General features: G+C 64.4%; 59 protein-coding genes (1 of these 59 only partly in view). 24 read left to right on the top strand and 35 right to left on the bottom strand.

Features of this window, described 5'->3' with window-relative positions:
- The 4 genes from ACI8UR_RS01720 to ACI8UR_RS01705 form a co-directional block, all read right to left on the bottom strand.
- Positions 1-445 carry the 5' portion of a hypothetical protein gene (locus tag ACI8UR_RS01720; RefSeq protein WP_411716327.1) on the bottom strand. It extends 857 nt beyond the left edge of the window, so only the first 445 of its 1,302 coding nucleotides appear in the window; the start codon lies at positions 443-445; its stop codon lies off the left edge, out of view.
- Positions 446-518: 73 nt separating this feature from the next.
- Positions 519-1,346 (bottom strand): MBL fold metallo-hydrolase, encoded by an 828-nt coding sequence (locus tag ACI8UR_RS01715; protein ID WP_411716326.1) that lies wholly within the window; start codon positions 1,344-1,346, stop codon positions 519-521.
- 49 nt (positions 1,347-1,395) lie between these two features.
- On the bottom strand, positions 1,396-2,775 hold the full coding sequence (locus ACI8UR_RS01710; RefSeq protein WP_415087486.1) for an ATP-binding protein: 1,380 nt from the start codon (positions 2,773-2,775) through the stop codon (positions 1,396-1,398).
- A 48-nt stretch (positions 2,776-2,823) separates the two neighbouring features.
- Positions 2,824-3,219, bottom strand: coding sequence for a YlbF family regulator (locus ACI8UR_RS01705; RefSeq protein ID WP_411716317.1), 396 nt, complete (start codon positions 3,217-3,219; stop codon positions 2,824-2,826).
- A 126-nt stretch (positions 3,220-3,345) separates the two neighbouring features.
- Here ACI8UR_RS01705 and dph2 point away from each other — a divergent pair, with 126 nt between their 5' ends.
- From dph2 to ACI8UR_RS01685, 4 genes are read left to right on the top strand one after another with little or no spacing between them, the layout of a single operon-like run.
- Positions 3,346-4,431, top strand: a complete 1,086-nt coding sequence (dph2, locus tag ACI8UR_RS01700; protein WP_411716316.1) for a diphthamide biosynthesis enzyme Dph2 — start codon at positions 3,346-3,348, stop codon at positions 4,429-4,431.
- 52 nt (positions 4,432-4,483) lie between these two features.
- Positions 4,484-5,836: a hypothetical protein gene (locus tag ACI8UR_RS01695; protein ID WP_411716315.1), complete on the top strand. Its 1,353-nt coding sequence runs from the start codon at positions 4,484-4,486 to the stop codon at positions 5,834-5,836.
- Between the two features lie 24 nt (positions 5,837-5,860).
- Positions 5,861-6,763 carry a permease gene (locus ACI8UR_RS01690; protein WP_415087485.1) on the top strand — a complete coding sequence of 301 codons (903 nt, stop codon included), beginning with the start codon at positions 5,861-5,863 and terminating at the stop codon, positions 6,761-6,763.
- 59 nt (positions 6,764-6,822) lie between these two features.
- Positions 6,823-7,851, top strand: coding sequence for a hypothetical protein (locus tag ACI8UR_RS01685; RefSeq protein WP_411714170.1), 1,029 nt, complete (start codon positions 6,823-6,825; stop codon positions 7,849-7,851).
- 18 nt (positions 7,852-7,869) lie between these two features.
- Here ACI8UR_RS01685 and ACI8UR_RS01680 read toward each other — a convergent pair whose 3' ends face one another.
- Positions 7,870-8,214 carry a C2H2-type zinc finger protein gene (locus ACI8UR_RS01680; protein ID WP_411714171.1) on the bottom strand — a complete coding sequence of 115 codons (345 nt, stop codon included), beginning with the start codon at positions 8,212-8,214 and terminating at the stop codon, positions 7,870-7,872.
- Positions 8,215-8,341: 127 nt separating this feature from the next.
- Between ACI8UR_RS01680 and ACI8UR_RS01675 the strand changes: the two genes are divergently transcribed.
- On the top strand, positions 8,342-8,986 hold the full coding sequence (locus ACI8UR_RS01675) for an METTL5 family protein (protein ID WP_411714172.1): 645 nt from the start codon (positions 8,342-8,344) through the stop codon (positions 8,984-8,986).
- On the opposite strand, the gene ACI8UR_RS01670 is transcribed toward ACI8UR_RS01675, so the two are convergent.
- The 5 genes from ACI8UR_RS01670 to ACI8UR_RS01650 form a co-directional block, all read right to left on the bottom strand.
- Positions 8,983-10,623 (bottom strand): rhomboid family intramembrane serine protease, encoded by a 1,641-nt coding sequence (locus ACI8UR_RS01670; RefSeq protein WP_411714173.1) that lies wholly within the window; start codon positions 10,621-10,623, stop codon positions 8,983-8,985. The two genes, ACI8UR_RS01675 and ACI8UR_RS01670, sit on opposite strands and share 4 nt — an antisense overlap.
- 59 nt (positions 10,624-10,682) lie before the next feature.
- Positions 10,683-11,699: a quinone oxidoreductase family protein gene (locus tag ACI8UR_RS01665; RefSeq protein ID WP_411714174.1), complete on the bottom strand. Its 1,017-nt coding sequence runs from the start codon at positions 11,697-11,699 to the stop codon at positions 10,683-10,685.
- Positions 11,700-11,741: 42 nt separating this feature from the next.
- Entirely contained in the window at positions 11,742-13,436 is a 1,695-nt protein-coding gene (locus ACI8UR_RS01660) for a thiamine pyrophosphate-binding protein (protein WP_411714175.1), read from the bottom strand.
- A gap of 90 nt (positions 13,437-13,526) precedes the next feature.
- Positions 13,527-14,528 carry a TIGR04024 family LLM class F420-dependent oxidoreductase gene (locus ACI8UR_RS01655; protein WP_411714176.1) on the bottom strand — a complete coding sequence of 334 codons (1,002 nt, stop codon included), beginning with the start codon at positions 14,526-14,528 and terminating at the stop codon, positions 13,527-13,529.
- 19 nt (positions 14,529-14,547) lie between these two features.
- Positions 14,548-15,327: an SDR family NAD(P)-dependent oxidoreductase gene (locus ACI8UR_RS01650; protein WP_411714177.1), complete on the bottom strand. Its 780-nt coding sequence runs from the start codon at positions 15,325-15,327 to the stop codon at positions 14,548-14,550.
- 175 nt (positions 15,328-15,502) lie between these two features.
- Between ACI8UR_RS01650 and ACI8UR_RS01645 the strand changes: the two genes are divergently transcribed.
- From ACI8UR_RS01645 to ACI8UR_RS01635, 3 genes are all read left to right on the top strand, one after another.
- Complete coding sequence (locus ACI8UR_RS01645) at positions 15,503-16,465, top strand: MBL fold metallo-hydrolase (protein ID WP_411714178.1); 963 nt, start codon at positions 15,503-15,505, stop codon at positions 16,463-16,465.
- Entirely contained in the window at positions 16,462-17,154 is a 693-nt protein-coding gene (locus ACI8UR_RS01640) for an HAD family hydrolase (RefSeq protein WP_411714179.1), read from the top strand. Before ACI8UR_RS01645 ends, ACI8UR_RS01640 begins: the two co-directional genes overlap by 4 nt.
- Positions 17,155-17,245: 91 nt before the next feature.
- Positions 17,246-18,025, top strand: a complete 780-nt coding sequence (locus ACI8UR_RS01635) for an SDR family NAD(P)-dependent oxidoreductase (protein WP_411714180.1) — start codon at positions 17,246-17,248, stop codon at positions 18,023-18,025.
- A 450-nt stretch (positions 18,026-18,475) separates the two neighbouring features.
- On the opposite strand, the gene ACI8UR_RS01630 is transcribed toward ACI8UR_RS01635, so the two are convergent.
- Complete coding sequence (locus ACI8UR_RS01630) at positions 18,476-19,690, bottom strand: acyl-CoA dehydrogenase family protein (RefSeq protein ID WP_411714197.1); 1,215 nt, start codon at positions 19,688-19,690, stop codon at positions 18,476-18,478.
- Positions 19,691-19,827: 137 nt separating this feature from the next.
- On the opposite strand from ACI8UR_RS01630, the gene ACI8UR_RS01625 reads away from it, so the two are divergent.
- A complete protein-coding gene (locus tag ACI8UR_RS01625) occupies positions 19,828-20,910 on the top strand; it encodes a phosphotransferase family protein (RefSeq protein ID WP_415087483.1) in 1,083 nt (360 codons plus the stop codon).
- A 185-nt stretch (positions 20,911-21,095) separates the two neighbouring features.
- On the top strand, positions 21,096-21,668 hold the full coding sequence (locus ACI8UR_RS01620) for an EamA family transporter (RefSeq protein ID WP_411714182.1): 573 nt from the start codon (positions 21,096-21,098) through the stop codon (positions 21,666-21,668).
- Here the strand turns inward: ACI8UR_RS01620 and ACI8UR_RS01615 are convergent.
- The gene (locus ACI8UR_RS01615) at positions 21,661-22,830 is read right to left on the bottom strand and encodes a CaiB/BaiF CoA transferase family protein (RefSeq protein WP_411714183.1); all 1,170 of its coding nucleotides are present in this window, start codon (positions 22,828-22,830) and stop codon (positions 21,661-21,663) included. The two genes, ACI8UR_RS01620 and ACI8UR_RS01615, sit on opposite strands and share 8 nt — an antisense overlap.
- Positions 22,831-23,334: 504 nt before the next feature.
- Here ACI8UR_RS01615 and ACI8UR_RS01610 point away from each other — a divergent pair.
- The gene (locus ACI8UR_RS01610) at positions 23,335-24,558 is read left to right on the top strand and encodes an acyl-CoA dehydrogenase family protein (protein ID WP_411714184.1); all 1,224 of its coding nucleotides are present in this window, start codon (positions 23,335-23,337) and stop codon (positions 24,556-24,558) included.
- A gap of 201 nt (positions 24,559-24,759) precedes the next feature.
- Here ACI8UR_RS01610 and ACI8UR_RS01605 read toward each other — a convergent pair whose 3' ends face one another.
- Positions 24,760-25,236: a peroxiredoxin family protein gene (locus ACI8UR_RS01605; RefSeq protein WP_411714185.1), complete on the bottom strand. Its 477-nt coding sequence runs from the start codon at positions 25,234-25,236 to the stop codon at positions 24,760-24,762.
- 92 nt (positions 25,237-25,328) lie between these two features.
- Between ACI8UR_RS01605 and ACI8UR_RS01600 the strand changes: the two genes are divergently transcribed.
- A complete protein-coding gene (locus tag ACI8UR_RS01600; protein ID WP_411714186.1) occupies positions 25,329-25,604 on the top strand; it encodes a glutaredoxin family protein in 276 nt (91 codons plus the stop codon).
- Here ACI8UR_RS01600 and ACI8UR_RS01595 read toward each other — a convergent pair.
- Together ACI8UR_RS01595 and ACI8UR_RS01590 are read right to left on the bottom strand one after the other, a co-directional pair.
- Complete coding sequence (locus tag ACI8UR_RS01595; RefSeq protein WP_411714187.1) at positions 25,601-25,999, bottom strand: cupin domain-containing protein; 399 nt, start codon at positions 25,997-25,999, stop codon at positions 25,601-25,603. The genes ACI8UR_RS01600 and ACI8UR_RS01595 overlap by 4 nt on opposite strands.
- A 34-nt stretch (positions 26,000-26,033) precedes the next feature.
- Positions 26,034-26,804, bottom strand: coding sequence for an NAD-dependent protein deacylase (locus tag ACI8UR_RS01590; RefSeq protein WP_411714188.1), 771 nt, complete (start codon positions 26,802-26,804; stop codon positions 26,034-26,036).
- Between the two features lie 139 nt (positions 26,805-26,943).
- Here ACI8UR_RS01590 and ACI8UR_RS01585 point away from each other — a divergent pair, with 139 nt between their 5' ends.
- Entirely contained in the window at positions 26,944-27,183 is a 240-nt protein-coding gene (locus tag ACI8UR_RS01585) for a hypothetical protein (protein WP_411714189.1), read from the top strand.
- 58 nt (positions 27,184-27,241) lie between these two features.
- Here the strand turns inward: ACI8UR_RS01585 and ACI8UR_RS01580 are convergent, their stop codons facing one another.
- Positions 27,242-28,429 (bottom strand): acyl-CoA dehydrogenase family protein, encoded by a 1,188-nt coding sequence (locus ACI8UR_RS01580; protein WP_411714190.1) that lies wholly within the window; start codon positions 28,427-28,429, stop codon positions 27,242-27,244.
- A 72-nt stretch (positions 28,430-28,501) separates the two neighbouring features.
- A complete protein-coding gene (locus tag ACI8UR_RS01575; protein WP_411714191.1) occupies positions 28,502-29,920 on the bottom strand; it encodes an FAD-binding oxidoreductase in 1,419 nt (472 codons plus the stop codon).
- Between the two features lie 196 nt (positions 29,921-30,116).
- On the opposite strand from ACI8UR_RS01575, the gene ACI8UR_RS01570 reads away from it, so the two are divergent.
- Positions 30,117-31,088 carry a quinone oxidoreductase family protein gene (locus ACI8UR_RS01570; RefSeq protein ID WP_411714198.1) on the top strand — a complete coding sequence of 324 codons (972 nt, stop codon included), beginning with the start codon at positions 30,117-30,119 and terminating at the stop codon, positions 31,086-31,088.
- Here ACI8UR_RS01570 and ACI8UR_RS01565 read toward each other — a convergent pair.
- From ACI8UR_RS01565 to folP, 3 genes are all read right to left on the bottom strand, one after another.
- Positions 31,085-32,041, bottom strand: a complete 957-nt coding sequence (locus ACI8UR_RS01565; RefSeq protein WP_411714192.1) for an MBL fold metallo-hydrolase — start codon at positions 32,039-32,041, stop codon at positions 31,085-31,087. The genes ACI8UR_RS01570 and ACI8UR_RS01565 overlap by 4 nt on opposite strands.
- 41 nt (positions 32,042-32,082) lie before the next feature.
- A complete protein-coding gene (locus ACI8UR_RS01560) occupies positions 32,083-32,769 on the bottom strand; it encodes a 6-hydroxymethylpterin diphosphokinase MptE-like protein (RefSeq protein ID WP_411714193.1) in 687 nt (228 codons plus the stop codon).
- A 145-nt stretch (positions 32,770-32,914) separates the two neighbouring features.
- The gene (folP, locus tag ACI8UR_RS01555) at positions 32,915-34,093 is read right to left on the bottom strand and encodes a dihydropteroate synthase (protein ID WP_411714194.1); all 1,179 of its coding nucleotides are present in this window, start codon (positions 34,091-34,093) and stop codon (positions 32,915-32,917) included.
- Between the two features lie 102 nt (positions 34,094-34,195).
- Here folP and ACI8UR_RS01550 point away from each other — a divergent pair, with 102 nt between their 5' ends.
- Complete coding sequence (locus ACI8UR_RS01550) at positions 34,196-34,711, top strand: hypothetical protein (protein ID WP_411714195.1); 516 nt, start codon at positions 34,196-34,198, stop codon at positions 34,709-34,711.
- Positions 34,708-35,457, top strand: coding sequence for an RNA methyltransferase (locus tag ACI8UR_RS01545; RefSeq protein WP_411714196.1), 750 nt, complete (start codon positions 34,708-34,710; stop codon positions 35,455-35,457). The genes ACI8UR_RS01550 and ACI8UR_RS01545 overlap by 4 nt, the downstream gene beginning before the upstream one ends.
- Positions 35,458-35,539: 82 nt before the next feature.
- Here ACI8UR_RS01545 and gatE read toward each other — a convergent pair whose 3' ends face one another.
- From gatE to ACI8UR_RS01525, 4 genes are all read right to left on the bottom strand, one after another.
- Positions 35,540-37,492, bottom strand: a complete 1,953-nt coding sequence (gatE, locus tag ACI8UR_RS01540; RefSeq protein ID WP_415087482.1) for a Glu-tRNA(Gln) amidotransferase subunit GatE — start codon at positions 37,490-37,492, stop codon at positions 35,540-35,542.
- Between the two features lie 71 nt (positions 37,493-37,563).
- On the bottom strand, positions 37,564-38,052 hold the full coding sequence (locus tag ACI8UR_RS01535) for a PadR family transcriptional regulator (protein WP_411716270.1): 489 nt from the start codon (positions 38,050-38,052) through the stop codon (positions 37,564-37,566).
- A 97-nt stretch (positions 38,053-38,149) separates the two neighbouring features.
- Positions 38,150-39,559, bottom strand: coding sequence for a class II fumarate hydratase (locus ACI8UR_RS01530; protein WP_411716269.1), 1,410 nt, complete (start codon positions 39,557-39,559; stop codon positions 38,150-38,152).
- A gap of 53 nt (positions 39,560-39,612) precedes the next feature.
- Positions 39,613-39,849 (bottom strand): BolA family protein, encoded by a 237-nt coding sequence (locus tag ACI8UR_RS01525; protein ID WP_411716268.1) that lies wholly within the window; start codon positions 39,847-39,849, stop codon positions 39,613-39,615.
- A gap of 81 nt (positions 39,850-39,930) precedes the next feature.
- Between ACI8UR_RS01525 and ACI8UR_RS01520 the strand changes: the two genes are divergently transcribed.
- Positions 39,931-41,073, top strand: coding sequence for a tRNA sulfurtransferase (locus tag ACI8UR_RS01520; RefSeq protein ID WP_415087481.1), 1,143 nt, complete (start codon positions 39,931-39,933; stop codon positions 41,071-41,073).
- 1 nt (position 41,074) lies between these two features.
- Here the strand turns inward: ACI8UR_RS01520 and fen are convergent, their stop codons facing one another.
- Together fen and ACI8UR_RS01510 are read right to left on the bottom strand one after the other, a co-directional pair.
- The gene (gene fen, locus ACI8UR_RS01515) at positions 41,075-42,058 is read right to left on the bottom strand and encodes a flap endonuclease-1 (protein ID WP_411716320.1); all 984 of its coding nucleotides are present in this window, start codon (positions 42,056-42,058) and stop codon (positions 41,075-41,077) included.
- Positions 42,059-42,103: 45 nt separating this feature from the next.
- Positions 42,104-42,664, bottom strand: a complete 561-nt coding sequence (locus ACI8UR_RS01510) for a GNAT family N-acetyltransferase (RefSeq protein ID WP_411716321.1) — start codon at positions 42,662-42,664, stop codon at positions 42,104-42,106.
- A gap of 50 nt (positions 42,665-42,714) precedes the next feature.
- Here ACI8UR_RS01510 and ACI8UR_RS01505 point away from each other — a divergent pair, with 50 nt between their 5' ends.
- Positions 42,715-43,272 carry a class I SAM-dependent methyltransferase gene (locus ACI8UR_RS01505; RefSeq protein ID WP_411716322.1) on the top strand — a complete coding sequence of 186 codons (558 nt, stop codon included), beginning with the start codon at positions 42,715-42,717 and terminating at the stop codon, positions 43,270-43,272.
- 12 nt (positions 43,273-43,284) lie between these two features.
- On the opposite strand, the gene ACI8UR_RS01500 is transcribed toward ACI8UR_RS01505, so the two are convergent.
- Complete coding sequence (locus tag ACI8UR_RS01500; RefSeq protein ID WP_415087480.1) at positions 43,285-43,698, bottom strand: DUF3054 domain-containing protein; 414 nt, start codon at positions 43,696-43,698, stop codon at positions 43,285-43,287.
- A gap of 40 nt (positions 43,699-43,738) precedes the next feature.
- Entirely contained in the window at positions 43,739-45,028 is a 1,290-nt protein-coding gene (locus ACI8UR_RS01495) for an OFA family MFS transporter (RefSeq protein ID WP_415087479.1), read from the bottom strand.
- 306 nt (positions 45,029-45,334) lie between these two features.
- Here ACI8UR_RS01495 and ACI8UR_RS01490 point away from each other — a divergent pair, with 306 nt between their 5' ends.
- Positions 45,335-45,559 (top strand): hypothetical protein, encoded by a 225-nt coding sequence (locus ACI8UR_RS01490; protein WP_411716421.1) that lies wholly within the window; start codon positions 45,335-45,337, stop codon positions 45,557-45,559.
- A gap of 48 nt (positions 45,560-45,607) precedes the next feature.
- Positions 45,608-46,606 (top strand): ornithine cyclodeaminase family protein, encoded by a 999-nt coding sequence (locus tag ACI8UR_RS01485; RefSeq protein ID WP_411716422.1) that lies wholly within the window; start codon positions 45,608-45,610, stop codon positions 46,604-46,606.
- 150 nt (positions 46,607-46,756) lie between these two features.
- Here the strand turns inward: ACI8UR_RS01485 and ACI8UR_RS01480 are convergent, their stop codons facing one another.
- The 4 genes from ACI8UR_RS01480 to ACI8UR_RS01465 are packed head-to-tail and all read right to left on the bottom strand — an operon-like array spanning position 46,757 to position 49,385.
- Positions 46,757-47,761, bottom strand: coding sequence for a presenilin family intramembrane aspartyl protease PSH (locus ACI8UR_RS01480; RefSeq protein ID WP_415087478.1), 1,005 nt, complete (start codon positions 47,759-47,761; stop codon positions 46,757-46,759).
- A 39-nt stretch (positions 47,762-47,800) separates the two neighbouring features.
- A complete protein-coding gene (locus ACI8UR_RS01475; RefSeq protein ID WP_411716206.1) occupies positions 47,801-48,028 on the bottom strand; it encodes an H/ACA ribonucleoprotein complex subunit GAR1 in 228 nt (75 codons plus the stop codon).
- Positions 48,025-48,303, bottom strand: a complete 279-nt coding sequence (gene srp19, locus ACI8UR_RS01470; protein WP_411716205.1) for a signal recognition particle subunit SRP19 — start codon at positions 48,301-48,303, stop codon at positions 48,025-48,027. The genes ACI8UR_RS01475 and srp19 overlap by 4 nt, the downstream gene beginning before the upstream one ends.
- Before the next feature lie 56 nt (positions 48,304-48,359).
- Complete coding sequence (locus ACI8UR_RS01465; RefSeq protein WP_411716204.1) at positions 48,360-49,385, bottom strand: PGF-CTERM-anchored ABC transporter substrate-binding protein; 1,026 nt, start codon at positions 49,383-49,385, stop codon at positions 48,360-48,362.
- Positions 49,386-49,444: 59 nt separating this feature from the next.
- Here ACI8UR_RS01465 and btuC point away from each other — a divergent pair, with 59 nt between their 5' ends.
- Together btuC and ACI8UR_RS01455 are read left to right on the top strand one after the other, a co-directional pair.
- Entirely contained in the window at positions 49,445-50,545 is a 1,101-nt protein-coding gene (gene btuC, locus ACI8UR_RS01460; protein ID WP_411716203.1) for a vitamin B12 ABC transporter permease BtuC, read from the top strand.
- On the top strand, positions 50,542-51,726 hold the full coding sequence (locus tag ACI8UR_RS01455; protein WP_411716202.1) for a heme ABC transporter ATP-binding protein: 1,185 nt from the start codon (positions 50,542-50,544) through the stop codon (positions 51,724-51,726). The genes btuC and ACI8UR_RS01455 overlap by 4 nt, the downstream gene beginning before the upstream one ends.
- On the opposite strand, the gene ACI8UR_RS01450 is transcribed toward ACI8UR_RS01455, so the two are convergent.
- Entirely contained in the window at positions 51,702-51,956 is a 255-nt protein-coding gene (locus ACI8UR_RS01450) for a hypothetical protein (RefSeq protein ID WP_411716201.1), read from the bottom strand. The genes ACI8UR_RS01455 and ACI8UR_RS01450 overlap by 25 nt on opposite strands.
- A 111-nt stretch (positions 51,957-52,067) precedes the next feature.
- Between ACI8UR_RS01450 and ACI8UR_RS01445 the strand changes: the two genes are divergently transcribed.
- Complete coding sequence (locus ACI8UR_RS01445; protein ID WP_411716200.1) at positions 52,068-52,328, top strand: MarR family transcriptional regulator; 261 nt, start codon at positions 52,068-52,070, stop codon at positions 52,326-52,328.
- On the opposite strand, the gene ACI8UR_RS01440 is transcribed toward ACI8UR_RS01445, so the two are convergent.
- Both ACI8UR_RS01440 and ACI8UR_RS01435 read right to left on the bottom strand, forming a co-directional pair.
- A complete protein-coding gene (locus tag ACI8UR_RS01440; protein ID WP_415087477.1) occupies positions 52,329-52,487 on the bottom strand; it encodes a hypothetical protein in 159 nt (52 codons plus the stop codon).
- An 81-nt stretch (positions 52,488-52,568) separates the two neighbouring features.
- The gene (locus ACI8UR_RS01435) at positions 52,569-53,072 is read right to left on the bottom strand and encodes a cupin domain-containing protein (RefSeq protein WP_415087476.1); all 504 of its coding nucleotides are present in this window, start codon (positions 53,070-53,072) and stop codon (positions 52,569-52,571) included.
- Positions 53,073-53,181: 109 nt separating this feature from the next.
- Between ACI8UR_RS01435 and ACI8UR_RS01430 the strand changes: the two genes are divergently transcribed.
- The gene (locus ACI8UR_RS01430) at positions 53,182-53,856 is read left to right on the top strand and encodes a helix-turn-helix domain-containing protein (protein WP_415087475.1); all 675 of its coding nucleotides are present in this window, start codon (positions 53,182-53,184) and stop codon (positions 53,854-53,856) included.
- Positions 53,857-54,069: the final 213 nt, after the last annotated feature.

Below are 54,069 nucleotides of genomic sequence, written 5' to 3'. Positions count from 1 at the left end.
CGCCGTCGGTGTCAGAGTCGTCGCCCTCGATGACGTCGCGGACGACGTCACCGGAGGCATCATCGCTGTCTGCTTCAGGAAGTGGCGGGTCGATCGATTCGAGTTCGGGTTCCGTCATGAACTTCTCGGCGTCGGCGGCGTCGCCGCCACGGAGGCCATACACGGTCGTGAACTCCTCACCGGGCTCGAAATCCCGTTCGAAGACGATAGCGCCGTCCTCGACGTCCCAGAACTCGGCGCCGTACTTCGGATGGAAGCCGATATCCTCCGGTTCGGTGTCATCCGGTACGGTGTCGGACATGCGTACGGAGACCGCTTCGTCGCGTTCAGAGCGGATGACGAAGGCGATTGCCGGGACGGGAAAATCGTCCGGCTCGAACGACTTTTCGACGCTCACTCCATCGCTCGTCACCGCGACGAGTTCTTCCTGGTCGGCGTTGCTCATGGTTGGTAATGAGACTTATCTCAAATAAACCTGTTCGCCTGAGTCACTGCTCGATTCACCAACGAGACGTTCTCTACAGCCGTATCTCGTCACCGATTTCGTACACTTCGACCCGTCGGGGATGCTCGAAGCTCCGGACGTGATCCCGAATGGCCTCGGGACTCGCTGTCAGCCCCTTCCACATGTCCCAGTGGGTCGGCACAAGCCGGTCGAGTTCGAGTTGGGCCGCCGCTTCGGCTGCCATGTTCTCGTCAGCGTACCACTTCGTGTACGTCGGCTCACGGGTCTGCTTGTCCGGAATCATACCCGCCGACCCGAACGCGACGACACCAAGGTCGATGTCGTAGCGGGAGCCGATCTCGTCGAAGGCGTCGCTCGGGCGGGCGTCACCGCCGTGAAAGAAGGTACCGGCCTCGTGTTCGATGACGTACGAGATGGGGTGGTCTGCGTCGGGGTCGTGTGCCGGCTCAACCGACACCGTCAGCGACCCAATTTCGAAGCGCTCGCCCTCACTGACCGTACTGAACGCCTCGGCAGTGAGGTCGTACTCGTCCGTCCACTGCGAGGCCGTCTCGATGGAGGCCGACGGGCCGTAGAACGTCGCGGCTGTCTGTTCGAGAATCGGGGCCTGCGACGGGCCGTGGACGTGGTCGGTGTGTTCGTGGGTCGCCAACACGGCGTCGGCCTCGGTGACGTCTTCGGGGTCGAACGGAACGGGAATCATCCGCACCGTCCGTGGCGGGTCGCCAACCCCGAGATACGGGTCGATGAAAACCGTCGTTCCGTCGGCGGCTTTCAGGATGAATCCGTTACAGCCGAGATACCACAGCGTGAGGCCGTCGGGGTCGGCGTCGGCGACTGCTCGCGGGAGCCAATCCCCCCAGTCGGAGTGTACCGTCATGGCGGATGTTGTGTTGGACAGCGTAAAAAAAGCGCGCGGTCGGAACCGCTCAGTTGGCATCCATGTCGGGATGCCACCGTGGCCGGAACTCGAAGCGAGCGCCGCCGGTCTCGGAGTCGACCAGCCGCAGCCCCCATCCGTGAGCATCGGCGATGGCTTCGACGATAGCCAAGCCGAGGCCTGTCGATTCCTCTCCCTTCGAGGTGTAGCCGAACTCGAAGGCCTCCTGCTTGAACTCCTCGGGGATACCGGGGCCGTCGTCCGCGACGTAGAAGCCCTCGTCCAGCGGCCCGACGCGAACGGTGACATCCGGCCCGGCGTGCTCGACGGCGTTTTTGAACAGGTTCTCGAACAGCTGGAGGAGTCGTTCGCGGTCGGCGTCGAGTCGGTCGATTCCCTCCTCGAGGTCGAGCGTTGCGGAGCCGGTATCGACGTACGCCCAGGCCTCGCCTGCGACGGCAGCCACGTCAAGCGACTCGGGATGCCGGACGGTCTGGCCGTGCTGGCCGAGGGCACGGAGGTCGGTGATGAGGGTATCCATCCGTTCGAGAGCGCTCTTGGCCTTGTCGAGATCGTCCGTCGAGTCATCCGCGATAGCGATGTCGATCCACCCGATTGCGACCGACATCGGGCTCCGCAGGTCGTGGCTCACCGTCGCGGAATACTCCTCGAGTCGGTCGTTCTGCATCGCCGACAATCGGTCACGTTCGCGGCTGTCGGTCACGTCCTCGAAGACGGTGATGACGCGGGTCACTTCTCCCTCCTCGGAGACCGGTAGCGCATCGACGGACAGCCATTGCGTGTGTCCATCGTGGGCGATACCGTACGTCGAGTCGAAGACCGAGCTCCCGGTTTCGGCGGCGACTCGGTCGGGACGGGCGTCTGCGGGCATCGTGTTCCCGTCGGTGTCGAGGAGCTCCCAGTCAGCGTACGCCTCGGTGAGTGCTTCCTCGTCGAGGTCGAACACTCGTCCAGCATGGCGGTTCTGCGCGACGACGGTTTCGCCGTCGAACACGAGAACGCCGTAGGGACTGGTTTCGAAGACGCCCGCAAGCGCCTCGGCGTATTGCAGGAGGTCGCTGGACGATTCGTCGCTGGCAGCCTCGCGGAGCGCGAGGAGATGGACGCCGGGCGTGAGGCCAGCGATGGCAGCGAACTCGCAGGTTCGGCGCTCCTCGTCCAGACGTACGTCCCAGTGGCCGCTCGCGCGGCCGGTATCGAGCAGCGTCTCCCACGACGCATCGAACGCCGCCTCGGAAAGGAACGACCCCATTAGCCGCCCTTCAAGACCGTCAATAGCGTCGAACAGTGCCTCTGCTGGGTCGTTGGCGGCGAGACACTGCCCATCGGCGTCGACCAAAAGCAGCGGGTCGAGCGCCCCCTCGAAGGCGTCGCGAAACAACTCATCGTCGAACGGCGCTGCAGCCATGAGTACCTGCTCGGTGTGCAGCGGGAAAAAGGATTCGTGCGTTCGCGGTCAGTCCTGACAGCAGCCGCCGGCTTTCTCGCCGAAATCGACCTCGAGCGGCTCGGAAATCGTGTGGTTGAGCTCCTGGAGTTTCAGCTCGATCTCGGATTGGGCCTGGAGATACTCGGCCATCTTGGGCTTGCTGTGAAGCTCTTCTTGGGCGCTCTGCAGTTCACGCAGGTCTTCGTTGGAGGCGCTGCCGGTCTGTCGAGCCATCATGAACTCCTCGCGGAGCTGTTCGAACTCCCGAATCTCCTCCTGCAGTTCCTCGTCGCTCTCGACGGCCGCTTTGGACTCGAGGAAATCCTGATAGGCTGGCAGCTCGGTGATGGCCTCACCGAGGCGCTCTGCGAGTTCGTCGACATCGTGTGTCACGTCGGCGTCCGGGGTAGTCTCGACGCTCATTACCAGCTCGTTCGGCTTTGCGACCTAAAGAGGTGCCGGATAGAGCCCACAGTGCCGCAACTGCACTCCGGGAAGCGACGCTGTGAAACACGCACGTTTTACGCCCTGACGCACAATCCTGTTCCAATGAGTCAGGAATCGGAGCCCGAGTACACGGAGGGTGACCTCCGGAACACGGGCATGTCGCTCAAACACGAGCGGACGTGGGATTACGAACTCGACCGCATCGTCGACGCGGTCGAGGAGCGCGATGCCTCGACGGTCGGCCTACAGTTCCCCGAAGGGCTGAAGCGGCGAGCACCCCGCGTCGCCGACGACCTTCGGGGAATCCTTCCCGAGGACGTCAGCGTGATGATCTCGGGCAAGCCCTGCTACGGTGCCTGCGACCTCGACACGTACATGATGCGACGGACGGACGTCTTCGTTCACTTCGGCCACTCGCCGATGAAGGAGTCGGAGAAGATCATCTACGTGCCGCTGTTCTCGAACGTCGAAGTGACGCCCATCATGGAGGAGTCGCTGTCGGAGCTGTCAGGCCCCGACGAGGACGGAGAGTCTCAGGGAGACGGCGAAGCCGTCGGACGCGTCGGCCTCGTGACGACGGCCCAGCACATGAACAAGTTCGATGAGATGCGCTCGTGGCTCGAAGAGCGCGGCTACACCGTCGAGACGCGGCGCGGCGACGAGCGCCTCACCAACGAAGGGCAGGTGCTCGGCTGTAACTACGCCTCCGCGGACGTCGACGCCGACCAGATCCTCTACGTCGGCGGCGGGAAGTTCCACCCGCTCGGCCTCGCGATGGAACACCCCGACAAGAAGGTCGTCATCGCCGACCCCGTCAACAACGTCGTCACGGTCGCCGACACGGAGAAGTTCCTCAAACAGCGATACGCCGCCGTCCACAAGGCGATGGACGCCGAAGAGTGGGGCGTCATCTTCTGTACCAAGATCGGGCAAGGTCGCTGGGAGACCGCCGAGGAGATCGTCGAGAACAACGAGAACGCCTATCTCATCACGATGGACGAGGTGACGCCCGACCGACTGACGAACTTCGGGCTGGATGCCTACGTCAACACCGGCTGTCCGCGCATCACGACGGACGATGGCCCGCAGTTCAAACAGCCGATGCTCACGCCGCAGGAGTACCGAATCGCCATCGGCGAGGAGCCACTCGAGAACCTGGAGTTCGACACCTTCCACGGCACCTGGTAGCCGGTTCAGCCGACCCGAAAGCGTATATTTTCTCGCTCGAACGCTTCCGTTGATGCCCTCCACTCGCCGCCGTTTCCTGACCGGTACGGCCGCTGTCGCCGCCCTGTTGGCCGGCTGTAACGAGACGGATTCCAGTGGTTCGACGGGCACCGTCACCCCGGTCGATGTGCCCCGCACGGACAGGCAAATTCTCCGTGAGGCCTCGGAGATATCCTATCCCGACGTGTCCAAATCGGTCATCGTCTCCGACACCCACCAGCGGGCCGCAATCAGGCACGTCGAATCCGTCATCGAGCGTCTCGAGACGGTGCTCGCGGAGAACGACGTCGATTTCTCGGGGTTCGAACGGCGGGGCGCATCACGCGACCCGACAGACAACACCGAGGACGTTCGAACCCGGATTAAAGACGCAAACGAGAGGATCGAGACCGCCCGCGAGGACGACCCTTCGAGTGAATCACTTCGCTCGCTCGAACGCGCGCTTCGGACGACGAGTGTGCTGCTCGGATTCGTGCTCGCGGAGACGGGCCAAACCGAGCTCGCGGACGTGGAAGCGACGCTCGAAGCCGAACGAGCAGCGGTAGCCGACATCAAAGACGGACTGGAGTATCGCATCGCCCAGCCGGTCGAGGAACACCTCCCGACGCTGTACGCCGCGGAGACGAAGCTCAGTCGCTCGGATCAGCTTCAGTTCGTCGCCGACACCGTCGACGATGCCGACCCGAAAAACGACCAGTACGCGACCGAAATCGGGCAGGTACGCCGCAGTATCGAGCTCCACCGTCGCCGCCGCGACGACGCGAAGCGGTTCATCGACACCGCGACCGACGCGGACGCGCCGCCGCTCCGAGACGCCATCGATCGGAACGTGGTCGCCCTTCGGGAGTCGCTGGAGCCGATCGCTTCTGAGTACCGCGATTGGGACGGCGGAAGCGAGAACGATTCGATCGCGTCCGACCTTCGGCGCAGCCGGGCGAGCGTCGGGCGGCGGACGAGCCGATGGCTCTCGAACATGGAGCGTCATCGGACGGACGGGAGCCGGGTGCTGGGCCTGCGCGACGGTCTCGAACAGCGAATCGAATTCGCCGCCATCGACGCCGCCGTCTCCAGGTCGCTGGCCCGCCTCGATGGCCGTGAATTCCTGGCCGAGGCGGTCATCAACGAGAAGCAACGCGCCGTCGCTGCCGTCGAAGGCGTTGCGGGCGGATCGGCGTTCCTGCGCGATGTCGGCCGCCGCAGCACTTCGGTTCTCGACATCGCGGATCGAAACCGACGACCGGATGGCGTCGCGGTGGACGTTGTCGCCCGGACGTACTTCCTGTATGCCGTCGCCGCCGAGTGGGCCACACGCGCGGACGAACAGTGTAGCGACCTCCTGGCATCGTTGCAGGCCAAACAGTCATAGGCCCACGCTCGAAAGGAACTCGCAATGGCCTCCGACACCGACGGCGGGGACGACCGGCTCGTCGACCTCTATCGGGAGTACATCGGGGAACCGGACAGTCGAACGGACGTGTATCTCGGCTTTGCGCTGTTCTTCGGCGGACTCGGCCTCGGTATCCTCGGGCTCTTCCTGTTCATCATCGAGCGTGGCGTCCTCGCGGGCGAACTGTTCTGGCTCCGCGAAGTCGCCTTCGTAGCGGGTGCCCTCGGGCTTCCCGTCGTTCTCGTCTCCGTCGTCGTCTTGCTCCCGGCCGACCGACGCGCGACGTACGTCGCCGGCGGCGGGCTCGCGATAACCATCGCCGCCCTGGCGTTCTTCGTGGCCGTGTATCCGAGCAACTGGAATCACGGGACGCCGGATTACAGCCTCCAGGGCGTCTCCATCTACGCCATCGGTGTAGTGAGCGTGCTCGCGGCAACCGGGTCAGCGCTCGTCGGCTACCACATCGAGCGCGCCCAGGGCGTCCCGGCCGGGGGAGCGGCGAGCGCACCGACACCAGACGACGATGCATCGAGCAGCGCCGACCCCGCGGCGACCGAAGCGCGGGTGCAACAGGATATCGAAGCGGCGATGTCGGACACGGAAATCTCGTGGGGTGGCGTCGAGAAGGTCGAGACGGGCCAGCTGAACATCACGCCCGACGCCGAACTTGACGGTGAGGAGCTCGACCAGTCATCCGCGACGGTGCATCGGTCGAAAAGCGTCGATGACCAGCTGTCGGCACTGCAAGGGATGAAGGGTGGCGAGGAACGCACGGACAGCGGGAGCGGTGTCGACGACCAGGCGATGGCGCTGAAGGAACTCCGCGAACAACAGAAGGCGGAGGCCGACGAGGAAGACGGCAGCCTCGTCGACCGACTCAAATCGCTCGCCGGCCGCGGCGAATGAACCCGAACGACCCCTGTGCTGTGGCGTAGATTTAATAGATACCCGGCGGGCGTTATCTTATGGCACGCGGCATCGACGTCGGGACGATGAACATCGTCTCGGCAAAGCAGGATGGTAACGAGACGGTCTTTGTATCACAGCGGAACTCCTTCGTCGAAATCGAGTACAGCGACATGGCCGAGCGGATGCTCAGCCGGTCTGACGTGCTCCACATCCGCAAGGACGATAAGGTGTACGTCGTCGGCGACGACGCCCTGAACTTCGCGAACATCTTCAACGAGGAGACCCGCCGGCCGATGAAACACGGCATCCTCTCCTCGGAGGAGAAATCCGCGATTCCGATGATCAAACTCATCATCGAACAGGTCGTCGGCGAGCCGAACCGCCCGAACGAGCGGGTGTACTTCTCGACGCCCGCCGACCCCATCGACTCCGACCTCTCGACGCTGTACCACCAGAAGACGCTGGAGTCGTTCCTCGGAGATATGGGCTATGACCCCGAGCCCATCAACGAGGGGATGGCAGTCATCTACTCCGAGCTGGCCGACCACAACTTCACCGGCCTCGGTATCTCCTTCGGCGCCGGCATGACCAACGTCTGTCTGTCCTACTACGCTGTTCCCGTGATGACGTTCTCCGTCGCCCGTGGTGGCGACTGGGTCGACGAACAGACCGCCACCGCGACCGGCGAGACCGTCGACAAGGTCACCTCCATCAAGGAAGACGAGTTCCGTCTCGACTTCACCACCGACGCCGGCGGCGTCGAGGGCGCGCTGTCCATCTACTACGACAACCTCCTCGATTACGTCATCGAGAACATCGCTCGCGAAGTCAACGAGGAAGACGTCGAGGAAGGCCTCGACGTTCCAGTCGTCGTGACCGGCGGCACGTCCAGCCCGCAGGGCTTCGAGAAACTGTTCCGTGAACGGCTCGATAAGGCGAACATCCCCTTCTCGATCAGCGAGGTTCGGAAGGCCGACGAGCCGCTGTACAGCGTCGCCCGGGGCGCGCTGGTCGCCTCGAAAACCGAAGAGGAAGAGGAGTCCGGCGCGGAGGCCGAGGAGGCCGAAACCGCGGCCGAAAACTGATATACTGAGCTCGATTTCTCAGCGGTCGTCTCCCGCCCCGCCGTCGTTCGAATGCACCGCAAGGTGGCCGTTCAGTTGTCCCTGCGTGTCGAAGGATTTCCCGCAGATTTCACACTCGACCGTGTCGCTGTCATCTGAATCGGTGGGTGGCGTCGGGTCGTTCTCGGTCGTTTCGGCGGTGCCCGATTCTATTCGCTCGATCTCGTAGAACCTGGAGAGTGCATCGTCCCACGACTCCGCGTCTCGGAGCTCGCTTCGGTGTTCGACGGGGACGCCGATGTAGCCACAGGACTCACAGGTGACGGCCTCTCTCCCCTGGAGTTCGTACCGCTCCAGGGCGCTGCCACACCGGGGACACTCCATGGTGATTCGTTACGCATGCGGTGGAAAGAAGCTATCGCGTGTTACAGCCGCGGTAGCAGCGGGGATTCGGGAATTACGAGTGTGCATACACAAACCTATTTCAATTCCCCGCAAGTATTGCATCGGTATGACCGATGGGAACGCGGGCGCGACGCGACGGCGGTTGGCACAGGAACTGGCCGTCGTCGCCGGGTTCGAAGACCCACGGGCGCCGCTGGAACAGTACCACACGCCGCCCGACCTGGCAGCCCACATCGTCCACGTCGCCGACCTTCAGGGAGACATCGAGGGCGAGACCGTCGTCGACCTCGGCTGTGGAACGGGTATGCTCGCGCTCGGGGCAGCGCTTCGCAGTCCGACACGCGTTGTGGGTGTCGACATCGACCCGGCACCGCTGTCGACAGCGCGCGAAAACGAGCGCCGCGTCGGGGCGATGACAGACGTCTCCTGGGTGCGCGGAGATGCCACGACAGCACCGTTGTGTCCCGACGACCCCGTGACAGTGCTCATGAACCCCCCGTTCGGTGCCCAATCGGGGCAGGAAGGTGCCGACCGGGCGTTCCTCGAAACCGCAGCCGAGGTCGGCGACTTCTCGTATTCGGTTCACAATGCCGGTAGCCAGGAGTTCGTCGAAGCGTTCGCGGACGACAACGGCGGCGAGATTACCCATGCCTTCGCTGCGGAGTTCGAACTCCCGCGGCAGTTCGACCACCACGATACGGAGACGCGACAGATCGACACCGAAGTGTTCCGTATCGAGTGGACGGGCTAACCCGAGCGGCGAGCGATACGGAGCCGTGTCTCACCGCTCTCTGCGAAGAGGTTGTCCCCATCGCGCTCGAACGTGATTCCGCCCGCACTCGTCGTATTCCCGACCGGTGGAACGGTCGTGTGTCCGAGCGTCTCGTTATTTCTGGACACGACGATTTCGAACTCGGTAGCCGCGGGGACGATAGAGACGTTCCGGCCATCGAGTCGCGCGTCGGCCATCGCGCGCTCGGCGCGGTAGACCACCGGATTCTCCTCATCATCGACGACTCCGAGGCGGACGTAGTAGGTCGATTCGCCGCCGACGAGATTCCAGGTCGTTCGCGTCGCGCGGACGTCTTCGTTCCATGTCAGACCGCCGAGTCGTACCGTCGCCTCGCCCTGCGATGCGAGCTTGCGTTTCGACACTTCCTCCCACCAGATGTTGCGCTGTTCGGAGACGACGATGACACCGCTCGCGTTGACTCGTTCTGTGGTATTGTTGCCACCGGTCGGGAACGGTACCGCGGGGATGAACTGGTTATCGACGTCCTCCGCGTAGAAGACGGTGTAATCGTCCACCTCGACAGCCTGCGATTCGCCGAGACCCGCGCTCGGGTCGTCGACGACGAAGAGATTGAACGGGATGGCGACCAAGGCGAGCGCGAACAGGCAGGCGATGACGAGGCCGTAGGCCGCTTCGCGCCGTGAGAGATTGATGCTCGGAATCAGGTCTCGCGGCGAGGCTGTCGCGCCGCTTGCGATAAGCGCCGCAAGCAGGAAAACGAGGGCCGCACCGAGCGCGCGGAAGAGCCGGTAGGTCTCCGAGCCCTCGATGGTGTATACCGCCCAGAGGCCGCGGTCGACGGCGAAGACGAGCGCAGCGAGCCAGACGTGGCTGGATTTCGGACGGACGCCGCGGCGATACAACAGCGCGATGCTCGCGACGACGCCGATGAAGAGCCCGAGGGCGTGCCCTTGAATCGCGATGCCCGCCCACCACGGCCGCGAGAACGATTCACCGGCGGTTTGCTGCACCGTCGGCGAGCGGAGCGCGGTGAAGACGAGATTGACAACATTGCCGAGCAGGACGGCGACGATAGTGCCGAGCGGATACCGGATGAGTGCGAACCCGACGAAGGCGAAGACGACGCCCGAGAAGCCGATGACTGGCCCGAGCGCAAACAGCCCGGTGAGGACGGCGACGGCGAAGACGCCGACGGCCCAGCCGAAGATACGGGCGAAGGGGTTCGTCCGGAACGACGAAAACGTCGTCGAGCCGCGTTTCTGTGGGAAGTGACTCCAGGCGTATTCGGCGAGCGTGCCGAACACGAGCGTGCCGAGGAGGTTCCCCGTGACGTGGCCGAGATTCGCGTGTGCGAACCCGGCCGAGAGGATGCCAGTCGGATAGAAGTAGCTCCAGGCGCGGAACGGGATGACGACCGGGTCGTAGGGGTTCGCGAGGCCGTCCTGCGGGAACAGATAGAACAGTGCGACGAACACGACGGCGATGAGGGTTCCCCACGGAATTCCCATGACCAGACGCTCACGGGCGCGTTGGCCCCAGCGGCCGCCGGGGCGAGTGAGTGCGACGAGTGTTCCAAGCGAGACGACTATTCCGGCCGCAAGAACCGCATACCAGACGGCGGCCGACGAATCCATATGCACTCCGTCGGCGTCGGTTGACAAATAAGCCGACGGTTTCGCGGCAGTGGCCCCGCCTACCGGGACGGCTCGACGACGAGCTTGCCGAACGCCTCACGCTCCAGCATATCGTCGAAAGCCTGGCCGGTCTCTTCGAGCGAGTACGTCCGGTCGACCGGCGGTTCGAGGTCGCCGTCGGCGACGAGCGCAACGAGCGTCTCCAGCTCCGGCTGCGTGCCCATCGTCGAGCCGACGATGCGCTTGTGCTGGAGGAAGAAGGGCGCGACCTTGAACGAGGAACTCCCGCCGGCGGTACGACCGCAGATGACCATCGTCCCGCCGCGTTTCATCACCCCCAGGCCGGCCTGCGTGAACTCGCCGCCGAGATGGTTGATGACGGCGTCCGGGTCGCCAATCGAACGTACCTCCCGGACGAGTTCCTCGGGGTCGCCCGAGCGAATCGTGTGTGCACATCCCAGGTCGTCGAGCTCGGCGAGCTTCCGTGCAGACGTCGAGGTGCCGATGGCGTCGGCACCCAGCACGGCAGCCAACTGGACGGCGGCGACGCCGACGCCGCCCGTCGCTCCGGGAACGAACACCAGGTCGGTCGGTTCGACGTCGGCCTCCAGCAGCATGCGCCACGCCGTGAGGTACGCGGTCGGCAACGCGGCGGCCTCGGCGAAGCCGACCGAATCCGGGAGCGGAATCAGTCGGCTGGCATCCACCAAGGCCTGCTCTGCGAGCGCGCCGTGATACAGCATGAACTGCTTGCAGAGCGTTTCGGGCCCCTCCCGACAGAACTCACACTCGCCGCATGTCTGATTCGGACAGAGAAGCACTCTATCGCCCTCCGAAACCGCGGTTTGCTCGCCCGCCTCCCGGACGACGCCAGCGGCGTCGAGCCCCGAGACGAACGGGAGTGCACCTTTGGGCACCATCGCGGATTCGCCCTGAAGTATCCAGAGGTCGTGGCGGTTGATGGAACAGGCTTCGACATCGATGACCGCCTCGCCACTGCTGGGTTCGGGGTCGGGCCGTTCCTGGATGGTTACCTCATCGCCATCGCCGAAATCAGTGAAAACTGCTGCGCGCATGGCTCCGACGTCACGCCGTGAGATGTTATACGTTCGCTCCGCTCAGTCGTGTACCAAGACGTCGATGACGTCCGTCCCCTCGCTTTCGAGGGCCTCCTCGTAGACCTCGGGGAACTCATCCGGCGTCTCGACGAGGTGGCCACGGGCACCGTGGCTCTCGACGTTCTTCGGGATGTCGACGTGCGGGTCGAAATCCATGCCGACGAACTCGTAGTCCTCTTCCTCGCCACCCATCATCTTCATCGTGTTGTCCTTCAGGATGCGGTAGTTGCGGTTGTCGGGGACAACGATGGTCAAATCGAGGTCGTTGCGCGCCGCCGAGTAGATTGTGTTGGGGTAGTACAGATACGAGCCGTCACCGATGTAGCCGACGACGTTCCGGGGGTCGTCCTGCAACGATTCGGCGTACGCCGCGCCGACGGAGGCGGGCAGCCCGTATCCGAGGCCGCCACCCTTGTTCGAGAGGTACTGTTCGGGCTCGAACGGGAACCGCGTCAGAAGCGCGAACTTCGAGGTGACACCTTCGTCGACGATGTACGTATCCGGGTCGACAGCTTTCATGTTGTCGACGAGTTCGGCCTTCGACGAGCGGGTGTCACCCTCGGGGGTCTCGTCCTCGCCGAGGTCTTTCATGGTCGATTCGAGGCCGGCTTTCATCGTGCCGACGTAATCGATTCGGCTCTGGCGTTCGTCCTCGTCGAGTCGGTCTTCGACGCGCTCTGCAATCTGTGTCATGATTTGGCCGGGGTCGCCGATGACGGCGGCGTCGGCGGGCTGATTCTTGCCGACCTCCCAGGCGTCGCTCGAAACCTGAATCGTCGTCGTGTCCTCGGAGACGAGCGGCTGTTCGTGGTGCATCAGCGTCGTGTTGGTCGAACAGCCGACGAGCCCGAGCGTGTCGGTGTCCATCAGCATCGAGGCGATGCCCTCGTCGGGGCCGATGAAGGAAATCCACTGCTCGTGGTCGGTCGGGTAGTTGACCTCGCTGGCGAGGATTTCGCCGTGGACGCGGGCGCCGGTCGCCTCCGCGAGTCGGACGGCTGCGTCGACGGCCTCTTTCCCCGCTCGGGCGACGTGGTCGCCGAGGACGAGCACGGGCTGGTCGGCCTCGACGAAGTAGTCGGCGGCCGCCTCGATCTGTTCGATATCGCCGCCGCCAGCGTCCGGAATCGGGCCGAGCCGCTCCGGGCTGGCGTCGGTTTCGGTCATCATCACATCGGCCGGCAAGGAGAGGAACACGGGGCCGGTCGGTGGCGTCATCGCGACCCGGAACGCCCGTCGGACGAGCATCGGGAGCGCGTCGATGTGGGTGACTTCGGCGGAGTATTTGCAGAACTGCTCGACCATCTGCTCGAGGTCGCCGGTGAGAATCGGCTCCTCGTGGCGGAAATCGAGTTCGTGGTTGCCGGCGGTGACGACCATCGGCGCGCCGCCGTACATGGCGCCGAAGACGTTGCCGAGACCGTGGGCGAGGCCAGGAGTGATATGGAGGTTCACAACGCCGACGGGACAGATGGCGGGGTCGTCATCGGCGTGGTATCGTCGCGTCGAGGCGTAGCCAGCCGCCATCCCGGTCGCGACGTCCTCCTGGAGGCCGAGGACGTATTCGAGGTCGCTGTCGGCCAGCGCGTTCATGATGGGCAACTCGGTCGTTCCGGGGTTGCCGAAGACGTGTTGTACGCCGTACTGTTCCAGGGCGTCGACGAAGAGATCCGCGCCCGTGTACGAATCGGTCATGCCATTGCCTGTCGGGGCCAGCAGTATATAGTTCACCCCGTCGGAACGTTGCGAGCTTCATGCTGACTAAATAGTATCGTGATGTCGAAGCTACTCCGGCTGAAGCGCCCGCATCGTCGCCTTGATCTGGTCGAGGTCGGCCTCGCGCGGGAAGGAGACGGAAACGGCTTCGACGCCTTTGACATCGGTGAACTGCTCGAAGTGTTCGCGCGCCGATTCGGGCGTCCCCCAGACGGCGAGCTGTTCGAGCACGTTGTCCGGGAGCGCCTCCATCGCTGCCTCGTGGTCGCCCTCCTGCCAGTTGTCGTAGACGGCATTGGCGACATCCTCGTGACCCTGGCGGGCGAGGTTATCGCGGTAGTACGTTCCCATACCGCCGATGTAGAACGCCGAGTGCTGTTTGACGAGGCGCTTTGCCTCCTCGGGGTCGTCGAGCGCACAGCAGGTCAACGAGAGCGTAACGCGCTGTTCGGAGCGGTCGCGGTCGCCCATCTCGGAGCCGCGGTCGAAATCCTCCAGTCGGTCGCGGAGGCCATCGCGGGTGAGCAACAAGGCGTGCCAGCCGTCGGCGAACCGTCCCGCAAGCTCGACGGCCTTCGGGCCCATACCGGCCGTCTCGACCGGCGGAACCGGGTCGGGGGCCTCACAGCGCAGGCGGAACCCCTGCAGGTCGAAGTATTCCCCGTCGTAATCGACCTCCTCGCCGGAAAGCACCTGTTTGACGACATCGACCGTCTCGCGGGTACGTCGCAGTGGATTGCCGAAGTCGGCGCCGTGCCAGTTCTCGATGACGATGGGCCCGGAGGGGCCGAGACCGAGTCGGAAGCGGCCCTCGGAAACCTCCTGCAGCGTCGCCGCGGTCTGACCGATAAGCGACGGCGAGCGGGAGTACACCGGCATGATCGAAGTGCCGATGTCGATGGTCTCGGTTTCGCGGGCGATACAGGTCAGCGCCGTGACGGCGTCACGACCCCAGGTTTCGGGAAGCCACGCCGTATCGTATCCGAGTTCCTCACCCAGTTCGGCCTGCTCGACCAGCGCGTCGACGCTGGGTTGGGCCGCAACCGGCAGGAAGACGTCTCGCTCCGTCACGCTTCGAACCTCCGTTGACTCATACCTCTGGCGTCTCTTCGATGTCGGGTAATCCTTTCGCCGTAATGGTTTCGCCGATGATATACGAGGACGCTTCCGTCGAGAGGAACTGGACGATATCCGCGATCTCCTCGGAGAGCCCCATCCGACGCTTGACGTCGTCGCGGTCGACGTTCTCCGCGGAGACGCCCATCTGTGATTCGACGCCGGGCGTGGCGACGAAGCCGGGGGCAATGCAGTTGACACGGATGTCGTGGTCGGCGTACTCGTAGGCAAGCGTCGTCGTGAGGTTGACGACGCCGGCCTTCGCGGCGCCGTAGTGACTCATGTACGGCGAGCCTTTCGTGCCCGCGACGGAGGCGAAGTTGATGATGGTGCCGCCGTCGCCCTGTTCTTGCATCTGCTGGCCGGCGACCTGCGAACAGTGGAAGGTGCCGTGGAGGTTGATGTCGACGATGGTTTTCCAGCCGTTCTCCGAGATGTCATCGAAGCCAGCCATGAAGGAGGCGCCGGCGTTGTTGACCATCGTATCGAGCGAGCCGAACTCCTCGACGGTGGCCTCGACGAGCGCCTCGACGGCGTCTCGGTCGCGGACGTCACACTCGACGGCGATGGCCTCACCGGGGCGGTCGCTCTCGTTGATCTCCGCCGCGACCTCGTCGACCTTCTCCTGGGTACGGGAGGTGACGACGACGTTCGCGCCGCCGTCGGCGAACCGCTTTGCGGTTACCGCACCGATGCCCTGGCTGGAACCGGTGATGATGGCCGTCTTGCCTTCGACGCTGTACTGCTCTAGCATCGCTGCTCACGCGTCGCGTAGACGCTCGTGTGTGTCGCTGTCATATAACGCGTATTCGTTTCAATCCAACCTTAATAAAGGTAAGTCATCCTCACTAATCCTGAACAATGGTAAGCAATGCTTCGTTGTAGCAAAACAAACACCCTTATACGGTGGGATTACCACCTACCACTGAATGGAAGCACGGAGCAAACAGGGGTCGGTTTCTCGACTGGAGTTCGAGGTAGAGTGGCCGCCGGGCCACGTCGCCTGCTATCTCATCGAGGGCCCCGAACCGATTCTCGTCGATGCCGCCCTCCCCGACCACGAGGAAGCGTTCCACGATGCGCTCGCCGAACTCGGTTACGAGCCGGGCGATATCGAACACGTCCTGGTTACCCATCCGCACGTCGACCACGTCGGCCTCGTGACGATGGTACTCGAAGCGGGCGACCCGACCGTGTACGCGCCCGCAGGCGTCCGCGAACGGTTCGCCCGCGACCCGGCTGCCCTCGAAGCCCGCGTCCGAAAGAACTGCGAAGCGGCGGGCTTCCCGGACGAACAACTGGAGACGGCCGTCGACATGGCGGTCGACTCCCTGGAACGGGACGCCGCCCTTCTGCCGCCCGAATCGGTCGACGCCTGGATCGAGCCCGGTGACACGACGCAGGTCGGCCATCTCGAAATCGGCGCTATCCATGTCCCCGGCCACCAGGCTGACCATCTGAGCTACCCGACCGAAATCGACGGCGAACGCGCGCTGCTTGCGGGCGATATGGGCATCGAGCCGTTCCGGCCAGTCGTTATGCACGACGGCCTCGACGACGGCCACCGTGAGGCGTTCGAGGCGTTCTACACCGCGCTTGACCGGCTCGCTGGCGTCGATGTCGACCGTATCTACCCCGGTCACGGCCAGATTCACGAGAACCTCGCTGCGACCGTCGAGCGCCACCGCGAGAGCCTCGACGAACGGCTCGAACAGGTCGAGGAACTGGTCGCGTCGGGCCACTCGACGGTGCCCGCCGTCGCCGCCTCGCTGGCCGGCGAACGCGACATCAGGTATCTCATCCCGGAAGCCATGAGCGCGCTCGCACACCTCGAACAGAACGGCGTAATAACGAGCGAGTCAATCGACGGCATTACGCACTACGACGCATGACTGGCGTCGACCAACGCTACGACACCGTTTTCTGGGACATCGGCGGCGTCATTGTCGAACTCAAATCCGTTCGCGCGGGCTATGCGGCGTTCGTCTCCGAGCTCGCGTCCGAACACGACATGGACGCCGATGCCGCCCTCGACACCTGGAAGTCCGTCCTCGGCGAGCATTTCGGAGGCCGAGAAGGCACCGAGTACCGCACTGCCCGTGAGGGCTACGAGATGGCCACCGTGGCGTTGTTCGACGACGAGCCGCCCGAGGACTGGGAACTCGTCTTCGAGCGCTCGACGGCTGCCACGCTGCGGGCCGAGGACGGTGCCGTCGAAACCATCGAAGCGCTCGCCGAGGCCGGCGTCCAGCAGGCCATCGTCTCCGATATCGACACGCGCGAGGCCGACAACATGCTCGAATCGTTCGGCATCCGCGGCTGTTTCGACCACATCACGACCTCCGAGGACGTCGGCTTCACGAAGCCCGACGAGCGGATGTTCCGCGATGCCCTGTCGGCGACGGGGGCCGACCCCGAACGGACAGCGATGGTCGGTGACCGCCACTCTCACGACATGGCCGGCGCCGCCGCACTCGGCATCGGCACCGCGGGCTACGGCGAGGAGGCGTGGGGGCCAAAAACCGACCACGAGATGAGCGACCTGCGTGATCTGCTCGACATCGTCGGCGTCGAGAACTGACCGAACCCGGTCGTCTCGGCACGCCCTACTAAACGTCCCTCCTATCACCGTCCAAATCCTTATAGCGAAACACGCAGATAGCCGGGTTGCAATGGACTTCGGACTTGACGACAAGACTGCCCTCGTAACGGGCGGAGCCGGACGTATCGGAAGTGAAGACTGCCGCGTCCTCGCAGAGGAGGGCGCTGAGGTGATCGTTCTCGACGTAGCCCACGAGAAGGCCGAGAACGTCGCCACCGAACTCGAAGATGAGTACGGCGGCACAGCCCACGCCGTCGAGTGTGACCTCACCGACCGCGATGACGTCGCCGACACCGTCGCCGCCCTCGAAGAGGAGACGGACGGCATCGACGTGCTCGTCAATAACGCCGGAATGGTCGACGCGCGCGACCGCGTCGAGAACTTCGACGACGACATCTGGGACCGCGACATCTCCGTGAATCTCACCGGCGCGTACAACATCACACGGGAGGTCTACCCCCACATGAAGGAACGGGAATGGGGTCGCATCATCAATATGTCCTCGATGGCCGGCTGGCAGGGCGGCTTCGGCCAGCTTTCGTACTCCTCGACGAAGGCCGCACTCATCGGGTTCGGCAAGACGCTCGCTCTCGAAGGTGCCCAACACGGCATCACCTCGAACGTCATCGCGCCCAGCATCGTCGTCGGCCAGCTCGCAGATCTTCCCATCGAACAGCTCGAAGACGTCGACGAACACTTCGCCCGCATCGCGAAAGCTACGCCGATGCGAAAACTCGGTAAGGAGGAGGATGTCGCCAACCTGGTCGGCTATCTCTCCTCGGAACAGTCCAACTACATCACCGGACAGGTCATCGGTGTGACCGGCGGCATCGACCTGTTCAGTTTCTAACACCCACTTTTTGCACGCGAACGCGGGTCGAGCGCGAAGCGCTCGACACCGGTTCGCGGCAAAAACTTGGGGAAAATATGCGCGCGTACTCCTTTCGGCGCCTTCGGCGCCTCCAGTCCGTGCGCGCTACCGGACGCTCCCTCCGGTCGCGTCCGGCGAACCGCTCGCTCACTTCGTTCGCTCGCGGATGCTACATCCAGATACTACACTAACAATGTTCGATAAAAAGAATGGCAAGTAAAACGCAGTGTCCGCGAGCGCCTAATGGCGCTCGTGGTTCCCGGCAGCGCGGCGCGAAGCGCCGCGGTGCCGTAGCGAGAGCCGACTAACGCGCCCGACCGTAGGGAGGGCGCGGCTGGAGGCTCTCGCGCATATTTTCCCCAAGTTTTTGCCGCGAACCGGTGTCGAGCGCTTCGCGCTCGACCCGCGTTCGCGTGCAAAAAGTGGGTGTTAGAAGGTGGGCAGGTTCTCCAGTTCGTGGGTGTGCTCTTCGGCGCCCTCGAAGGCGTCGCGGGCGATGACGCGCTGGTGCACCTCGTCGGCCCCGTCGACGATGCGGAACGCACGGACAGCTTCGTAGAAGTCCGCGAGCGGCAGGTCACGCGAGATGCCGGAGCCACCGGTACACTGGATGGCGAGGTCGATGGCCTCCTGACAGACGTTGGCGGTGAAGACCTTCGACATCGAAACGGGGACGCGCGCCTGCTCACCGCGGGAGAGTTCCGTCGCCGCGTGGCGAACCATCGCCCGTGCGGCGTGCAGTTCCGTCTCCTTGTCGGCGATATCGTAGCGGAGCGACTGCTTGTCCGACAGCGACGTGCCGAACGACTCCCGCTCGCTCATGTACGCCTTCGCAATGGTGAGCGCGCGGCGCGCCATCCCGGAGAAGCGCATACAGTGCGTCAGGCGGGCGGGGCCGAGTCGCTGCTGGGCGATGGCGAAGCCGGCGTTCTCCTGCCCGAGGAGGTTCTCCTGGGGCACGCGAACGTCGTTGAACCGGAACTCGGCGTGGCCGTGACCGTCGAGGTCGGGGCCGAGATGCGGAATGTCGCGGACGAACTCGACACCGTCGGCGTCAGTCGGGACGAGGATGATGGACGCGCCCTGGTAGGGGTGGGCGTCGGGGTCGGTAATCGCCATGAGCAGGATGACGTCGGCGTGGCTTCCCTGCGTCGTCCACCACTTGTGGCCGTTGATGACGTACTCGTCGCCGTCCTTCTCGGCGGTGGTTTTCAGCATCTTCGGGTCTGAGCCGGCGCCGGCGCGCGGCTCCGTCATGCCGAACGCCGACCGGATGTCCCCGGCGACGAGCGGCTCAAGGTACTCCTCTTTTTGTTCTTCGGTGCCAACGAGCTCGATAGTGTGCATGTTGCCCTCGTCGGGGGCGTCGACGCGCATCGCGGAGGCACCAAGAATCGACCGGCCGGCCTCCTCGAACAGCGGCAACACGTCGCTGAGGTCATAGCCCATGCCGCCGTGTTCCTCGTCGATCTGCGGACAGTAGATGTCGCGGTCGCGCGCCTCCGCGCGCAAGTCTTCGATGACATCCTCACCGACAGGCCCGCTGCCGAGAACCTCCCGTTCCGCCGGGATGACGACCTCGTCGACGAATTTTCGGGCGCGTTCGGCAAGTTCCTTCGCTTCGGGGGAGTCGTGGTACTCCATGCCGGTGCGTTTAGGGTACAACATTGTAAAAGAACCGGCGTCGGATAACCGCGGCCGTCGCTGAGCGGCGGCAGATATTTGGGTAAGGGCCACTCACAACTGCTTACAATGTTAGGGACTTCGGAGGGTGTTTGCCCATGACAGACACTAGCTCCGACTATTTCGAGCGAATCGTCGACAAGGAATCGCTCCAGTCGTATCTGGAATCCGAACTCGGGCCAGCCGAGTCGTTCGACGTCCGCCACCACCAAGAGGGCCACTCAAACGAGACGCTGTTCGTCACCTGGGGCGACCTCGAACTCGTCATCCGGCGCCCACCGCCGGGGGATATCGCCGAAAACGCCCACGACGTGCTGCGGGAGTACCGCGTCATCGACGCGCTGCAGGAGACGAACGTCCGCGTCCCCACGACGGTGCTTGCGTGTGACGACCATTCGGTTCTCGGCAGCGACTTCTACGCGATGGAGAAACAGGAGGGCGACGTGCTGCGCGATGCGGAACCCGACCGCTTCGCGAACCCCGAGGCACGCGAGCAGGTCGGCCACGAACTCGTCGACCGCCTCGTCGAAATTCACAACGTCGATTACGAAGCTATCGGCCTCGAAGAGGGTGACTTCGGCTACCCACCAGGCTTCACCGAACGGCAGGTGCGTCGCTGGTCGGAACAGCTCACGTGGGCCTTCGAAGTCACCGCCGAAGAGCGAGAGGTGGAGACACTGTACGACATCATGTCGTGGCTCACCGAGAATACGCCGGACGACAATGAGTACCCGAACACGCTCGTTCACGGCGATTACAAGCTCGACAACGTGATGTTCGCGCCGAAAGCCGACCCCGAAATCGCCGCCATCTTCGATTGGGAGATGTCGACGCTCGGTGACCCCTTCACCGACCTCGGCTGGATGCTCTCCTATTGGCGCGAGGAGAAAGACCCCGAACCGCCGACGCCGTCGCTCGCCTCGACGTTCATGGCCAACGAGGGCTATCCGACACGGCGTGACCTCGTCGAGCGCTACGAGCGAAAGACAGGGTTCGAGTTCGACAACTGGAAGTTCTACTGGGTGCTCGCGGTGTACAAGCTCGCCGGCCTCGGCGAGATGTTCTTCCGCCGGTATCTCGAGGGCAACTCCGACGACCCGATGTACCCGAAGATGCGCGAGGGCGTCCCCGCGCTGGCCGAACAGGCCCAGATGATCATCGACGGCGAGATAACGCTGTAAGGCGTCGTTTCTCCCTTTGATTTATATACAAACACGCGGGCAGCCCGGGCCATGCGTTGAGCCATCGCTGGCGTGCCGCCGAGGCGGGAGTGTGACCCACGGCGCGCCAGAGCGAAAGAGTGCGGTCACCTGTTCGCCACGCCGAAGCGGCAGGGATTTCATACCTGAGCCGTAGCTCGGTTGACGTGTCCCGGCTGTACGCCACCGCCCTGTTCGCTGCTCTCGCGACGATGTGGGGGCTCTCGTTTCCGGCCATTCCCGTCGGCGTCGGGCTCATCGTCCAGCCCGACCCGACCAATCTGCTCGCCGGCGATACGCTCCGCCGGCTCATCATCCTCGGTCAGGTGGTCTGTGTCGCACTCGGCGGCGTACTCGTCCAGCGCACCGCGCCGTCGATGGAGCGGGTCGCGATGACCGGCTGGGCGATGCTCGTCGGCGGCGGCGTGCTCCATCTCGCCAGCTTCACAGCCCAGGAATCGGCGACGATAGCGGCGCTCGAACCGACGGCCATCGAAGCGGTGCTCTATCCCGGCATGTTCTCGACGGCGCTCGCGTTCATCATCTACTTCACCATGTTGGAGGAACGCGGGGCCTTCGAGGCGAGCCTCGTCCCCATCGTCGCGACGATTGCCGGCGTTGCGTTGCTCGGAGAATCCGTCGATCTGCTCTCGGTTCTGGGATTCTGCGTCGTCTTCATCGGCTTCGCGCTACTGAAACGTCACGCGCTGGCCGACCTCGTCGGTGTCGGCGTCAGTTGATGGCGCCTTCGTCTCTCAATCGAGCGATTGTCTCCTCGTCGAGGCCCGCCTCTCGAAGAACGCCATCGGTGTGTTCGCCATGGCCAGGTGCAGCAGCAGACGGTGACGGCGGTACGTCGCTACCTCTGAGCGGGAATCCGACGCGCGGCGCCCCATCATCGGGGCGCTCGACGTAGCCGCGGGCTTCGATTTGGGGGTGTTCGAACGCCTCTGCGGGCGTGTACACGCCATCGACAGCGGCGTCCACATCGGCCATCGTTTCGGCCCACTCGTCGCGCGTCCGTTCGGCGAAGATCGACTCCAACTCCTCACGTACCGCTGCCCGCTCTGCGGGGTCGTCGGTCATGTGTTTCCCGACGAGGTCTGGTCGGTCGACGGCCTCACAGAACGCACTCCAGAAGTGGGGTTCCAGCGCGCCGAGCGTGACGTACTTCCCGTCTTTGGCCTCGTAGACATCGTACCACGGATACTCGCCGGTGAGTGGCGTCTCGCCGGGGCGTGGGTTCTCGCCGCTGAGTGCCTCGGGCGCCAACGCCTGGGAGAAGGAGACAACCGCATCAGTCAGGGCCACATCGAGATACTCACCACCAGTGTTGCCGAGCTCTCTGGAGAGCAGCGCCGAACAGACCGAGAAGGCGGCAAGCAGACCGCCGGCCATATCGGCAATCTGATATCCTGGCATCTGCGGTTTCTCGTCAGTATCGACTCTGCTCATATCGAGCAGTCCAGCGAGGCCGATGTAGTTGAGGTCGTGGCCGGCCCGGTCGGCGTGTGGGCCGTTCTGGCCGTACCCCGACAGCGAGCAGTAGACGATGTCCTCGCGATATTCGGTCAGCGTTTCGTAGTCGACGCCCAACCGTTCGGTAACACCGGGGCGGAAGCTCTCGATAACCACGTCAGCGTCAGCCACGAGGTCGTAGAACGCTTCCCGCCCGGACTCGTTTTTGAGGTCGAGTGCGACGCTGCGCTTGCCGCGGTTGACGGCATCGAAGACGGCGCCGACGCCGGCGTCGGTCGTCGGTGGCATATGTCGAGCGTAGTCGCCAGCGCTAGTATCCTCGATTTTCACTACGTCGGCGCCGCTGTCGGCGAGCAACTGTGTCGCGTACGGACCAGGGAGTAGCCGCGTGAGGTCGAGCACGCGAACGCCATCGAGTCGCATACTCCCAGGTGTGAGTGTGGGTACTTAACACCCGACGAAACGGCAGGCACACGGTGCGGTGTTTATCTGAGGTTCGAGGCGAAACCCCGCCTTTCCCGCGAGACGGGTGTGTTCCGACGCCGAGTCGGAACCGAGCGCCAAGCAGGGCGGGGATGAAGCCGACTGCTGAAAGCGACCCAGAAGATACCCCCGAGTTCGCTGACGCCTGCTGGCATCCCTGTGGCAAAAATACCACTGGGATGCCGTATACCGGTCGGGAATAGGGGTAACGGCCACTTGGCATGGCCAGCAGTCCACCAGTCCGACACTGTGGGACTACCGTGCCCGAAAGGGCTGGTATCCGTGTCTGGACTGCAAACCTGAAACTCCCGCCGCCCGGGGATCCTCGCCGTTCACCGCGAGGAGGATGTCAAACGCCATCTCTCCTGCCCTGCCAAAGGCGCACTTAAACCGCCCTGCTCCTGAACGCGCAGGCTTGATAAGCCGCTGGTCGCACGTTACCTCATGGCAACACAGGAAGCCCCATCGACGGGCGTCAGCTTCGACACGGACGAGGAAACGAACCTCATCCTCTCCAGTCTGGACGATTTCATCGAACAGGAGATAGCACCCATCGAGGACGAACTGGGCGAGACGTGGTCGAACCCACGGAAGCGCCACGAAGACGACGGCCGGTTCGTCCCGGAGGTCGTCGAGGCGATTCAGGAGGTGCGGAAGCGAAGTGCCGATGCGGGGTTCTACGCGATGAATCTGCCGGAGGACGTCGGCGGCGAAGGCGTCTCCAACGTCACCTGGTATCGGGCCATCAAACACGTCGCCTCGAAGGGGCCGGGGCTCAGCGAATACGTCCTCGCGGGCCCGGAGGGCCCGAAGCCGCTGCTCGCCCAGGCCGAGGGCGACCAAATCGAGGAGCATCTGCTTCCCTGCGTCCGCGGCGAGAAATCGACTGCGTTCGCGCAGACTGAACCCGGCGTCGGCTCTGATTCGCCGAACATGTCTACGACCGCCGAGAAGGACGGCGACGAGTGGATCATCAACGGCCAAAAGCAGTGGATTACGAACGCGCCCTACGCCGACTTCGTCCAGGTGTTCGCCCGCACCTCGCCACAGGAGGAGATGGGCCGCTACGGCGGCATCACCTGCTTCATCGTCGAAAATAACGAGTACGAGGTAACCACGCTCAACAACGCCATCGGCATGGTGGGGATGCAGGGTGAGATTTCGCTCGACGACGTCCGCGTCTCCGACAACCGAGTTCTCGGAACCGAGGACGGCGCCTTCTACGACGCCATGGAGTTCCTCTCGCTTGGTCGGCTCGAAATTGGCGGGCGGGCGCTCGGTCACGCTGAGTTCCTCATCGACCGCGGCGTCGAATACGCGAACGAACGGGAAGCGTTCGGCCGCCAGATCGGGAAGTTCCAGGGCGTCTCACACAAACTCGCCCGCGGTCGTGCGAACGCGTTTGCGGCTGATACGGCCGGACTCCGGCTCGCCTGGCTGATGGACAACGGCGAGCAAGCCATCGAGGAGTCATCTATCGTCAAATACCTCGCGTCGAACGTCCTGTTCGATATCGCAGACGATGTCGTGCAGGTGCACGGTGGCAACGGCCTCGCGGAAGACAACCCGTTCATGGACGAACTGCAGACGGCCCGCGTCCTCCGAATCGTCGAGGGTACCGACGAGATCCAACTGAACACCATCGCGAAGGAGCTGGGTATCGACTGAACCGACGGATCGACTCGGCCGGCGACCCCGCAGTGGACACGGCCCGTCCGCGCGGGACTGGAGACGACCGACGGCGAATCGAGCTGTATCGGTACCGGGAAGCGCCGTCGCCGACCGACTAGGAGAACGGCGAGCGAGAGCACCGGATCGGGCGGCTGACACGGCCGCTGTACGAGCGTCTGCAGGCTGGGCTACCGGCCGCTACAGCGCCTCAACGGTGTCCTCGATCTCCTCGCGCGGCACCGGATAGATCCAATCGTCGGTGTCCCACGCGTACTGCACTTCACCCTCGGCATCGAGGACGAAGACGGCCCGGCACGATGTTTTCGTGCCGGCCATCCCCTGCCGCTCGATGAGGAGTTCGTACGCATCCGCGACATCGCCGTTGACATCGCTGAAAATCGAGAAGGGGCTATCGTGCTGGCGGAGGAACTCGTTGACGGAGTACGGGCCGTCCCGCACGATACCGTAGACGGGGACGCCGTCGAATTCGTGCCAGCCGGCGGTCTCGTAGCGCATCCACCAGTTCTGTGCGATTGCGGAGAACACGAAGCCATCGAAGACGAGTACGGCCCCGCGGTCGCCGAGGGCATCGGCGAGCGCGTTCGGTCGGAACGTCTCGCCGTCACACAGTAGTGCTTCGAATCCCGGTGCGTCGTCGCCGACTGATGGTGGCATACCTCCACATCCGACGGCGAGGACTTAAACACGCTGTCAGCAGCAACCGTTAACGCCGTCGGGTTTTTGCCCCCGGCTCCGTAGATGAGGGTATGTCAGTCACGCTCTACCGACTCGAAGGCTGTCCGTACTGTGAGTTCGTCGTCGATGAGCTCGATGAGCTCGACGTCGAGTTCGACAGCGTCTGGGTCGAAGGGTTGCATTCGAAGCGAAACGAGGTCAAGCGGGTGTCCGGCCAGCGGCAGGTGCCCGTCATCGTCGACGACGAATACGGCGTCTCGATGAGCCAGTCGGCGCGCATTTTCGAGTTCCTCGAAACGACGTACGGCGATGCCGACTCGCCCGAAGAGGTCGAAGTCGAGTTCTAATCGATCGAGTGGGGGTCGAGACCGGGGTCTTCGACCGGCGGTGCGCCGATCGAGAGGACGATGCCCTCGTCCTCGCCGACGTATCGGTGGCCGTGGCCGACTTCGGGCTTTGCGACCCAGAACGTCCCGGGGCCGGCGTCGGCGAACTCTTCCTCGCCGGAGCGGCCGAGTTTCAGCGAGAACTGCCCTTCGAGGACGAAATACAACTCTTCCTGCTCACGGTGGGCATGATACTGAATCTCCTCATTGGGGTCGAAATACCACACCGTCACGCGCATCTCCGAGAGGCCGAGCTGGTCGCCGACCGGGCGGATATCCAGATCCGGCGGCACCTCCTCGATTTCGGAGAGGTCAGTAATCGGAACGTCGTCGATGTCGATGACCTTGTAGTCCATACCGACTGACCCCACGGAACCGAATGACAAAAAGCTACGTCCGAGGGTCAGAGTCGATGACTGCGTCGGCGAGTCTCGGTACTGCCTCGGTGACGTCCTCGCGGAAATCGTACTCCGCGTGGCCGGAGAGCCCGGTCGAATCGAGGTTGACGATGATGAGCGTCGCCCCGCGGTCGGCGGCCGTCTCGGGCAGCGAGGCTGCGGGTTCGACCGTCAACGACGAGCCGATGGCGAGGAAGACGTCCGCGCTTTCGGAAAGTGAGTGAGCGCGGAACCGCTCGTGTTCGGGGAGCTGTTCGCCGAAGAGGACGACATCGGGTTTCAACACGTCGTCACAGTGCTCGCAGGTGGGCGGGAGGTCACCGCCACGGGCGCGCTCGAACACCGGGTCGGCGTCGAACCGCCGGTTACAGCCCGTGCAGGCGACCCGCTGACCGTTGCCGTGGAGCTCGACGGGGTCGTCGCTGCCGGCTTCCTGATGGAGACCGTCGACGTTCTGCGTGATGAGGGCGTCGAGGTGGCCGCTTTCTTCCAGTTCCGTAAGCGCCTCGTGGGCGGCGTTCGGCTCGACATCGTTGCCGAAGAGGTCTTCGACGAGGTCGACGCGTTCGCGCCAGAAGCCCTCGGGGTCGGCCTGGAATCGCGAGATGTGGAAGTCGTTCGGGTCGTACTCCGTCCACAGTCCATCCTCCGAGCGAAAGTCGGGGATGCCCGAGGCGGTGGAGACGCCCGCGCCGGTCAGCGCGACGACGGAGTCAGCGTTTTGAATCGCCGACGCCGCAAAGGAGAGTTCCCGCTCGTCCATATCTCGTCGTCGGCATCGACAGGGAAAAATCTCTCGTCGGTCACCGCCTTCGACGCACGGCGAACAGCGTAAGGAGCGCCGCGAGTGCTGGAAGCGTCACGAGCGGCGTGAAGCCGGGCCCCTGGACAGCCGTCTGTGTTTGAACACACGCTGCCCCCAGCTTTCGGTCACGGTCGGCATCGGCGTCGGAGCCGGCCCCGAAGTGGCGGTCGCTGTGGGTGCCGGTATCCGTTCGGCCGTCGATTTCGGCGTGGCTTCATCGGCCTCGGAGGGCGGCGAGCCGAGCGTCTCGGCTGCCTGCTCACGGTTCGTGCAGTCACAAATCCAGAATCAGTGGCTGAACGTGGGTTCGTCGGGGTCGAACTGCTCCTCGTCGTAGTGTGAGCCGACAGCGGCGACCGTGGCTCTGATGACGACCCCGGCAACGAGAAGGATCGCTACTTGTACGCGCTGACGCCAGTAAGTTCCTTGCCAACGACGAGCTGTTGAATCTCGGTCGTGCCGTCGGGGATAGTCATCGTGCGGGCGTCGCGGTAGTAGCGTTCGAGGGGGTACTCCGTCGAAAGACCGTTGCCGCCGTACACCTGGATGGCGTCGTCGGCCACCTCGACGGATTTCTCACAGACCCACCCCTTCGCAAGCGAGGAGTACATCCGGGCCTCCGGGTCGCCCTCGGCGACCTTTCGCGCTGCCTCGTATGTCAGCAACCGCCCAGTCTCGAGGCCGGCACGGATGTCGTAGAGTTTCTCCTGAACGAGCTGGTGGCCGCCGATGGGCCCGCCGAACACCTCGCGGTCTTTGGCGTACTCAAGCGCCGCTTCATAGGCAGCCTGCATGATGCCGACGGACATCGCCGCCATCCCCGTCCGCATGTAGGAGAACATGGCGTTCAGCGGGTCTGCAGTCTGGAACATCTCGTTTTCCGCGATGTCGGAGTCGCCGGCAGCGACCATGTTCATCACGGCGTTCATCAGTTTGTTGTCTTCGGGAACACGCACGTCGTCGAAGAAAATCTGGCCGGTCGGAGAGCCCTTCCAGCCGAGTTTCTCCAGTTCGCGCGTCTCGATATCGTTGGTGACCGTATCGACGATGAAGAAATCCCGCTGTTCGGTTTCGAGGTCTTCGGCGACGACAAGCGCCATGTCCGCGATGGGGGCGTTCGACACCCACGTCTTCTCGCCGTTGATAACGTACTCGTCGCCGTCCTTCTCGGCGGTCGTTCCGGGATGGGCCGTGTCGCTGCCGCCATCGGGTTCGGTGACAGCCATACAGCCGATACAGGCACCCTCATCGAGTTTATCGCCGAGTGCTTCCTGGGTCTCCTCGCCAGCGTAGGCGGCGAAAAGCGTCGGGAACGACATGTTCAGCGTGACGTTCAGCGACGGCCAGATGCGCGAGATCTCCTCGGACGTGATGGCGTACGTCAAGGGATCGGCGAAGCCGTCGCCCTCGACGTCGCCTGGGCCGATGCCGAGGTCACCGAGCATCTGCTGGTACTCGATGGCCTCGTCTTTCGTCATCGGTTTGCGGTCGGCCTCGGGCAGGTCGGGTTCGATTTCGGCTTCGAGGAACTCCCGCAGTGAGTCCCGAATCATCTCGTGTTCGTCGTCGAGGTGTGCACTCATCGCTATCCCATACTGTCGGACACAGCAGCAAAGCGGTTGAGCGAAGGATACGAGGGTATTGAAGTCGGCGCCCTACTTCGACAGGTCGACTCGGACGCCCTCGGTTTCCGTCTCGGGGAATATCTTGCCCGGATTGAGGATGTCCTTCGGGTCGAGTGCGGCCTTGATGCCGCGCATGACCTGCACCGTGCCCGCGCCGTGCTCGCGTTCGAGGAACGTTCGTTTGCCCATGCCGATGCCGTGTTCGCCAGTGGCGGTGCCGCCCCATTCGATGGCCTGCTCGACGATGTTGTCGTAGAGGTCATCAGCGGCCTCCAACATCGCCTCGTCATCGGGGTCGATGAGGGCGGCGTAGTGGACGTTCCCGTCGCCGGCGTGGCCGAAGCACGGCAGGAGGATGTCGTGTTCGGCCGCCCGCGCTTTCGCATAGCGGATGAGGTCGGGATACTTGCTAATAGGGACGGTCACGTCGCCGGGATGGCGCGGTTCGAGGTCGGGGTCGTACTGCTGGATGGCGAAGGCGAGTTCGTCGCGGGCCCGCCAGAGTTCGTCCATACGGTCGTCGCTCGCGATCTCGAACTGCTCGACATCGTGGGCGTTGAGGATGGTTCGGAAGAACTCGATCTCCTCCTCGATGCCGTGGTTGGCGTGGAATTCGACAAAGATCATCGCCGCGTCCGGGAGGCCGGTGTCGAAGTAGGCGTTGGCCATCTCACCGGCCAGGGGGTCGATGAGTTCGAGTTTCGCCACGTCGACGCCCGAGCGGACGGCGTCGAAGACGGCCTCGGCGGCGTCGTCCATCGAGTTGAAGACCGCGCGACCGCCCTTGATTTGCTCGGGAAGCCCCTCCAGTTCGAGCGTCGCGCGCGTGACGACGCCGAGCGTGCCCTCGCTGCCGATGATGAGGTCTTTCAGATTGTAGCCGGAGGAGGTCTTGACGGCCTTGCTCCCGGTTTCGATGACCGTCCCGTCAGCGAGGACGATTTCGAGTTCGAGCACCCAATCCGCGACTTCGCCGTATTTGACCGTCTTCTGGCCGGCGGCGTCGTTGACGATCATGCCGCCGATGGTCGAGAGGTTCGCCGAGGAGGGCATCGGTGGGAAGAACATGCCGTGTTCGGCGGCCGTCTCGTCGACGACGTTGCCCATCACGCCGGGTTCGACATCGATCTGGAAATCGTCGGGGCGTACCTCCAGCACGTCGTTCATCTTCGTCATATCCATGCTGATTCCCTTGAACGCGGGGACGGCGTTGCCTTCCATGGACGTGCCCGCAGCGTAGGGGGTCACGGGTACGTCGCGTTCGTGAGCGGCTTCCAGCACCGTCGACACGTCGGCGGTCGATTCCGGCCAGACGACGGCGTCGGGGGTTACGCCGAGGCCGGCCTCCTGTGCCACCCAGTCGGCGGCGTGGTTCTCCCGGGCGGACTCCTCGAAGGAGGTTGTCCCGTCGAGAGCGAGGTCAGACAGGAACGAACAATCGTACGTCATACCCTGACAGGACGGCCGTATCCGCTTAAAGGTATCCGCGTCGGTGTGCAGGGCTTTACCCCCGTGAGGATAGTGGGTGCAGTCCGATTCCGGGTCGAACTCGTGCAGCTACCGATGGAAGATTAACAGTTTTGTTTAATTTACCGCCCTTTAATTAACATTGATAAGGCATGACCCCGCATGTGGTGGTATGCCGATGCGAGCAGCCGAAGTCACCGAGTTCGGTGGCACCGACGGAATCGAGGTAACGGACACGGAGAAACCAGAACCCGGCGAGGGCCAGGTGCGCATCGAGGTGCGCGCCGCCGGCATCAACTTCGCCGACATCATGCAGCGCCGCGGCCACTATCAGGGCGGCCCCGAGCCGCCGTACGTCCCCGGCATGGAGGTCGCGGGCGTCATCGACGCGGTCGGCGACGGCGTCGGCCGCGAGCCGGGCGAAGCGGTCGTCTCGCTCGTCAACGGCGGCGGCTACGCCGAATACGCGGTCGCCGACGCCCGCGGGCTGCTCGACATTCCCGGCGAGCTGAGCTTCGAGGAGGCCGCCGGCTTCCCCGTCCAGTGGCTCACCGCCCACAACTGCCTCCACGAATGGGGTGGCCTCGAAGAAGGCGAAACCGTGCTGATTCACGCTGCGGCGGGCGGCGTCGGCAGTGCAGCCGTCCAGCTGGCCGACGAGGCAGGGGCGGAGATCATCGGCACCGCCTCGACCGACGAGAAGCTCTCGATGGCCGAGGGGCTCGGCATGGATCACCGCATCCAGTACACCGAGGAGGATTTCGTCGAGCGGGTCAACGAGATTACCACCGGCGACGGCGTCGACCTCGTCCTCGACGGCATCGGCGGGGAGACATCCGACGAGAGCCTTGATGCGCTCACCTCCTTCGGCCGGATGGTCTCGTTCGGCGCCGCCGCCGGCGAACCCGGTCGCCCGAACACCGCCGACCTCCTCTTCGGTAATCAGCGCGTCATCGGCTACCACCTTGGCCGCGCGATTCAGGAGAAGCCGATGAAGGTGATGGGTGCCGTGCCCGAGCTGACGCAGTTGCTCGGTGACGGCACGCTCGAGGTTCAGGTCGGCCACACCTTCGGCTTGGAGGAAGCCGCCGACGCTCACGAGTTCATCGAGGCGCGGAAATCCAGCGGCAAGGTCGTGCTCGTCCCCTAACTGCGATAGGTTCGGACGCCGTTTTTCGCTGTCGACACTGTTTCTCCACGCCGTTCGAGCCGTGCAAGCGACCCGACCGTCTCGAAGACGGAGAACTCCATGCGCCGCGGGTCGTCGATGCGCGTTTCGGTCACCTCGTAGGCCGTCGCACGGCCGAGTTCCGAGAGCGTCCGCCGACACGACGCGACGAGGGAATCGAGGTCATTGCGAGCCTGCTCGATAGCGCCGCCGGCGTCCTCGAAAACCGGGCCGTGGCCGGGATACACGCGGTCGATGTCGTGGGTTGCGAGGCGGTCGAGGCCGTCGTAGAACGCGTCGATGCACTCCTCGTAGCCGCGGTCGAACCCGACATGCAGCGCCGCAGGGCGGAACGGTTCGATGAGGGTGTCACCGGCGAAGAGGTCGCCATCGGCGAGGAACGCGGCCTGATTGGCCTGATGGCCCGGAACATGAATCGGTGTGAACGTGATAGCGCCGGCGTCGAGCGGGTCGCCGAAGGCGACATCAACGTCGATGTCCTCCGGCGGGAGGCACGACCGATTGCGACGGAGGGAGTCGACGGCCCGTTCGACTGCCGATTCGGGGTCGGGGACGCCGGCGGCGGCTGCGTTTCGCCGGACGACCGAGGCGAGGTCGTCCGGGTCGCGTGACAGGCGGTCGCGGATGCCCTCGGGCGCATACACGGTTGGGTCGGCGGCGTCGACCAGCGACGAGACCTGCCCGTCGTGGTCAGTGTGGGGGTGGGTGATGAGGAGATGCTCGACGTCTTCGGGCGCGTAGCCGGCTGCCTCGAGGCCGTTCGCGAGCGCTGCCCAGCCCTCCTCGCCCGGCGCACCGGCGTCGATGAGTATTGGCTCCTCGGTCGGGAGGAAATACGCGTAGGCGGTGTGCGGTGGCCAGGGAACCTCGAACTCGATACGATGGATGTCGACACGTTCCGACGGACGGGGCATTCGCCTCCGCTTCGCCGCGGGCGATTATAAACTGTGCGGCGTCACAGCCACGGCAACTCGATGCGGTCACGTCGGCCATCAAGCACGTCGAATCGCTCGTCGCGACGCCGCTCCAGCCACCTGAGCAGGCGCTCGGCCCACAGCAGTTTTCGGGCCTTCTCCTCCCCAACAGAGGGGTCGTCGAACGCCCATCCAGGGAAGACGAGGCGGTCGGCGCCGCAGGCGTCGGCGAGAAACGCCGCCCTGTCGCCATCGGTGAAGCCGCCGGGATTGACGACAGACGGCGTCGGTTCGGCCTGCGTCGTCGGTAGCACGGCCGTCGCATCGAACGTCGGCACCTGTTCGCGGACGGCCTCGATGTTATCGCCATGAGCATGGGCGGCGACCGGCGTGCCGGCTTCCGTCAGCTCTCGTGCCGTCTCGGGGTTCTTGTCGAGGTCGGTCACCATACAGTCGACGGCGACGCCCGCATCGCGTAACACGTCGACAGCCGTCGAGGCGGCGACGACCGCGTCCGCCCCACGAGCAACGTCGAGGTCACCGACGAGGGAGGGGGCGGCTCCACAGACGGCGACGGTGCCGGAGAACGCGATATCGTCGAGTCCCAGCGGTCGCTTATCGGCCATGAGCCCGGCCAGGACGTCGCGTGCTCGCTCGTCCGCGGCCTGCTCGTAGCCGAAATCAGCCAGTATCGCCTCGTAGGCCGGTTGCCACTGTTCGTACTGCATAGCCACTACCCGAATGAAAGACTGGGCCCAGAGGTCACCAAGGTACCCCTACCCAGGTGTGCCCTCCGGGCTTCCAAGCCGTCATACCTACCGTGATGGCATAAGTTTTCTTGTACCGCGTGCCAGGCGTCCGCCATTCGTCAGACTACTCCAGCCCGCCGCAGGCGCGCGCTACGGCCCGCCGAGCAGCATCTGGCCCCGACTGAATGGCGGCCCGAAGTGACCGGAATTCGGCGGCAGTGCCGACCACCAGCAACGAGCTGCCCTGATAGGCGCGGATACCCTCTAATTTGGCGCTTCGGGCGATGTAATCCTCGGTTTCCCTCTGGAGGTCGAACTCGACGGCGTGTGTCACGACCGACGGCTGCTCGTCGCTGGCCGTCACCCGATGGAGGTGTCGAGCGAACTCCCCGTCGGTCGTAACATCGAGCTCTTCGACGCCCATCTCGGGGTCGCGAACCCGGTCACGGCTGAATTCGTGACCGATGAGGGCGGCGTCCCGCGTTTCCGCGACGTCGTGGGTGCGGACGATGTGGGCGCCGCGTTCGACGGCCATCGAGGTCGCGGCGAGGGAGACGGGCAGCGCCTCCTCTGTGTCTCGGCCGGCGACCTCTCGGAGGAAGTTCTTGCGGTTGATGGAGACGAGAAGGGGGCGACCGTAGCCGCGGAACTCTCGCAGGCGATCGAACGTTTCGCGATCGTCGGCGGTCGTCTTCTCCTCAGACCAGCCGCCGAAGGCGGGGTCGAGGATGGTCTTGTCCGTGAATCCGTTCAGTTCGAGCGCGTCGTAGATGTCATCCGCGTAGCTGCGGCTACGCTTCGGACTGGCGGCGCGTCGCGCCGCCCAGTCGACGTCCTCGACGGCACCAGGTCGTTCGAGGTCGGGCGGGGAAGCCATCTTCGCGACGGCGATGTCGTACTCCGCACAGACGGCCGGCATCTCCGGGTCGGCAAAGCCACAGATGTCGTTGACCATGTCGTAGCTGGCGTCGAGTGCGGCTTCTGCGACCTCGTGATAGCGGGTTTCGATCGACCAGACGGCGTCGCCGGAGGTCGATTCCATCGTCTCGACGGCCGTCTCCAGCCGTTCGAGTTCCTCCTCTGGCGACAGCACGTCGTACCGTTTGTTCGCCGATTCAAGGCCGACGTCGACGATGTCGGCGCCCTCGTCGATGAGTTCCTCGTCGACGTATGCGGCCGCCTCGCCGGCGTTATCGAAGACACTCGGGTCGTACGGCGATTCCTTCGAGACGTTCAACACGCCCATGATTCGGGGCGGATGCTCGTCGCCGATGGGGAGGCCCGCAGCATCTACCGTTCGCATACGCGAAGCAGGTGTGGGCGCCGCTAAAGGCGTCCGGTATCGGCAGACGCGTCGCCGGCGCGGACGGACGCGCTTATACGCGCTCGTCACGAAATCCCGCCCATGGGAAAGGTCTCAATCGCGCTTCGGGGGTGGCGCTTCGACGAGGAGGAGGTGTTCGACGAGACCGGCGACATTCGCCCGCTCGAGGAGATGAGCGAGGAGACGCGCAAACGGCTCATTCGGCTGCGCGTCGTCGCCGGTGAGCCCTGCGACGCCTGCTGGCTCACCACCGAGAAGAAAGCGGACTGCAACGTCGCCCGCATCGTCTACGGGGAACCGCTCTCCGAGGTGCTGCTCTGTCCGGAACACGAACAGGATTTCCTCTACTGGTTCCGCGAGGACGGCGGCAGCCTGGAGAAAGGCGAGTCCCACTTCGCGGACACATTCCACGAGTGGTTCGCTGCGGGCAACCGCGCGCCGGAAGAATACGGCGGCGTCGACCACGTCGACACCGACCCCGACAAACTGCCCGCACCCGACATGGACGAGGACGTCCCCGAACTGGAAGAGGCACTCGAGGATATCGAGGACGAAGACCTCGACGCGCTCGGGATGGACTACTCCGATCTGACATGATCGCGGTCGCCGTCGTCGGCGGAGAGACGCCCGGCAACATCGGCACCATCGCCCGGTCGATGAAGAACTTCGGGCTGTCCGAGTTGTATCTCGTCGACCCGCCGGAGCTCGACCCCGAGGGCGAGGCCTACGGATTCGCCGGCCACGCCCGGGAGGACGTCCTGCCGAACGCGACCGAGATCGACTTCGACTATCTCGTCGAGAACTTCTATACGGTCGCCTGCACCGCGACGACGAACGAGGACGCGACGAAACACGTCCGCTATCCGTTCATCCGGCCCGAGGAGCTCACCGACGAACTCCGCGGGCTCGACGCCGACGTCTGTATCGTCTTCGGCCGGGAGCGCATCGGCCTGACGAACGAGGAACTGGCTCGACTCGACCGTGTCTGTTCGATCCCGGCCAGCGGCGAGTACCCCGTTCTGAATCTCGCGCAGGCGGCGACCATCGTCCTGTACGAGCTCCGGGAACTGACCGTCGACGAGACACAGCATCCGGACGACCCCCACGAGCGAGCAGCCGAACACGAGATCGAGGGGCTCTACGAGACGTTCTCCGATTATCTCCACGACGTGGGCCATCCCGAAGAGAAAATCGGCAAAACGGAGCGGCTCTTCCGGCGGCTCATCGCCCGCGGGCATCCGACGGGTCGAGAAGCCCGGACGATGCGAGGCGTCCTTCGCCGCGGCGCGAAGCGTGCGACCGGCGAAATTCCTCAGGACGGCACGGCCGACGACGGCGACTGATACTGCCAGCTGTACGTTCTGCACGAACGTTCTCGCACCGGAGTGGCGAATAGCTCGATACGGATACAGCCGGCAGTATGATTCAGGTTCGCTCGCCGATCTCCTCGCGCAACAGTTCGGAGACGACCTCCCCTTCGGCTTTCCCGCGGAGCGCGCCCATGCACTCACCCATGAGCCCCGAGAACGCGCCCATCCCCTGCGCTTCGATCTGGGCTGCGTTCCGTTCGACGACCGCTTCGACGACTTCCCGAACCTCCTCGCGGCTGACGCCGGAAAGACCGGCCGCCTCGATAGCTGCCTCGGCGGAGAGCGAGGAATCCTCCGCAAGCTCCGTCAGCACGGGCCCGATGCCCTCCGTGGCGAGGTCGCCGCTCTCGACGAGTTCCAGCACCGACAGGAGGTGCTCCTCGGTGAGTTTCTCGACGGGGACGCCGTCACGGCGGAGTTCCGTACGCGTCGATTCGAGCGTCCCGGCCGCGGTCGTCGGGTCGATACCGCGGTCGACCGCTTCCTCGAAGGTGGGCATGTGGCGGCCGTACGCGACCTGCTCTGCGAGGCCGGCATCCAGGCCAAACTCCTCTTGGTACCGGTCGACGCGCTCGGAGAGGAGTTCGGGCGGTTCAACATCGGTCAAGTCAGGTTCGACCGGCGGCACGTCCGTCTCGGGGTACATCCGTGCGGCGCCCGGAAGCGGCCGGAGGTAGCGTGAGGTGCCGTCCTCGTTCGCACCGCGGGTCTCTTCGGGGACATCCTCGATAGCGACTGCTGCGCGGTCAGCGACGGCCTCGATGGCCTGTTCCGCAATCTGTGTGTCGGCGGCGACGAGCGCCACGGCGTCTCCTGCTCGCGGTTCGTCACCGCTCGCACCGTCCGAGGCGCTCCGCGCCTCGCGTGCCCCGACTGCCTCACGAAGCGCCACGACCTCGGCTTCGGTGACGCCGTAGGCCGGCAGTTCGTCAGTATGGAAGATGCCGCCTGCGCCATGCCGTTTGGCGTGGTCGGAGAATTCGGTGCCGAGTCGGCGGTCGGGTTGAATCTCGCGACCAACGAGGCCGTCGAATCCTTCGAGTCGAACCGCGGTGACCGTCTCCGCGCCCGCGATCACGCCGCTGTCGCTCTCTGCTCGCGGTTCGTCACCGCTCGCACGGTTCGAGGCGCTTTGCGCCTCGCTCTCTTCGAAGACCGCGCTAACGTCCTGTGGGTCACCGACAGCCGCGTCGCGGCTCTGCAGTTCGTCAGCGATGTCGAGGAGTTCGACCTGTCGGCCGACCTCGTTCCGCACGATATCGTCGATATCGTCGAGGCTCTGAACGCCCTTCATCTCGACGCGGGCGCCCTCTTTAATGGAGACGTTGACGTCCTGTCGGATGGTGCCGAGGCCGCGTTTGACCTTCCCGGTCGAGCGCAGCAACATCCCGATTCGTTCGGCCGCGTCACGGGCCTGCTCCGGCGACCGGATGTCGGGTTTCGTGCCGATTTCGACGAGCGGGATGCCGAGCCGGTCGAGGCCGTACGTGACGCCGGCGTCGTGTTCCTCGATGCGGGCGGCAGATTCCTCTTCGAGCAAGAGGTCGGCGATGCCGACCGACCCCTCGTCGGTCTCGATTTGGCCGTCGGTGGCGACGAGCGAGGAGCGCTGGAAGCCCGACGTGTTCGAGCCGTCAACGACGATTTTCCGCATAACGTGGGCCTGGTCGGTGACCTCACAATCGAGCAAGGAGGCGATTTCCATCGTCGTGTCGAGCGCCTCCTGGTCGAGGCGGTGGGGCGGTTCGTCGTCCTCCTCGACGAGGCAGGTGGTGTCATAGGCGAGATACTCGAACTCGCGGTCGACGCGGGATTCCTCGAGCGCCGCTTCGTCGAGTTCGCCGAGTTCGGATTTCGTCGGGTGGAGATACCGGACGAACGACCGAACGGATTCCTCGGGCTCTCGCCGTTCAGTCGGGCAGTTACAGAAGAGCTTGGTCTCGGTGTCGAGCTGCTGGTGGATCTCCAGCCCGGCGACGAGACCGAGTTCCTCGTAATCGTAGCTCATTACGCAACGCTGCGGTGGGCAGCGTCAAAAAAGACACCATCCGGCCGGAGGCCGCATGCCTTGAAGCCGGCTCAGGCGAACTCGCCGCGTTCGAGCGCCGCGTGCATCACCATCCCGAGCGCGAGGTGCTGTCGAGCAGCAGTCGCGATCTCGTTTCTGACTTCGTCGCGGTCAGCGAGCATGTACTCTTTCGTCTGGACGAGCTCGCGCTGTTCGAGAATCTCGTCGTCACAGAGTTCGTGCAGTCGGGGGTAGACGGTTCCGGGGCTGAGGACGGTGTCGAACTCCCCGGCGAGGTCATCCAGGAGCTGTTTGCCGTGGGTGTCCGAAGACCGGAGGCCTACGAGCGACAGCAGGAGCTCGTCCAGCGAGGATTTGACGTGGGACTCTTCGAAGGTGAAAGTGGCGTCGCCGAACAGCTGTGTTTGCACCTCGGAGACGATGTCCGAGGCGGCGGTCGTTGCTTCCTCGTCGGAACCGCCGAGTTCGGCCTGCAGCTGCGAAACGGTCACGGACGCGTCATCGTCGGTCGCGTCGGTCAGGGGAGTCTCCATCGACATACATCATCCAACACACCGTATACACATAATCCGAATTGAGCGTTATCAATGCCCGAATAACAGACCGTACATTTATATAGTAGAACGGGATCGGCGCTCAGTCGCCGAGGATGACGCGTTCGGTCATCGCACGCGGGTTCAGCACCTCGTCGGCTTCCTCCTCGGAGAGATATCCCTCGGCGACAGCGACCTCTCGAACCGTCTTGTCCTGTTCGAGCGCCTTCTTCGCGACCTTCGAGGCCTTGTCGTAGCCGATTGCGGGGTTGAGCGCCGTCGCAAGCGCCATCGACTGGTCGACCTGCTTCTTGCAGTGATGTTCGTTCGCTTCGAGTTTGCCAACGAACCGCTCGCCGAACACCGCCGCGGCGTTCGAGATGAGCTTCGCACTCTGGAGGAAGTTGTGCGCGAGAACGGGTTTGTAGAGGTTCAAGTCGAGTTCGCCGCGGGCGGCGCCTGCGGAGACGGCGGCGTCGTTCCCGACGACCTGTTTGTGCATCTGATTGACCGATTCCGCGATGACGGGGTTGATCTTGCCGGGCATGATGGAACTGCCGGGCTGGTTTTCGGGCTGTTCGATTTCGCCGAGGCCGTTCCGGGGGCCGGAGGCGAGCAGTCGGAGGTCGTTCGCAATCTTGTTCATCGAGCCCGCGACCGTCCGCAGGGCGCCGTGGGCCTCGTTCATGGCGTCGTGGGCCGCCTGTGCCTCGAAGTGGTTGTCGGCTTCCTGGAACTCCAGGCCGGTCTCACTGGAGATGAACTGCGCGGCGAGCGTCGGGAACTGTGGGTGCGTGTTCAGCCCGGTGCCGACGGCGGTGCCGCCCAGCGCGAGTTCGCCGAGGTGTTCGCGCGTGGAGGCGACCCGCTTGATGCCCTTCTGAATCTGGGTGCGGTAGCCGCCGAACTCCTGGCCGAGGCGGACGGGCGTGGCGTCCTGCAGGTGGGTTCGACCCGTCTTCACGACGTCATCGAAGGCCTCCTCTTTCGCTTCGAGTTCGTCGGCGAGCGTCTTCAGCGCCGGAATAACGTCCTTTTCGACGGCTTCGAGGGAGGCGACGTGCATCGCGGTCGGGATGACGTCGTTCGAGGACTGGCCGTAGTTGACGTGGTCGTTGGGGTGGATTTCGCGGGTGCCGACATCGCCGCCGTAGATTTCTGTCGCGCGGTTGGCGATGACCTCGTTCGCGTTCATGTTCGAGGAGGTGCCCGACCCGGTCTGGAAGATGTCGACGGGGAAGTGGTCGTCGTGGATGCCGGCGATGACCTCGTCGGCGGCCTCGATGATGGCGTCAGCTTTGTCCGCAGGGATGAGGTCGAGTTCGAGGTTGGCCTCTGCGGCGGCTTTCTTGACGATGCCGAGCGCGCGGATGAACCGCCGCTCGAAGGTGATATCGGAGATGGGGAAGTTCCCGAGTGCGCGCTGGGTCTGTGCGCCCCAGTACGCTTCTGCAGGCACTTCCATCTCGCCGAGACTGTCGCGTTCGGTTCGGTAATCCTCGTCGTCAGTCATACGAGATGCCTCTCGCGGGGGGACGTAAAACGCATCGAAAACCGGCCGCTCGGCTACGCCTCGGGCGTCCGGGTCGAAAGCTCCAGGGCGTGGATATCCGTCGTCATTGCGTCGCCGAGGGCATCGTAGACGAGTTCGTGCTGCTGGACGAGTGGCAGCCCCTCGAAGGCCGGCGAGACGACGGTCGCCTCCAAGTGGTCGTCGTCGTGTTTCCCGCGGGCGCGCCGCACGGTCGCGTCACACGCCTCGATCTCGTCTTCGATTTTCGCTTCGACTTCCTCGGGAGTCATATCCGGGGATGAGGCAGCCGCGGATAAAAGGCCAGCGTCCCCAACCGAGCGGCTTTACCGCGCCGATGCCGTCGATGGAGTATGAACAGCGTCGTCGTCCGCTACGGGGAGCTTGGCACGAAGAGCCCCTCCGTTCGCCGCCGGATGGAAGAGCAGCTCCGGGCGAACGTCGCCGCAGCGCTCGACGACCGCGGAATCTCCGGTCGCGTCGAGCGCACGGACGGACGCCTTATCATCCGGACAGCCGACGCCGGCGAGGCAGCCACGGCCGCCGCCGACCTCCCTGGCGTCGTCTCGGCCAGCCCCGCACGCGAGGTTGCCCCCGACGCCGATGCGATCTACGAGACGATGGTCGCGCTGGCGCGCGACCGCTCGTTCGACACCTACGCCGTGCGCGCGTCGCGGGCCCGCGACGACCACCCGTTCACCAGCCCACAGCTGGAGCGTGAGGGCGGCGCCGCAATCGGCGAGGCCGTCGCTGCCGGCGTCGACCTCGACGACCCGGACGTGACGTTCGAGGCCGACGTTCGGCCGAACACGGCCTACGTCTTCGCCGAACGGCTGGAGGGGCCCGGCGGCCTACCGGTCGGGACGCAGGCGCCGCTTGTCGCCCTGATTTCGGGCGGCATCGACTCGCCAGTGGCGGCCTTCGAACTCCTGCGACGTGGGGCGCCCGTCGTGCCCGTCTATGTCGATTTGGGCGATTACGGCGGTGTCGACCACCGTGCCCGTGCCATCGCGGCCTGCGAGCGGCTCGGCGAACGGGCCCCAAACCACGACCTACGGCCGTACGTCGTCGACGGCGGCGAGACGATTCGGCACCTCGTCGAGAGCGTCGAGCGGGGACGGATGCTCTCTGTTCGGCGGTACTTCTTCGCCGTCGCCGAAACCATCGCGGATATCGAGGACGCCGCCGGCATCGTCACCGGCGAGGCGCTCGGGCAGAAATCCAGCCAGACCGCGCGCAATCTCCAGGTGACGACCGCCGCCGTGGATATGCCCGTCCACCGGCCGCTCTTGACCGTCGACAAGCCAGAAATTACCAATCGGGCGCGAGGACTCGGTACCTACGAGGAAGCCGAAATCGAGGCCGGCTGCAATCGGCTCGTCCCGCCACAGCCCGAAACCGAAGGGCGGCTGGAGGGTCTTCTGAAAGTCGAACCCGACGACCTCTTTGAGCGAGCCGACGCCGACGGACGGGCGGCGACGCGCGTCGACCTGTAAGCTACGTCCAGCGGTCGAGGCCGGTCTGGACGACGGACTCCTCGATGCGCTCGAAGCCGCGTTCGACCTCCTCGGCGGGAATCTCCCACTCGTCAGTGACGTAGGCTTTCGCCGCATCGAGGTCGGGGTCGATGTCGGTGTCGTACTCGTAGTCGTCGGTGATGTCGGGGTCGAGGAACATCGCCCGGATGCGGTCGGCGTGCGGGATGGCCTCGTCACGGGCGTCCAGCACACCCCAGAGGTCGCCGTGTTCGTGGATGAGTTTCACCGCCGTCTTCGGGCCGATGCCGGAGATGCCGTCGTTGAAGTCGGTGCCCATTAGGATGGCGACGTCGACCAGTTCCTCCCACGTGAGGTCGTGTTTCTCAAGCGTCCGTTCGAAGTACATGCACTCGGGGTCGCCCTTGCTCGTCAGTTGCCGGAGCGTGCGGGGCGCACCGAGCAACAGCGTATCGTAATCCTCCGACCCGACGTAGTCGACGTCGCCGTACCTGGTCATGTGGGCGGCTTGGGCTTCCCCTTCCGCGGGCGCCTCGATGTACGGCACGTCGAGCAGTTCCAAGAGGTCACGCGTCGTCTCCTGGATGGTGTCGGTGAGTCGCTGTGTGCGGGACTCAAGCGTCGCGATTTCGGCGGCTTCGGCCTCCGATTCGCGGGCCTCCTCGAGCTCTGCCTGGTAGGCCTCGCGCTGCTCGCGGCGTTCCTCGACCTCCTCGGCTTTCAGTTCGGTCACACCGCCGTCGAAGATGAAGACTGGCGTGATCTCGTGTTCGAAGAACTTCGGCAAGCCCTGGACAACGCCGATGAGGTTGGCGACCTCTTCGCCCGCTTCGGTGGTGTACATCTCGCTGCGTGTGAACTTGACCGTCGTCGTGAGATAGCGGTACAGCCAGTTGTGGGCGTCGATGGCGACGACGGAGCCGGCCAACTCCTCAAACGGTTTCGGTTCGATGACCGCCAGCTGCCGAATGTCTGCGTTTCCCATTGGCGGCCCTTTGCCGTGCGGCTGCTTGAAACCCGCGGGGCGGCGCTACGTGCGGGCAGCGGGCGGCGCTTGCCCGCGTTTTCGCTCCAGAAACGACCGCTCTTCGGAGGTGAGGTCGCGCTCTCGATACCGGTCGAGGCCGGCCTGATACGTCTCCTGGGAGCGCGTTGCCGGGGAGTCGGCTGGCCGCTCCAATACCAATTCTGCGATGCCCGTCGTCTCGCCGGTGAACGAGAAGCCGGCACGATAGAGCGCCTCGTAAGCGAAGGGGTTGTTGACGGCGATGCGGACGCGCGCTACGTCGCGGGCCGCCGCTCGGTCGGTGACGAACGTACAGAGTCGGGGGCCGAGCCCGTCGCCGCGTCGGTCGTTTCGAACTGTCACGTATCGGAGCCACAGCGTGTCGGGGTCGGTGCGGTCGTAGTTGAACGCGACCGTGGCGAGAACGTCCTCGTCGTACTCCGATTCCTCGTCGGCGGTCGCCTCGTCGCGAATCACGGCCTTCCCCGTGTTCGACATCACGAACTTCCCGGCGTAGCTGAACCGCCGGTAATCAAGCCGGAGGGTTGGGCCGTCAGGCGGCCACCCGAGGAGGACGGCGTCCATACGTCCGATAGAGGGACAACGGTGTTATGCTCGGCGCTCGAGAAGCCGGTATGCGCTGGGACGTGCGGGCGTTCGATTATTTCGCCCCGTTGTACGACCGTCTGATGCCGCCGGCCGACGTGACGGCGCTCCGGAAGGGGCTCGCGTGTGCCGATAGAGACATCGACCGAATCGTCGAGGTGGGCGGCGGGTCGGGTCGCGCTGCCCGTGAAGTCGGCGCGACAGTCGTCGACCCAGCCCGTGGGATGCTTGAACGGGCTCGCGCGAGAGGGTTAGAGACGGTGCAGGGCGATGGGGAGGCGCTCCCGCTGGCCGACGAATCCGTCGATGCCGTGCTCATCGTCGACGCGCTGCATCATTTCAGCGACCAGGGAGCCGCGCTCGGTGAAATCGCCCGCGTGCTCGCTCCGGGCGGCGTACTCGTCATCCAGGAGTTCGACCGCTCGACCCGGCGGGGACGAGCGCTGGCGCTCGCCGAACGGGTCGTCGGCTTCGATTCGCGGTTCTACACCGCCGCGGAGCTACAGGAGGAAATCGAGCGTGCGGGGCTCGACGCCCGCCCCGTCGAATACGGGTTCAGCATGCTTCTTGCGGGCGTCAAAGAATAGGAGTCGGTTCGGTTATCGAAGCTGGAAGTAGAGGTAGCGCCACACCGAAAGGACGACAGCGCCGCCGACAAGCATGATGCCTGCGAACACGGGCGCGAACCCACGTTCCGGGACGGCAACGACGCGGACGACGAGGCCGATGATGGCTGCGGGCACCCACGACCGGATAGCGAGCGGTATCGAGGAGTTCGCCGCCGACCCACCGCCGGGCGAGTACGCGCCGATGAGCGGCGCGGCGATGAGCCATCCGAGGATGAACGGGCCAGCGGCGAAGAGGTATATTTCGGGATTCATCTGAATCTCGGTGATCGTCGAATGCTGGAGCGTTCCGGCCAGAAGGAACGCCAGTAGTGCAATGATGTCACCGACTGCGATGGGCCAGGTGCTCGCATCGAGTCGCTGTTCCATGAACGACTGAGTTGACATGGTCGGGAGTTCGACGGCGTCCCTTCAAGTCCTTGCGGATTCAGTCGGCGGCCACCGCGGCGTCGGCTTCCAGTCCGGAGCCGGCGGGCGGTCGGAGCACGAGTGCTGCCAGCCCCGCTGCGACGGCGAGCCCGCCACCGATGGCGAACGTCGGAATCCAGCCGAGTGTCGCGACGAGATAGCCCGCTGCCGTCCCGGCGAAGACGCCGCCGCCGACCTTCGCAGTGTAGAGGACGGCGTAGTTGCTCGAAGAGTTTTCAGAGCCGTAGTAATCCGCCATGAGAGAGGGGAAGTAGACGTACAGCGGCGAGGAGAAGAACATCGCCAGGAGCACCATGAGGACGAACACGAAGTCGGCGCTGATCTGTCCCGCGCCGATGAGCGCAAAGCGGAAAATCCCAGCGAGGACGAAGGAAACGGCCATCACCCGCTTGCGGGGGAAGCGGTCCGAGACCTCGCCGAGAATCATGCGTGAGACGCCCGCGGCCAGTGGCAGGAGCGTCGCGGCGATGGTCGCGATGATGGCCGCGAAGCCGACGTGTTCGGCGAAGCGGACGATGTTCGCGATGACGATGAGGTCGGCGCCAGCAGCGGCGATGAACATCGCATACAGCAGCCAGAACTGCCAGGTTTTGAGCATCTCACGCGTCGTGTACGCACGGCCGCGGACGGACGCTGCGAGCGAGTCGGTGTCGGTGTCCTCGTCGATACCGAGCCAGTCGTCTGGTGGGTCACGAAGGAGCACGGAGCCGACAAGAAGGATGGCGAGGATTGCGATACCGACGTTCCGGAGGACGTCGGCGTAGGCTGCGACGGTCGCGTTCGCCCGGACGTAGGGCACGACGAGGGCGCTACCGCCAGCAAAGGCCATCGTCCCGATACCGGTCGTCAGACCGGTTCGGTCGGGGAACCACTTGACAGCGGTGTTGACCGCGATGGTGTAGATGATGCCGACGCCGATAGAGCCGAGCGAGTAGAGGACGTACAACTGCCAGAGTTCAGTCGCGTACGCGAGGCCGATGTAGCCGCCCCCAGCGAGGAGTGCGGCAAGGAAGGTGAGCACGCCGGGGCCACGGCGGTCACGCCACCAGCCGGCTGGGAACTGTGAGAGCGACTGGAAGACGACGTAAAAAGAGAAGACCGCGCCGAGTGCTGGCAGCGCGATATCAAGGCGTTCGGCGAGCGGCCCTTCGATAGACGACCAGACGTACTGATACGGACTGACGGCCGCCATCATGCCTGCGGCGGCGACGATCTGCCACCACCGGGAGAACCCGAGCACGTCCTGCGCTCGGTCGGCGTACTCGATGGCCGAGGAATCGTCACTCATCGGCCATCGGTTATCGGGGCGGCGGCATAAGCGACCGGACTCAAGAATCAGCCAGCCGGCAACCACATACGATATGCACACTACGAATCCTGCTTCTGTTATCCAGAGGTTAGCAATCCTTCTGTTCCGATATCGTAGAATGGCTTTTAGAGACCCTCTTCGCCTCATTTGGCCGGCGTCATATTTTTATAAGTTATAGAAATTATTTCTGTGAGCATCTCAATGCCTACTGATTCCCCGTCAATACTCTATCAGTACTTATTGGAAAACACTTATATGAGTATCCCTCATAGAAAGTAATGTATTATGGCAGGTTATTACGACATCGTCCTCGGCCTCATTCCCCTTTCACTCGCCGGACTGACCGCGTTGCTCCTCTTCGCGGGAATGTCGTTATCAACTGCCGTGCCCCTGGCCTCCGTCGTCTCGATCGGCCTCATGGGTCACGCAATGTTCGTCAACGCGCCGCTCGGCCCCCAGCCCGCCGAGGCCGCCGCGCCGAACTCGAACGACGTTGTCTCCGCCGAATAACTCGCCGGCAGACATAGCCACTTTACCCTGCCGCGCGAACGCCGTTTCATGACTGATGTCCTGTTCCTGCGAAGTGACGAACTCGCCAACCTGGCGACGCCCGAAGAATACGTCGACGCCGTCCGTGCTGGCTACGAGAGCCACGGCAACGACGGCTCGGCAGAACCACGAACCAAACTCGTCAGCGGTGACCCGCCGGGGATGTGTACCGGCTATCTCGCCATCCTCCCCGAAGTGGGCGCCATGGGCGGCTACATGTACTCCGCGGGCTTCGGCGCTGAAGACGCCCAGTTTGCGCTCCCGCTTTTCGACGCCGAATCCGGCCGGATGATGGCACTACTCGACGGGGCATCGATGAACCCGTTCAAGACCGGCGCTACCGGTGCCATCGGCGTCGACGCCCTCGCCCGTGAGGACGCAACGAAATGTGCAATCATCGGCTCTGGCGCGCAAGCGCGCGGCCAACTGAAAGCCACCGCCACGGTTCGGGATTTCGAGACGGTCTCCGTTTTCTCGCCGACACCCGAGAGCCGGCAGTCCTTCGCCGAGGAGTTCGACGCCCGGCTCGATGCGGATGTCTCGGCCGCCGATTCCGCTGCCGCCGCCATCTCCGATGCCGACGTGGTCATCACGGCGACGAAAGCCTCCGATCCTGTCTTCCACAGCGACGACCTGCCGGACGGCGCCCACGTCACCGCGATGGGGCAGTACGACCGCGGCAAACAGGAGATCGACGCCGAAACCGTCGCCCGGTCGACGTACGTGCCCGACCTCCGTGCTCGGGCCTTCCAGGATGCGGGGGCGTTCCTCGCTGCCCGTGACGCCGGCGTGGTCGACGACGACCACATCCACGCCGAACTCGGCGAGGTTGTCGCAGGCGAACGACCGGGCCGGACGAGCGATGACGAGGTGACCGTCTTCGATAGCGGTGGCACGGGCATCGAGACCGTCGCGGCCGCGATGATGCTCTACGAGAAGGCCGAAGCGCAGGGCCTCGGCCGAACCATCGATTTCATGCCGGCCAGCGAAGCCCTGACCGGCGAATAATCAGGCCGATTCACGAACCGTTTGAACGACATCGAGGTTCGCATCGAGCGACACCCGGAGTTGCCCGTCGTCGGCATAGAACGCCTCGGCGGGCGGGAGCCGTTCCGTCGACATACCGGCCACGCAGAATGGGTATGGGATAAGTCCCGACTACAGATACGGGGCGACGCCGAGGGCTTCGGCGATGGCGACACCGGCGATGAGGGTTCCGACCAGATAACCGGCTATTGCACCGCCGTTGAGCAACGGCAAGCCGGCGTGGGCACGCCCCTTCAGCACCATCCACATGAGTCCGAGCAGGCCCAGGAGCGTCCCGACCATCGCGCCGAGTGCCGGGACGGTGAGCGCGATACCAGGGACATCGAGCAGTGCAGTATTCCCTGGCCTGAAGAACGCGGCCGAAGCGACGAGAATCGTCGGGATAACGGCGTCGCCGAGCCCGATGAAGAACGCATCGCGGTCGAGTGCGTCGGGGGGCGTCTCCTCCTCCTCATCATCATCTTCACCTTCGGTTTCGGCCTCCTCGGCCGATTCATCTTCGATGGTCTCCGGGCCCTCCTCTTCGAGGAAGGAGTACGACAGCGAGAGTGGGACGACGAGGACGACGGGCAGACGGAGACTCATCACGCCCGAGGCCAGCGTGAGCATGTGTTCGGTGCCGTACACCGAGATGGCGTCGTACACGGCGAGGATGACGAGCAGGACGAGTGCAGGCAGCAACCCGAAACTGATGCCGAACAGGCCTGCAGCGCCGGCTCCCATCACGATACCGGCGGTGTCGATGACGTACCACTCAGGATAGGCGAGCAGCCCCACGCCGAGCAGGAGCGCGAAGCCGACGGCGAGGGCGTTGACGTTCGCGATGGTGATGACCGCCGGCACGACGACCGAGAAGACGTAGAACGCGATGAACACGGACGCAAAGATGATGAGCCCCTGCAGCAGCTCGTCGACGCCGAGTTTGATCGCGGCGAGCATCACGACCGTCGCGATGAGAATCGCGCCGATATACAGCAGGCTGTTGGTGGGGTCAGCGGGGTCTTCGACGGTCTGATAGCCCGCTTCCATGAACGGCTCGACCAGGGCAAGCGCACCGAGTTGTACCAGTAGAAAAAGCCCGACAGTGGCGGCGACAGCGACGTAGGCCCGCTTCATAGCCTATCGTCCGCGGGGAGTCGTTTGGGCGTTGCGGTCTCAGTCGGCGTACAGCTTCTCGCCGAGCAGCGATGGGAGGGAGACACCCTCGTCGGGCGAGACGGCTACGTACGGACGGTCGACGGGCCCGAAAACGTCGACGACGCGGCCGATGGTGTCGAGGTTCTGGTCGACGACTTCGGCGCCGACATCGGGATGTTCCTCGCCGGGACACCGGATGACAGCAAGCCCCTGTGCCGTGCGGACGACCTCGCCGATGCGCTTCATTCTCGGAGGGCCGAGACGTACGCGGCGACGGCACCCAGCAGGTCGGATTTTGTCGCATCGTCGGCGCCTTTCACGAGGACGCGCCCCCGTGGTTCGTACTCGCGGGGATACGTCTTGTCGCGCTCGATGACGGCGTCGTAGCCGACCTGCTGTACCGCACTTGCGATCTCGTCGACGGTGGGCTCCGGCACAGCGAGGTCGTCGGGGACGCGTCGCCCCTCGCTGCGGGAGCAGTTGGCGTCGAGATAGGCGGGCCAGATGACGTTCTCGACCATATCGAGCGTGGGCGACGGCGGGGTAAAAAGAGGGCGGTTGCGGGACGAACGCCGGGTTACAGGCGGCGGGCGAGCAGTGCAGCGCCGAGTAACGCGCTGATAGCGACGGCAGGGCCGAACCCGGCACCGTCGTCCTCAGTGGCTGTCTTCTCGGATTCGAGTTCGGCGTCGGCGAACGCCGCGGCGATATCTTCGAGGGCGAGCGCGATTCGCGGGCCTGGCTGGCTGATGTAGTTACCGTTCACCGCGACGACCTGGTCGTTCTGGACGGCGAACGTCGACTCGTAGGCCGCCGTGTTCGGAACGCCGCCCGTTCCGCTCGAGACGATGATGACCTCGGGATTCCACTCGACGAGCGCCTCGTCGTTGATGGCCTGGTAGCTCTGGACGCCGTTTTCGGCGGGCACGTTCGTGCCGCCGGCGGTCGTGATGAGCTCGTTGATGAACGTCCCGGAGCCGGCCGTGAAGTTGTCAGTGAAGTACATCGCACGCGGTGATTCGTACTCGCCGGTCTGGTTCCGGACGGCATCGATGCGGTTCCAGTACTCCTCGTTCGTCGCCTCGGCGGCGTCACAGCTGCCGATGAGACGGCCAGTCAGCGCGGTCTTGTCTGCGATGAACTGCAGCGAGGTGCCGAAGCCGAATTTGAACACGGTCTGGTTGGCTTCTCGCAGGCTGTTCACCGTCTCGTCAGGGACGACGTTCGGCGCGAGCACGATATCGGCGCTGAGATTGACGACGGCCTCCTGGTTCACGCTGAACTGGTCGTCGTTGAGGGCGGGCTCTTTCGATTCGATGCCGTCGAGATACGCGGTGAACGGGTTCACCGGCGCGCCGACGACGCGATCCTGGGCGCCGAGCTCCCAGACGGTCTGGGCTGCACTCGGCTGGAGGACGACGATGCTGTCGGGGCGCTCCTCGACGGTCACGTTCTGTCCGGTCGCGTCCTCGGTCGTGAACGGGAACGTGCAATCGGTCTGGGTGGCCGACGTGCTCGCACTCGCGGCCGCGACCGGCGCGGTCGCAGCGAGCGAAACGAAGAGCAACACAGCCAGTGCCACGGTTGCGTAGCGTTTTGTCATCCTCCGTACAGAGAAACGAGGACAATAAGTATTTGACTAAAGCAATCCTGGTTTCACGTATGGTTCTTCGGCGGACGATGGCGTGGGTGGGCGGCCTGAGCGGCCTGCTCGTCGCCACCGTACTCACGAGTGCGACCATCGGCTACGCCGATATCGGCCCGCTCACCGCCGCGTACGTCATCCTCAACGGCGTTTCGGTGCCAGCTGTCGCCGCCTCGGGTGTCTCCTGGACACAGCCGTTCGCCTTCGACGTCGCACCGAAAACCGGGCTTATCATCCGACAGTTACGGCTCCCCCGGATTCTCCTCGGCGCAATCGTCGGCTTCGCCCTCGCGCTTGCCGGAACGGTGATGCAGGGGTTCTTCCGCAATCCGATGGCTGACCCCTCCATCATCGGCGTCTCGACCGGTGCGGCGACCGGCGCAGTCGCGTATCTCGTGTTCGGCGCCGCGCTCCCGGTCGGGGTCGTATTCGGCGTGCTCCCGACACCGCTCTCGGCCGCCCTCTCGGGGTGGGGGCTCTCCGTGGCGGCGTTCCTGGGTGCACTGGTGGCCGGCTTCGGCGTGTACCTCATCGCCACCGACGGCGACCGGACGCCCGTTGCGACGCTGTTGCTCGCGGGTGTCGCCATCCAGACGTTCCTGGGTGCGGTCATCTCGTATATGCTGTTGCACGCTGGCGATGGCCTCGAGGAAGCCATCTACTGGCTGATGGGGCACCTCCAGCAGAGCACGTGGGGTCGCATCCGTCTCGCGCTGCCGGTCGTCGTCGTGTTCTTTGTGCTGTTGTTGGCGTATGCCCGGGATTTGAACGTCCTGCTGCTTGGCGAGGAAGACGCTCACACGCTCGGTATCGACGTTGAGCACACGAAGCGCGTTCTCCTCGCGGCGTCGAGCATCGTCACAGCGGCCGCAGTCGCCGTCTCCGGCGTTATCGGGTTCGTCGGCCTCATCGTCCCGCACGTGATGCGGCTGCTCGTCGGGCCCGACCATCGAATTTTGCTGCCGACGAGTGCGCTCGCGGGCGCGATCTTCCTCGTCGCGACGGATACTGTCGCCCGGATGGGCCCCGGTGAGATGCCGGTCGGAATCGTCACCGCGGCGCTCGGAGCGCCGTTCTTCCTGTTCTTACTGCGGCGGCGGGAGGTGCACGCGCTGTGATACACGTCGACGGCGTTGGCGTCGAACTCGGCGGCACGACGGTTCTCGAAGACGCCACGCTCGATGTCGAGAAAGGCGAGTTTCTCGCACTCGTGGGGCCGAACGGGGCCGGCAAGACGACGCTGCTCCGGACGTGTAACGGGCTGGTGACGCCCGATACCGGCCGCGTAACCGTCGCCGGCGAAGACGTGGCGACGCTTTCGGCCAAGGCGCTCGGTAGCCGCGTCGCGACGGTGCCGCAGGAGACGGCGTTCGCCTTCGAGTTCGACGTCGAAGACGTCGTCGCGATGGGGCGAACACCCCATCGCGGCCGGTTCGAGCCGAGCGACAGCGCCGACCGCGAAGCCGTCCGGGCGGCGCTCGAACGCACCGACACGGCACGGTTCGCCGATCGGTCGGTAGATTCGTTGAGTGGTGGTGAGCGCCAGCGCGTCGTCATCGCGCGGGCGCTGGCACAGGAGACGCCCGCGCTGTTGCTTGACGAACCCACGGCCAGTCTCGATATCAACCACCAGATACGGACGCTGTCGCTGGCCCGAGAACTGGCCGCGGAGGGGAAAGCGATGATTGCGGCTATTCACGACCTGGGGCTCGCCGCACGGTTCTGTGACACCATCGCCGTCCTCTCGGGGGGCCGAATACTCGCGGCCGGCGACCCCGAATCGGTTCTGACGGCCGAAACCGTCGAATCCGCCTTCGACGTACGCGTCGCGGTGTCGACGAATCCGGTGACTGGCACCCGGACTGTGACGCCGCTCTCGGACGTTCCACCGGATGGCCGACGCGTCCACGTCCTCGGCGGCGACGAGCGAACGGCCCGTGTCATCGGCCGACTGGTCGAGGCTGGTATCGAAGTCACGGCGGGTGTGTTACCGGCGGGCGACGCCGCCCTCCCGACGGCGCAGGCGCTCGCAAGCGACATCGTGACGGCGCCCGCCTTCGAGCCCATTCCAGAGAACCGACTGGCAGCGGCCGCATCGCTCGTCGAAGCCGCGGACGCGACGGTCGTCGCTGCCCCCCTTGACGAGGCGAACGCGACGCTCGTAGAACGGAGCCAACGAGCGTTCGCGCTGGCGGGAGTCGATGGCCACCAGAACGTGACCACCATCCCGGAGCGAGAACTACTCTCGGCGCTCGAACCCGAGGAGCAGTCGGCTCACGCCTCGAGTACGCGGTCGTAGAAGATATCGACGAGACTGGCAGTGACCATCACCGGCAGCAAAAGCGACAGAGCGACGACGAGCGCCAGTGTCGCCGCTTGTGGGTCTGTCGGCGGCCACACGAGCGGCCACACCGCGGCCAGTTGTGTCCGGAACCAGACGATAGTCACAGCAAACGCCAAGAGCCCGGCACCGATGCGTGCGGCGTCGCGTCGGCGGTCGACCGGCCGGAGGGTGGCTAACTCGTCCATACACGCGGTCAGGAGTGGAGATACCTACCAGTTTTGTTGGCGGTTGGTTCCGCCGACCGGTAGTGTTATGTGTTACCACAACTCACTAACCCGAACGGAGGGAGTATTCCGATGGCCACCAGCCCCGACTGGACGCACCCCGCCGACGAGCGCATCCTGTCGTATCTCGATGACCATCCGCCGGATTACATCCCGCTCATCGCGAACCGGCTCGGAATGCATCTCGGCTACGTCGAGCGACGGGTCGACACGCTGGTCAAACACGAGCTGGTCGAACCGGTCACTGGCGAAGAAATTTACGCGGTCACCGAACGGGGAGAACAGTATCTTACCGATGACGCCGCCGCCATTCTCGCAGACAGCGATGACTGATTAGTTCTGTCGCGTCGATCGGGCCTCTCGTACCTCTGCGCCGTCCCGGAGCTTATCTTCGCAGTTCGGGCACACACGGACGGTCGACATCTCCTGCGGCGCGAAAACACGGACGTAGTTCTCCGTCACGAACGACTCGCAGTTGCGACAGTGTGGCATATGTAACACGGCCAATACCTACCCACAAATACCTTTCCCCTAACGGCCGAAAAGTACGTCCTTAGCGTCTCGGCGGGTCGCTTAGAAGGACAACACGTTGCCACATTCGTTGCAGTCGAACTCGAAGCTGTTGTCGTCAGTCAACGAGAGGCCGTGGCCCGTCTCCTCGCCGCACTCGCTGCAGTGAAGCACCGATTCGATTTCCTCCCAGTCGTGTTTCGACGCGGGCGCGCCGAAGGCGAAACCGACGATCGGCTCGTCGTTGTCCGCATCGTTCGACCCTTCCTGATACTGTCCGGGCGGGAAGCGAATGACCTCACCGGCGCCGACGCTGACCGTCTCGGTGGCGCCCGAATCCGGTTCGTCAGCGACCTCGAACGTCGCTTCCCCCGACTGGACGTAGAAGACCTCCTCCTGGTCGTGGTGTGTATGGAGGCCCCCGGAGAACGATTCACCGGGCTCGAGCTCGAAGTAGTTCATCGCGAAATGTTCGGTGCCCAGCGCGTCCGAAACCGGCCGGCGGACACTGTGCACGCCGAGTGGGCTCAGTTCGATATCGACCTCGTCGATGGCAACTTTTCGCATATCACAGCCATCCGGCCCAGCATGAACAGTGTCCCGGTTCGGTCACGAAATTCCGAGCCGACCCAAACGATTACCCCCGTCGGGGCGATACAGGGGGTACGAACACCCAATGCGATATTTCGACCTCGTACTGACGTCGGAACACAACGGGATACACCCGGTCGACGCCGAGATAGCCGCGTTGAGCGGGGTCGAACGCGACGCACTGCTGCACATCGATTCTTTCGGCGACGGAACGGGCGTGCTGCTGTACCGCCTCACCGGCGACCGCGACAGCGTCATCGACGCCATCGACGCCCACGATGCCGTCATCAGCTACGACGTCCTCGACGTCGAAGCCGAGAACACGTTCCACCTCTACTTACACGTTCTGCCTGGCGAGCCGGCCGGGACGCTGATGGCGCTTTGTTATGAGTTCGCGCTCATCATCGACACGCCGATCGAGTTCACCGACCGCGGCGGCATCCTCGCCACTATTGTCGGCACCCACGACATGCTTCGAGAGGCTCTGATGGCCGTTCCCGACGATATCAACATCTCGATCCAGCAGGTCGGCCAATACTCGCCGGGGACGCGCGACATGCTGTCGATGCTGACCGAACGGCAGCGCGAAGTGTTCGAAACCGCTGTCGAGAGGGGATACTACGACATCCCCCGGCAGGTGAACCAAAGCGAGCTCGCCGACGCGCTCGAATGTGCACCCTCGACCATCGACGAACACCTCAGAAAGGCCGAATCGAAGATGCTGTCCGCGCTGCTCCGGTCGACGGGTGCCGAAGGCTGAAGATCGCTTTGTCTGCGCCAAAAATAGCAGTCAGGAAACTCCACTATCACGAACCCACTGATTGCAGTTCGTTGTATGTCTGTATCAGCCCTTGTGTAACTGCAGTCCCGTTTCAAGCCGTTTTCGGCAGTGTAGAAAACGAACGCGTGGCCGGACGCAGCGTCGGGGGCGTCGGACGAAATGTGAAAAGGAAGATACGAAGCCGGTGGAGGG

This window comes from Natronomonas sp. (genome assembly GCF_047616845.1).
Lineage (GTDB): Archaea > Halobacteriota > Halobacteria > Halobacteriales > Haloarculaceae > Natronomonas.
The sequence above is the reverse complement of the archived record's forward strand: the minus strand, read 5'-3'. Positions and strand labels throughout refer to the sequence as shown.

Excerpts from the sequence above, each read along its gene's own strand:
- ACI8UR_RS01630 (WP_411714197.1), bottom strand. The coding sequence starts at position 19,690 with ATGGAGTACCACGACTCCCCCGAAGCGAAGGAACTTGCCGAACGCGCC.
- ACI8UR_RS01485 (WP_411716422.1), top strand. The coding sequence starts at position 45,608 with ATGACTGATGTCCTGTTCCTGCGAAGTGACGAACTCGCCAACCTGGCG.
- ACI8UR_RS01595 (WP_411714187.1), bottom strand. The coding sequence starts at position 25,999 with ATGGACTACAAGGTCATCGACATCGACGACGTTCCGATTACTGACCTC.
- ACI8UR_RS01560 (WP_411714193.1), bottom strand. The coding sequence starts at position 32,769 with ATGCAGTACGAACAGTGGCAACCGGCCTACGAGGCGATACTGGCTGAT.
- ACI8UR_RS01475 (WP_411716206.1), bottom strand. The coding sequence starts at position 48,028 with ATGAAGCGCATCGGCGAGGTCGTCCGCACGGCACAGGGGCTTGCTGTC.
- ACI8UR_RS01525 (WP_411716268.1), bottom strand. The coding sequence starts at position 39,849 with ATGACTCCCGAGGAAGTCGAAGCGAAAATCGAAGACGAGATCGAGGCG.
- ACI8UR_RS01695 (WP_411716315.1), top strand. The coding sequence starts at position 4,484 with ATGCCCTCCACTCGCCGCCGTTTCCTGACCGGTACGGCCGCTGTCGCC.
- ACI8UR_RS01505 (WP_411716322.1), top strand. The coding sequence starts at position 42,715 with ATGCGCTGGGACGTGCGGGCGTTCGATTATTTCGCCCCGTTGTACGAC.
- ACI8UR_RS01495 (WP_415087479.1), bottom strand. The coding sequence starts at position 45,028 with ATGAGTGACGATTCCTCGGCCATCGAGTACGCCGACCGAGCGCAGGAC.
- ACI8UR_RS01605 (WP_411714185.1), bottom strand. The coding sequence starts at position 25,236 with ATGCCACCATCAGTCGGCGACGACGCACCGGGATTCGAAGCACTACTG.
- fen (WP_411716320.1), bottom strand. The coding sequence starts at position 42,058 with ATGGGAAACGCAGACATTCGGCAGCTGGCGGTCATCGAACCGAAACCG.
- ACI8UR_RS01465 (WP_411716204.1), bottom strand. The coding sequence starts at position 49,385 with ATGACAAAACGCTACGCAACCGTGGCACTGGCTGTGTTGCTCTTCGTT.
- ACI8UR_RS01545 (WP_411714196.1), top strand. The coding sequence starts at position 34,708 with ATGATCGCGGTCGCCGTCGTCGGCGGAGAGACGCCCGGCAACATCGGC.
- ACI8UR_RS01685 (WP_411714170.1), top strand. The coding sequence starts at position 6,823 with ATGGCACGCGGCATCGACGTCGGGACGATGAACATCGTCTCGGCAAAG.
- ACI8UR_RS01625 (WP_415087483.1), top strand. The coding sequence starts at position 19,828 with ATGACAGACACTAGCTCCGACTATTTCGAGCGAATCGTCGACAAGGAA.
- ACI8UR_RS01705 (WP_411716317.1), bottom strand. The coding sequence starts at position 3,219 with ATGAGCGTCGAGACTACCCCGGACGCCGACGTGACACACGATGTCGAC.
- ACI8UR_RS01575 (WP_411714191.1), bottom strand. The coding sequence starts at position 29,920 with ATGACGTACGATTGTTCGTTCCTGTCTGACCTCGCTCTCGACGGGACA.
- ACI8UR_RS01480 (WP_415087478.1), bottom strand. The coding sequence starts at position 47,761 with ATGAAGCGGGCCTACGTCGCTGTCGCCGCCACTGTCGGGCTTTTTCTA.
- ACI8UR_RS01675 (WP_411714172.1), top strand. The coding sequence starts at position 8,342 with ATGACCGATGGGAACGCGGGCGCGACGCGACGGCGGTTGGCACAGGAA.
- ACI8UR_RS01450 (WP_411716201.1), bottom strand. The coding sequence starts at position 51,956 with ATGGACGAGTTAGCCACCCTCCGGCCGGTCGACCGCCGACGCGACGCC.
- ACI8UR_RS01645 (WP_411714178.1), top strand. The coding sequence starts at position 15,503 with ATGGAAGCACGGAGCAAACAGGGGTCGGTTTCTCGACTGGAGTTCGAG.
- ACI8UR_RS01610 (WP_411714184.1), top strand. The coding sequence starts at position 23,335 with ATGGCAACACAGGAAGCCCCATCGACGGGCGTCAGCTTCGACACGGAC.
- ACI8UR_RS01615 (WP_411714183.1), bottom strand. The coding sequence starts at position 22,830 with ATGCGACTCGATGGCGTTCGCGTGCTCGACCTCACGCGGCTACTCCCT.
- ACI8UR_RS01670 (WP_411714173.1), bottom strand. The coding sequence starts at position 10,623 with ATGGATTCGTCGGCCGCCGTCTGGTATGCGGTTCTTGCGGCCGGAATA.
- ACI8UR_RS01600 (WP_411714186.1), top strand. The coding sequence starts at position 25,329 with ATGTCAGTCACGCTCTACCGACTCGAAGGCTGTCCGTACTGTGAGTTC.
- ACI8UR_RS01530 (WP_411716269.1), bottom strand. The coding sequence starts at position 39,559 with ATGACTGACGACGAGGATTACCGAACCGAACGCGACAGTCTCGGCGAG.
- ACI8UR_RS01500 (WP_415087480.1), bottom strand. The coding sequence starts at position 43,698 with ATGTCAACTCAGTCGTTCATGGAACAGCGACTCGATGCGAGCACCTGG.
- ACI8UR_RS01665 (WP_411714174.1), bottom strand. The coding sequence starts at position 11,699 with ATGCGCGCAGCAGTTTTCACTGATTTCGGCGATGGCGATGAGGTAACC.
- ACI8UR_RS01710 (WP_415087486.1), bottom strand. The coding sequence starts at position 2,775 with ATGGCTGCAGCGCCGTTCGACGATGAGTTGTTTCGCGACGCCTTCGAG.
- ACI8UR_RS01635 (WP_411714180.1), top strand. The coding sequence starts at position 17,246 with ATGGACTTCGGACTTGACGACAAGACTGCCCTCGTAACGGGCGGAGCC.
- ACI8UR_RS01520 (WP_415087481.1), top strand. The coding sequence starts at position 39,931 with ATGAACAGCGTCGTCGTCCGCTACGGGGAGCTTGGCACGAAGAGCCCC.
- ACI8UR_RS01510 (WP_411716321.1), bottom strand. The coding sequence starts at position 42,664 with ATGGACGCCGTCCTCCTCGGGTGGCCGCCTGACGGCCCAACCCTCCGG.
- ACI8UR_RS01590 (WP_411714188.1), bottom strand. The coding sequence starts at position 26,804 with ATGGACGAGCGGGAACTCTCCTTTGCGGCGTCGGCGATTCAAAACGCT.
- ACI8UR_RS01435 (WP_415087476.1), bottom strand. The coding sequence starts at position 53,072 with ATGCGAAAAGTTGCCATCGACGAGGTCGATATCGAACTGAGCCCACTC.
- dph2 (WP_411716316.1), top strand. The coding sequence starts at position 3,346 with ATGAGTCAGGAATCGGAGCCCGAGTACACGGAGGGTGACCTCCGGAAC.
- ACI8UR_RS01490 (WP_411716421.1), top strand. The coding sequence starts at position 45,335 with ATGGCAGGTTATTACGACATCGTCCTCGGCCTCATTCCCCTTTCACTC.
- srp19 (WP_411716205.1), bottom strand. The coding sequence starts at position 48,303 with ATGGTCGAGAACGTCATCTGGCCCGCCTATCTCGACGCCAACTGCTCC.
- ACI8UR_RS01580 (WP_411714190.1), bottom strand. The coding sequence starts at position 28,429 with ATGAGTGCACACCTCGACGACGAACACGAGATGATTCGGGACTCACTG.
- ACI8UR_RS01535 (WP_411716270.1), bottom strand. The coding sequence starts at position 38,052 with ATGTCGATGGAGACTCCCCTGACCGACGCGACCGACGATGACGCGTCC.
- ACI8UR_RS01430 (WP_415087475.1), top strand. The coding sequence starts at position 53,182 with ATGCGATATTTCGACCTCGTACTGACGTCGGAACACAACGGGATACAC.
- ACI8UR_RS01650 (WP_411714177.1), bottom strand. The coding sequence starts at position 15,327 with ATGCTAGAGCAGTACAGCGTCGAAGGCAAGACGGCCATCATCACCGGT.
- btuC (WP_411716203.1), top strand. The coding sequence starts at position 49,445 with ATGGTTCTTCGGCGGACGATGGCGTGGGTGGGCGGCCTGAGCGGCCTG.
- ACI8UR_RS01565 (WP_411714192.1), bottom strand. The coding sequence starts at position 32,041 with ATGCCCCGTCCGTCGGAACGTGTCGACATCCATCGTATCGAGTTCGAG.
- gatE (WP_415087482.1), bottom strand. The coding sequence starts at position 37,492 with ATGAGCTACGATTACGAGGAACTCGGTCTCGTCGCCGGGCTGGAGATC.
- folP (WP_411714194.1), bottom strand. The coding sequence starts at position 34,093 with ATGCGAACGGTAGATGCTGCGGGCCTCCCCATCGGCGACGAGCATCCG.
- ACI8UR_RS01570 (WP_411714198.1), top strand. The coding sequence starts at position 30,117 with ATGCGAGCAGCCGAAGTCACCGAGTTCGGTGGCACCGACGGAATCGAG.
- ACI8UR_RS01690 (WP_415087485.1), top strand. The coding sequence starts at position 5,861 with ATGGCCTCCGACACCGACGGCGGGGACGACCGGCTCGTCGACCTCTAT.
- ACI8UR_RS01715 (WP_411716326.1), bottom strand. The coding sequence starts at position 1,346 with ATGACGGTACACTCCGACTGGGGGGATTGGCTCCCGCGAGCAGTCGCC.
- ACI8UR_RS01660 (WP_411714175.1), bottom strand. The coding sequence starts at position 13,436 with ATGACCGATTCGTACACGGGCGCGGATCTCTTCGTCGACGCCCTGGAA.
- ACI8UR_RS01680 (WP_411714171.1), bottom strand. The coding sequence starts at position 8,214 with ATGGAGTGTCCCCGGTGTGGCAGCGCCCTGGAGCGGTACGAACTCCAG.
- ACI8UR_RS01445 (WP_411716200.1), top strand. The coding sequence starts at position 52,068 with ATGGCCACCAGCCCCGACTGGACGCACCCCGCCGACGAGCGCATCCTG.
- ACI8UR_RS01640 (WP_411714179.1), top strand. The coding sequence starts at position 16,462 with ATGACTGGCGTCGACCAACGCTACGACACCGTTTTCTGGGACATCGGC.
- ACI8UR_RS01550 (WP_411714195.1), top strand. The coding sequence starts at position 34,196 with ATGGGAAAGGTCTCAATCGCGCTTCGGGGGTGGCGCTTCGACGAGGAG.
- ACI8UR_RS01440 (WP_415087477.1), bottom strand. The coding sequence starts at position 52,487 with ATGCCACACTGTCGCAACTGCGAGTCGTTCGTGACGGAGAACTACGTC.